Annotated in this window: 41 protein-coding genes and 1 pseudogene (1 of these 42 cut by a window edge); 20 read left to right on the plus strand and 22 right to left on the minus strand. The window is 70.8% G+C overall.

Translation table 11 applies throughout. The features are described from left to right. The 8 genes from fahA to FDO69_RS33395 all read left to right on the plus strand — a co-directional run. Positions 1 to 650: the 3' portion of a fumarylacetoacetase gene (gene fahA / locus FDO69_RS33360; protein ID WP_104785689.1), read on the plus strand. 562 nt of this gene lie to the left of the window's left edge; 650 of the gene's 1212 nt are visible here — the last part of the coding sequence; the start codon falls outside the window, past its left edge; its stop codon occupies positions 648 to 650. A gap of 281 nt (positions 651 to 931) precedes the next feature. After that, complete coding sequence (locus FDO69_RS33365; RefSeq protein WP_104785802.1) at positions 932 to 1870, plus strand: M56 family metallopeptidase; 939 nt, start codon at positions 932 to 934, stop codon at positions 1868 to 1870. A gap of 338 nt (positions 1871 to 2208) precedes the next feature. Continuing rightward, the gene (locus FDO69_RS33370) at positions 2209 to 2997 is read left to right on the plus strand and encodes a GntR family transcriptional regulator (RefSeq protein WP_170320979.1); all 789 of its coding nucleotides are present in this window, start codon (positions 2209 to 2211) and stop codon (positions 2995 to 2997) included. A 33-nt stretch (positions 2998 to 3030) separates the two neighbouring features. Then, a complete protein-coding gene (locus FDO69_RS33375; protein WP_043497678.1) occupies positions 3031 to 3258 on the plus strand; it encodes a 4Fe-4S dicluster domain-containing protein in 228 nt (75 codons plus the stop codon). Positions 3259 to 3273: 15 nt separating this feature from the next. Next, a complete protein-coding gene (locus FDO69_RS33380; protein ID WP_104785692.1) occupies positions 3274 to 4620 on the plus strand; it encodes an ABC transporter substrate-binding protein in 1347 nt (448 codons plus the stop codon). Beyond that, positions 4617 to 5495 carry an ABC transporter permease gene (locus FDO69_RS33385; RefSeq protein WP_104785695.1) on the plus strand — a complete coding sequence of 293 codons (879 nt, stop codon included), beginning with the start codon at positions 4617 to 4619 and terminating at the stop codon, positions 5493 to 5495. The genes FDO69_RS33380 and FDO69_RS33385 overlap by 4 nt, the downstream gene beginning before the upstream one ends. Continuing rightward, positions 5479 to 6300: an ABC transporter ATP-binding protein gene (locus tag FDO69_RS33390; protein WP_234388202.1), complete on the plus strand. Its 822-nt coding sequence runs from the start codon at positions 5479 to 5481 to the stop codon at positions 6298 to 6300. The genes FDO69_RS33385 and FDO69_RS33390 overlap by 17 nt, the downstream gene beginning before the upstream one ends. A gap of 11 nt (positions 6301 to 6311) precedes the next feature. After that, positions 6312 to 9236, plus strand: coding sequence for a fumarate reductase/succinate dehydrogenase flavoprotein subunit (locus FDO69_RS33395; protein WP_234388203.1), 2925 nt, complete (start codon positions 6312 to 6314; stop codon positions 9234 to 9236). Between the two features lie 48 nt (positions 9237 to 9284). Here the strand turns inward: FDO69_RS33395 and recQ are convergent, their stop codons facing one another. From recQ to FDO69_RS33470, 15 genes are all read right to left on the minus strand, one after another. Continuing rightward, entirely contained in the window at positions 9285 to 11396 is a 2112-nt protein-coding gene (gene recQ, locus FDO69_RS33400) for a DNA helicase RecQ (RefSeq protein WP_170320980.1), read from the minus strand. A gap of 209 nt (positions 11397 to 11605) precedes the next feature. Beyond that, complete coding sequence (nuoN, locus tag FDO69_RS33405) at positions 11606 to 13255, minus strand: NADH-quinone oxidoreductase subunit NuoN (protein WP_104785698.1); 1650 nt, start codon at positions 13253 to 13255, stop codon at positions 11606 to 11608. After that, entirely contained in the window at positions 13252 to 14823 is a 1572-nt protein-coding gene (locus FDO69_RS33410; RefSeq protein ID WP_104785701.1) for an NADH-quinone oxidoreductase subunit M, read from the minus strand. The genes nuoN and FDO69_RS33410 overlap by 4 nt, the downstream gene beginning before the upstream one ends. Positions 14824 to 14828: 5 nt before the next feature. Continuing rightward, entirely contained in the window at positions 14829 to 16793 is a 1965-nt protein-coding gene (gene nuoL / locus FDO69_RS33415) for an NADH-quinone oxidoreductase subunit L (RefSeq protein WP_104785704.1), read from the minus strand. A 15-nt stretch (positions 16794 to 16808) separates the two neighbouring features. Next, entirely contained in the window at positions 16809 to 17108 is a 300-nt protein-coding gene (gene nuoK, locus FDO69_RS33420) for an NADH-quinone oxidoreductase subunit NuoK (protein WP_003992252.1), read from the minus strand. After that, the gene (locus FDO69_RS33425; protein ID WP_104785707.1) at positions 17105 to 17947 is read right to left on the minus strand and encodes an NADH-quinone oxidoreductase subunit J; all 843 of its coding nucleotides are present in this window, start codon (positions 17945 to 17947) and stop codon (positions 17105 to 17107) included. The genes nuoK and FDO69_RS33425 overlap by 4 nt, the downstream gene beginning before the upstream one ends. Further along, the gene (gene nuoI, locus FDO69_RS33430) at positions 17944 to 18609 is read right to left on the minus strand and encodes an NADH-quinone oxidoreductase subunit NuoI (protein ID WP_104785710.1); all 666 of its coding nucleotides are present in this window, start codon (positions 18607 to 18609) and stop codon (positions 17944 to 17946) included. Before nuoI ends, FDO69_RS33425 begins: the two co-directional genes overlap by 4 nt. Beyond that, entirely contained in the window at positions 18602 to 19975 is a 1374-nt protein-coding gene (nuoH, locus tag FDO69_RS33435; protein ID WP_104785713.1) for an NADH-quinone oxidoreductase subunit NuoH, read from the minus strand. The genes nuoI and nuoH overlap by 8 nt, the downstream gene beginning before the upstream one ends. Further along, positions 19972 to 22476 (minus strand): NADH-quinone oxidoreductase subunit G, encoded by a 2505-nt coding sequence (locus FDO69_RS33440; RefSeq protein WP_104785715.1) that lies wholly within the window; start codon positions 22474 to 22476, stop codon positions 19972 to 19974. The genes nuoH and FDO69_RS33440 overlap by 4 nt, the downstream gene beginning before the upstream one ends. Next, a complete protein-coding gene (gene nuoF, locus FDO69_RS33445) occupies positions 22473 to 23819 on the minus strand; it encodes an NADH-quinone oxidoreductase subunit NuoF (RefSeq protein WP_104785718.1) in 1347 nt (448 codons plus the stop codon). The genes FDO69_RS33440 and nuoF overlap by 4 nt, the downstream gene beginning before the upstream one ends. Then, a complete protein-coding gene (gene nuoE, locus FDO69_RS33450) occupies positions 23819 to 24679 on the minus strand; it encodes an NADH-quinone oxidoreductase subunit NuoE (protein WP_104785721.1) in 861 nt (286 codons plus the stop codon). Before nuoE ends, nuoF begins: the two co-directional genes overlap by 1 nt. Further along, positions 24676 to 25998, minus strand: a complete 1323-nt coding sequence (locus FDO69_RS33455) for an NADH-quinone oxidoreductase subunit D (protein WP_053669589.1) — start codon at positions 25996 to 25998, stop codon at positions 24676 to 24678. Before FDO69_RS33455 ends, nuoE begins: the two co-directional genes overlap by 4 nt. Continuing rightward, on the minus strand, positions 25995 to 26735 hold the full coding sequence (locus FDO69_RS33460) for an NADH-quinone oxidoreductase subunit C (RefSeq protein WP_104785724.1): 741 nt from the start codon (positions 26733 to 26735) through the stop codon (positions 25995 to 25997). The genes FDO69_RS33455 and FDO69_RS33460 overlap by 4 nt, the downstream gene beginning before the upstream one ends. Next, complete coding sequence (locus tag FDO69_RS33465) at positions 26732 to 27286, minus strand: NuoB/complex I 20 kDa subunit family protein (protein WP_030610600.1); 555 nt, start codon at positions 27284 to 27286, stop codon at positions 26732 to 26734. The genes FDO69_RS33460 and FDO69_RS33465 overlap by 4 nt, the downstream gene beginning before the upstream one ends. A 13-nt stretch (positions 27287 to 27299) precedes the next feature. Continuing rightward, positions 27300 to 27659 (minus strand): NADH-quinone oxidoreductase subunit A, encoded by a 360-nt coding sequence (locus FDO69_RS33470; RefSeq protein ID WP_003992243.1) that lies wholly within the window; start codon positions 27657 to 27659, stop codon positions 27300 to 27302. 724 nt (positions 27660 to 28383) lie between these two features. Here FDO69_RS33470 and FDO69_RS33475 point away from each other — a divergent pair. After that, complete coding sequence (locus tag FDO69_RS33475; protein WP_104785727.1) at positions 28384 to 29223, plus strand: C40 family peptidase; 840 nt, start codon at positions 28384 to 28386, stop codon at positions 29221 to 29223. Positions 29224 to 29676: 453 nt separating this feature from the next. Continuing rightward, positions 29677 to 30303 carry a peptide deformylase gene (gene def, locus FDO69_RS33480; RefSeq protein ID WP_104785730.1) on the plus strand — a complete coding sequence of 209 codons (627 nt, stop codon included), beginning with the start codon at positions 29677 to 29679 and terminating at the stop codon, positions 30301 to 30303. A 53-nt stretch (positions 30304 to 30356) separates the two neighbouring features. On the opposite strand, the gene FDO69_RS33485 is transcribed toward def, so the two are convergent. Further along, the gene (locus FDO69_RS33485) at positions 30357 to 31649 is read right to left on the minus strand and encodes a geranylgeranyl reductase family protein (protein WP_104785733.1); all 1293 of its coding nucleotides are present in this window, start codon (positions 31647 to 31649) and stop codon (positions 30357 to 30359) included. Positions 31650 to 31747: 98 nt separating this feature from the next. Between FDO69_RS33485 and FDO69_RS33490 the strand changes: the two genes are divergently transcribed. Together FDO69_RS33490 and FDO69_RS33495 are read left to right on the plus strand one after the other, a co-directional pair. After that, positions 31748 to 32272, plus strand: coding sequence for a GNAT family N-acetyltransferase (locus FDO69_RS33490; RefSeq protein ID WP_104785736.1), 525 nt, complete (start codon positions 31748 to 31750; stop codon positions 32270 to 32272). A 94-nt stretch (positions 32273 to 32366) separates the two neighbouring features. Beyond that, positions 32367 to 32699: a PASTA domain-containing protein gene (locus FDO69_RS33495; protein ID WP_104785739.1), complete on the plus strand. Its 333-nt coding sequence runs from the start codon at positions 32367 to 32369 to the stop codon at positions 32697 to 32699. Positions 32700 to 32829: 130 nt separating this feature from the next. On the opposite strand, the pseudogene FDO69_RS33500 reads toward FDO69_RS33495, so the two are convergent. Next, positions 32830 to 33589, minus strand: a pseudogene (locus tag FDO69_RS33500) (class I SAM-dependent methyltransferase). Positions 33590 to 34173: 584 nt separating this feature from the next. Here FDO69_RS33500 and FDO69_RS33505 point away from each other — a divergent pair. Next, entirely contained in the window at positions 34174 to 35205 is a 1032-nt protein-coding gene (locus FDO69_RS33505) for a chitinase (protein WP_104785741.1), read from the plus strand. 13 nt (positions 35206 to 35218) lie between these two features. On the opposite strand, the gene FDO69_RS33510 is transcribed toward FDO69_RS33505, so the two are convergent. The 5 genes from FDO69_RS33510 to FDO69_RS33530 form a co-directional block, all read right to left on the minus strand. Continuing rightward, a complete protein-coding gene (locus FDO69_RS33510) occupies positions 35219 to 36001 on the minus strand; it encodes an imidazolonepropionase-like domain-containing protein (RefSeq protein ID WP_324828117.1) in 783 nt (260 codons plus the stop codon). A gap of 7 nt (positions 36002 to 36008) precedes the next feature. Then, complete coding sequence (mqnC, locus tag FDO69_RS33515; RefSeq protein WP_104785744.1) at positions 36009 to 37208, minus strand: cyclic dehypoxanthinyl futalosine synthase; 1200 nt, start codon at positions 37206 to 37208, stop codon at positions 36009 to 36011. Positions 37209 to 37278: 70 nt separating this feature from the next. Beyond that, complete coding sequence (locus FDO69_RS33520; RefSeq protein ID WP_234388205.1) at positions 37279 to 38268, minus strand: CPBP family intramembrane glutamic endopeptidase; 990 nt, start codon at positions 38266 to 38268, stop codon at positions 37279 to 37281. Between the two features lie 106 nt (positions 38269 to 38374). Then, a complete protein-coding gene (locus FDO69_RS33525) occupies positions 38375 to 39103 on the minus strand; it encodes a prepilin peptidase (RefSeq protein WP_104785746.1) in 729 nt (242 codons plus the stop codon). Beyond that, positions 39100 to 41988, minus strand: a complete 2889-nt coding sequence (locus tag FDO69_RS33530) for a BTAD domain-containing putative transcriptional regulator (RefSeq protein WP_420878563.1) — start codon at positions 41986 to 41988, stop codon at positions 39100 to 39102. Before FDO69_RS33530 ends, FDO69_RS33525 begins: the two co-directional genes overlap by 4 nt. A 428-nt stretch (positions 41989 to 42416) precedes the next feature. Here FDO69_RS33530 and FDO69_RS33535 point away from each other — a divergent pair, with 428 nt between their 5' ends. From FDO69_RS33535 to FDO69_RS33565, 7 genes are all read left to right on the plus strand, one after another. Continuing rightward, a complete protein-coding gene (locus tag FDO69_RS33535) occupies positions 42417 to 43076 on the plus strand; it encodes a hypothetical protein (RefSeq protein ID WP_167526728.1) in 660 nt (219 codons plus the stop codon). Beyond that, complete coding sequence (locus tag FDO69_RS33540) at positions 43076 to 44149, plus strand: hypothetical protein (protein ID WP_420878565.1); 1074 nt, start codon at positions 43076 to 43078, stop codon at positions 44147 to 44149. Before FDO69_RS33535 ends, FDO69_RS33540 begins: the two co-directional genes overlap by 1 nt. Positions 44150 to 44169: 20 nt before the next feature. Further along, positions 44170 to 44457: a hypothetical protein gene (locus FDO69_RS33545; RefSeq protein ID WP_138430247.1), complete on the plus strand. Its 288-nt coding sequence runs from the start codon at positions 44170 to 44172 to the stop codon at positions 44455 to 44457. Continuing rightward, positions 44454 to 44681 (plus strand): hypothetical protein, encoded by a 228-nt coding sequence (locus tag FDO69_RS33550; protein ID WP_104785757.1) that lies wholly within the window; start codon positions 44454 to 44456, stop codon positions 44679 to 44681. Before FDO69_RS33545 ends, FDO69_RS33550 begins: the two co-directional genes overlap by 4 nt. 137 nt (positions 44682 to 44818) lie before the next feature. Next, positions 44819 to 45469, plus strand: a complete 651-nt coding sequence (locus tag FDO69_RS33555; RefSeq protein WP_104785760.1) for a hypothetical protein — start codon at positions 44819 to 44821, stop codon at positions 45467 to 45469. 86 nt (positions 45470 to 45555) lie between these two features. Then, the gene (locus FDO69_RS33560; protein ID WP_234388206.1) at positions 45556 to 46524 is read left to right on the plus strand and encodes a hypothetical protein; all 969 of its coding nucleotides are present in this window, start codon (positions 45556 to 45558) and stop codon (positions 46522 to 46524) included. A 156-nt stretch (positions 46525 to 46680) separates the two neighbouring features. Beyond that, the gene (locus FDO69_RS33565) at positions 46681 to 47034 is read left to right on the plus strand and encodes a hypothetical protein (protein WP_104785763.1); all 354 of its coding nucleotides are present in this window, start codon (positions 46681 to 46683) and stop codon (positions 47032 to 47034) included. Positions 47035 to 47083: the final 49 nt, after the last annotated feature.

Here is a 47083-nt window from a genome sequence, read left to right on the forward strand (position 1 = left end):
TGGACATCGAGGCCGAGGTCGGCTTCGTCGTCGGCGTGCCCTCCCGGATGGGCGCGCCGGTGGCTCTCGGCGACTTCCGCGAGCACGTGTTCGGGCTGTGCCTCCTCAACGACTGGTCCGCGCGCGACATCCAGGCCTGGGAGTACGTGCCCCTCGGCCCGTTCCTCGGCAAGTCCTTCGCCACGTCGGTGTCGGCGTGGATCACCCCGCTGGACGCCCTGGAGGAGGCCCTCGTGGCGCCTCCGGCCCGGACGCACGAGCTGCTGCCCTACCTGGACGACAGCGACGAGGAACCCGGCGGCTACGACCTGCGGATCAGCGTCGCCGTCAACGGCCACGTCGTCTCCGAGCCGCCCTTCTCCACGATGTACTGGACGGCCGCCCAGCAGCTGGCCCACATGACCGTCAACGGCGCCTCCCTGCGCACCGGCGACCTCTACGGCTCCGGCACGGTCAGCGGCCCGGCGGAACGGGAACGCGGCTCCCTGCTGGAGCTGACCTGGAACGGCCGCGATCCGCTCGAACTCCCCGACGGCAAGCGCACGTTCCTGGAAGACGGCGACGAGGTGACCCTCACGGCCTGGGCCCCGGGGCCCGACGGTGTGCGGGTCGGGCTCGGCGAGGTGACGGGGCGGGTGGTCCAGGGCTGAGTCCGGGTGAGGCCGCGTCCCGGCCGGTGACGGTCCGAGTCCTCGGAATTGGCCGGAGGGCAGCAGGCCGGCGCCCCCTCCGGCTCTGCTCCGTCGGCGCTCGTCCTGTTCGGATGTCGTTCGACCCCTGACGTAGACCGCCCGGCCCGTCATACTGGGCGCGGGGCGGTGTGCCCGCACGTCCGCCACGCTCGTCGTGGCCACCGGTGCGCTCGGCTGCCGCCCTCCCCCGCACGACCCGTAGCAGCCCCTCTTGTGACGAGGAACCGGAGCCCGTGGCCATGACCGTCTGCCTGCTCCTGCTGAGCGTCGTCGCCGTGACGGCCGCCGTCCCCGTTCCCCGTGCGCTGACCCGGGCGTCCTGGCCCGAGCGGGAACCGGTGGTCGCGCTGTGGGTCTGGCAGTGCCTGGTCGCCACCGTGCTGCTGGCGTGCGTGACGGCGCTCTCCCTGGGCGCCGCGGCCGTGTTCGGCACGGTCCGCGCGCAGCTCTTCGCCCCGGCACCACCGGCGGTGACCGCGGCGTACGACCTGTCCGCCGCCCCTCCGTGGGCCGCCGCGCTCACCCTGCTGCTGGCCTGCGGCGCCGCCTGGACCACCGCGATGCTCGCGCGGGAACTCGTCGAGGCGCGCCGACGCCGGGCCCAGGCCCGGGCCCATCTGCGGGAGCGCGCCCCCGATCTGCCGGCCGGACTGCCCGCGGCCCGGGGTCCGCTGCTGGTCCTCGAGGACGAGTACCCGGACGCCTGGTGGATGCCCGGCCACCCACCCCAGCTGGTCGTCACCACGGGTGCCCTGCACCGTCTGACCGGCCACCAGCTCGACGCCGTCCTCACCCACGAGCGGGGCCACGCCCGCGCCCGCCACGACTGGCTGCTGCACCTGTCCACCGCCCTGGCCACCGGCTTCCCCCGCATCCCGCTGTTCGCCCACTTCTGCGACCAGACCCACCGCCTGGTCGAACTCGCCGCCGACGACACGGCCTCCCGCCGCTGCGGCCACCTGACCACGGCCCTGGCCCTGATCGAGCTCAACCAGCACCGTGGTGTGCTGTCCTGCGCCTCCAGCCACCGCCTGCTGGGCGAGCGGGTCGACCGGCTCCTGGAACCGCCGCCCCGGCTGGGCCGCCGGCACCGGGCCCTGACCACCACGACGGCGGCGCTCGTGCCGCTGCTGCCCCTGCTGATCGCGTTCGCGCCGGGCCTGACGGCACTGTCGTAACCGCACCGGCCGAGAAACGGCGCTGTCGGTGCGGCGCCGGCCGAGAGGCGGCCGGCTTCCGTAGCGGCACCGGCCCAGAGGCGACCGGCTTCCGTAGCGGCACCGGCCCAGAGGCGACCGGCTTCCGCAGCGGGCACCGGCCCAGAGGCGACCGGCTTCCGCAGCGGGCACCGGCCCAGAGGAGGTCGGCTGTCGGCGCCGCACCGGCCGGGCGGTCGGTGGCGGATCCGGTCAGGGGCCGGCCAAACGGCCAGCTCACTCGTCGGGCGCGTCACATTCCCGGTGGCGCAACATTCCCGCAACACCACTTTTCCTATCGGATAGGTATGGTCCGAACCATGCCCAGTGACCGCATCCGAGACCACGCCGGACAGGGAGCCGCGACCACCGTCGCCGCCCACCGCGCGCGGCGACGGCTGCGCGCCGACCGGGCACGGCAACTGGCGGACCTGCTCCGGCGGCTGCTGCTCACCGGGGCCTTCCCCGACGGGGTCCTCCCTCACGAGTCGACCCTCGCCACCGAGTACGGCGCGAGCCGCAACACGGTCCGCGAGGCCCTCGACCTGCTGCGGGCCGAGGGCCTCGTGGAGCGTCAGCCCGGCGTCGGCACCGTGGTCGTGGCCCACAAGTACCCCCACGGCCTCGACCGCCTGATGGGCCTCGCGGAAACCCTCCGCGAACACGGCCGCGTCACCAACGAGGTCCGCACGATGGGCCCCGCCCCGGCGCCCGCGCCGGTCGCCGACCGCCTCGGGCTCGCGCCCGGCACCGACGTCCTCTACATCGAACGCCTGCGCAGGCTCGGCGGACTGCCCCTGTCCCTCGACCTCACCTACATCCCCCTCGACATCGGCACCGAGCTGCTCGGCGCCGATCTGGAGAACACCGACGTCTTCCGCCTCCTGGAAGCCGTCACCGGCCAGCGCCTCGGCCACGCCGAGATCACCCTGGAAGCGGTCAGCGCGGACACCCACTCGGCCGCCGTGCTCGAGGCCCCGCGCGGCGCCGCCGTCCTCATGCTGGAACGCCTCACCCACCTCGCGGACGGCCGCCCGGTCGACCTGGAGTTCATCCGTTTCCGCGGCGACCGCATCACCATGAGCGGCCTGCTGCACCGGAACCGGTAGCCAACCCGCTCGCGCACATCCCTGGAGACAGCCATGCCCTTGGTGCCCCAGCGGGCCGACGTGCCCGTGACCATCGACGAGTCGAAGTGCATCGACGGCTGCACGCTCTGTGTGGACATGTGCCCGCTGGACTCCCTCGCCATCGACGAGCGCAACGGCAAGGCCTACATGCATGTCGACGAGTGCTGGTACTGCGGCCCGTGCGCGGCCCGCTGCCCCACCGGAGCCGTCACGGTCAACATGCCCTATCTGCTCCGGTGAGAGGCCCGAACCATTATGAAACGCACAGTCGTCGCGATATCCGCCGTCGTCCTCCTGCTCCCGCTCAGCGCCTGCGGCGGTGACGCGGAGGCGGGCAGCGGCTCGACGGTCACCGTCACCGTCGGCTACCAGTCCAGAACGATCAACACCGTCACGGCGGGCACCCTGCTCCGCTCCCTCGGCTCCTTCGAGAAGCAGCTCAACGCCCTGCACGACGGTGTCCACTACAAGGTCGACTGGCAGGATTACGCCACCGGCGCGCCCATCACCGCCCAGATGACCGCCGGGAAGATCGACATCGGCTCGATGGGCGACTTCCCGCTCCTCATCAACGCGGCCCGCGGCAAGCAGCTGAACAGCCCCACCCGCCTGGTCTCGGTCACCGGCTACAACCTCCGCGGCGGCCTCAACACCATCGTCACCGCGCCGGACTCCAAGCTGACCTCCCTGAAGGACCTGAAGGGCAAGAAGGTCTCCACGAGTGTCGGCTCGGCCGCCGACGGCACCCTCGTACGGGCCCTGCAGCGCGCCGGCATCGATCCGAACAGCGGCATCGAGAAGCTCAACCAGCAGCCCTCCGTCGGCGCCTCCGCCCTCGCGGCGGGCAGCACGGACGCCCTGTCCCAGTTCGTCGCCTGGCCGGGCCTGCTCGCCTTCCAGGGCAAGGCGAAGGCGATCTACGACGGCGCCCGGCTGAACCTGCCCACCTTCCACGGCGTCACCGCCCGCGAGGATTTCGCGAAGAAGCGCCCGGCCGTGCTGGAGGCGTTCCTGAAGGCCCAGGCGGAGGCGACCGACTACCTGAACGAGCACCCGGTGGACGCCGCCGAGAAGGTCGCTAAGGCGACGGGCCTGCCCGCCGAGGTCGTCTACCTCTACAACGGCGATCACGGCATCGCCACCTTCGACCCGGCCATCAAGCCCCAGCTCGTCTCCGCGCTGAAGCAGGACGTCTCGATCCTCAAGTCGGCGAAGCTCACCGGAGACGTGGACGTCGACTCCTTCGTCGACGACCAGTACGTGAAGAAGGCCCTCGGAACGACGGCGTACACCAAGCATCTCGCCACGAAGCCCGCACCGGCCGCGAGCGAGGCCTGGCCCAAGAGCGCCTCCAAGACCGTCACCTTCGACTCTCCCTCCAAGCTGCTGCGTTACGTCGCCGGGCACCGCGACGACCTGCGCGCCGCCTACGTCCCCGACACCACCACCGGCACCCTCTGGTTCGCCGACAAGGCCGTGTGGGTGGCCGACGGCGACAGGCTGCTGCCCTTCGTCGCGCCCGACACCGCGCAGACGTACATCGCCGGGCACGGCGGAGCGCGGGTCGTCTCCTACGCCGACGCTCTGGAGCGGGCGTCGTGAGGCGGTACGCGCTCCGCGTCCTCTCGCTGGTCGCCGCCCTCGGCCTGTGGCAGGCGCTGACCAGCCTGAACGTCGACCTGTGGCTGCGCTTCTCGCAGTTCCCGACGGTCACCGACGTGGCCCGGGCCTTCGCCGCCCGGGTCTCCGGGCCGGACTACTGGACGGACCTCACCGACAGCCTCACCCGGATCCTCACCGGCTTCCTGCTGGCCGCCGTCCTCGGTGTGGCCACGGGCGTGCTCGTGGCGCGCTCGCGTCTCGCCGAGGACCTGCTCGGCCCGGTGCTGGAGGTGATCCGCCCGATCCCGGCCATCGCCCTGGTGCCCGTCGCGATCCTGCTGTTCCCCTCCAACGAGCAGGGCATCGTCTTCATCACCTGCACCGCCGCCTTCTTCCCGGTCCTGGTCTCCACCCGGCACTCGGTGCGCGCCCTGACGCCCGTGTGGGAGGAGGCCGTGCGCACCATGGGCGGCGGCCGGTGGCGCATCCTCGGCTCGGTCGTCCTGCCGGGCGCTCTGCCCGGCGTGTTCGGCGGCCTGTCCGTCGGCATCGGCGTCTCGTGGATCTGTGTGATCTCCGCCGAGATGATCTCCGGCCAGTACGGCGTCGGTTACCGCACCTGGCAGGACTACACCGTCGTCGACTATCCCGGCGTGTTCGTCGGCATGGTCACCATCGGCGTGCTCGGCTGGCTCACCTCCACCGCCGTGGAACTCCTGGGCCGCCGCCTCACCCGCTGGCTCCCCCGCACCGCGTACGTGCCCGGTGCCCGGCCGCCCCGGACCAACCGGTCCGTGAAGCCGGCACCGGCCGCCCCCGCCGCCGTCCCCGGCGGGGCTCGATCCGAGGAGGCCCGCGATGAGCACCTCGTCTGAGACCGTCCCGAACACCCCGCCCGGGGCTGCCCCGGACACCTCGCCCGAGACCGCCTCCGGCGCCGCCCCGGTGCGCGGCACCCGCCTCAGCCTCAGCGGCGCCTCCCTCGGCCGCCCCGGCGCGACCGCCTTGGACAAGGTCGATCTGGACATCGCCCCCGGCGAGATCCTCACCGTCGTCGGCCCCTCAGGCTGCGGCAAGTCGACCCTGCTGCGCACCCTGGCCGGCCTGCTGCCGCCGCTCGCGGGCGAGATCGCCCAGGACGGGCACCCGCTGACCGGCCCCTCGGCCGACCGGGCTCTGGTCTTCCAGGAGGACGCCCTGCTCCCCTGGCGCACCCTGCGCGCCAACGTCGAACTCCCCCTCGCCATCCGCGGCGTGCCCCGCGCCGAGCGCCGGGAACAGGCCCAGGCCTGGCTGGAGCGGGTCGGACTCGGCTCGCAGGCACGGCAGTTGCCGCACCGGGTCTCCGGCGGCCAGCGCCAGCGCGTCCAGCTCGCCCGCGCCCTGGCCGGACGCCCGCGCGCCGTCCTGATGGACGAGCCGTTCGGCGCGCTCGACGCGCAGACCCGCGCCGGGATGCAGGACCTGCTGGTGGAGGTGCTCCAGGGCACGGGCGCCACCGTCGTCTTCGTCACCCACGACGTGGACGAGGCCCTGTTCCTCGGCGACCGCGTGGCCCTGCTCGGCGCGGGCGGCCTCGTCGCCGTCCGGGACATCCCCCGCCCGCGCGAGCGCGGCGCACACGACGACCCGGCGCGCGTGGCCCTGCGGCGCGACGTCCTCACCTCGCTCGGTACGTGAAAGGCACCCCGGTGACCACCTCCGTGAACCCCCCTGCGGACACCCCCCTGGCCGTCCCGTCCCTCGCCGACGCCGAGGAACTGACCTGCGACGTCCTCGTCATCGGCGGCGGCACCGCGGGCACCATGGCCGCCCTGACCGCCGCCGAGCACGGCGCGAACGTGCTGCTGCTGGAGAAGGCGCACGTCCGCCACTCCGGCGCGCTCGCCATGGGCATGGACGGCGTCAACAACGCGGTCATCCCCGGCCGGGCCGAACCCGACGACTACGTCGCCGAGATCACCCGCGCCAACGACGGCATCGTCGACCAGTCCACCGTCCGCCAGACCGCCACCCGCGGCTTCGACATGGTGCAGCGGCTGGAGTCCTACGGGGTGAAGTTCGAAAAGGACGAGCACGGCGACTACTCCGTCCGCCAGGTACACCGCTCCGGCTCCTACGTACTGCCGATGCCGGAGGGCAAGGACGTCAAGAAGGTCCTGTACCGGCAACTGCGGAGGCGCGAGATGCGGGAGAGGATCCGCATCGAGAACCGGGTCATGCCGGTGCGCGTCCTCACCGCCGGGGGGCAGGCCGTGGGCGCGGCCGGCTTCAACACCCGCACCGGGCAGTTCGTCCAGGTGCGCGCGGGCGCGGTGATCCTCGCGACCGGCGCCTGCGGCCGCCTCGGCCTGCCGGCCTCCGGCTACCTCTACGGCACCTACGAGAACCCCACCAACGCGGGCGACGGCTACGCCATGGCCTACCACGCGGGCGCCGAGCTCACCGGCATCGAGTGCTTCCAGATCAACCCGCTGATCAAGGACTACAACGGCCCGGCCTGCGCCTACGTCGCCAATCCCTTCGGCGGCTACCAGGTCAACCGGCACGGCGAACGCTTCGTCGCCTCCGACTACTGGTCGGGTCAGATGATGTCCGAGTTCGCCGCCGAGGTGGCGTCCGACCGGGGCCCCGTCTACCTGAAGCTGAGCCACCTCCCCGAGGAGTCGGTCTCGGCCCTGGAGACGATCCTGCACTCCACCGAGCGCCCCACCCGCGGCACCTTCCACTCCGGGCGCGGCCACGACTACCGCACCCACGACATCGAGATGCACATCTCCGAGATCGGCCTGTGCGGCGGCCACTCCGCCTCCGGCGTCCGCGTGGACGACCACGCCCGCACGACCGTCCCACGGCTGTACGCGGCCGGCGACCTGGCCTGCGTCCCGCACAACTACATGATCGGCGCGTTCGTCTTCGGTGACCTGGCGGGCGCGGACGCCTCGCAGTACCAGGCCTACACGGGCGAGCTGCCCGCGGAGCAGCTCCGGGAGGCGCACGAGCTGATCTACCGCCCGCTGCGCAACCCCGACGGCCCGCCGCAGCCCCAGGTCGAGTACAAGCTGCGCCGCTTCGTGAACGACTACGTGGCCCCGCCCAAGTCCGGTGCCCGGCTGTCGCTGGCCCTGGAGGCGTTCCAGCGGATGCACACCGACATCGCCGAGATGGGCGCCCGCACCGCGCACGAGCTGATGCGCTGCGCCGAGGTCACCTTCATCCGCGACTGCGCGGAGATGGCCGCGCGCTCCTCCCTGGCCCGCACGGAGTCCCGCTGGGGCCTCTACCACGAGCGCCTGGACCACCCCCAGCGTGACGACGCGTCCTGGTTCCATCACCTCGATCTGCACAAGTCCCCCTCCGGTGCGATGGAGTTCACGGCACGTCCCGTGGCTCCCTATCTCGTTCCCGTCGACGGTTTCGACCCCGTCGGCGGTCCGTCCCGTGTCCTCGGCGAGGTGCACGCCGAGGATGTGGCCATGGCGGGCTCGCGGGACGTGGCGCCGGTCGCGGCCCCGGTGGGAACGGTGGATCCGGAGCCCACCCCGACGCCGGAGACTTCGGTCACCGCCCCTTCCGGCGAGGAGTCCTCCGCCCGCCTGCTCGAACTCGTCGCCCTCGCCGAGGAGGAGCCAGAACTCGACGCCCTCCAGCCGTACTTGACGGACCCCACGCCCGCTGTCCGCCGCGAGGCCGTCGCCGTACTCACCGAGACACTGCCGCCCGGGACGGGCACCGCGCTCGCCGCCGCCCTGCGCGACACCGCCGCCGAGGTCCGTGCCACCGCGGCCGCGTCACTGCGGGAGCTCGTCGAGACGCTCCCGGCCGAGCCCGATCTGCGTGACGGCCTCGCCGCCGCCCTGCGCGACACCGCCGCCGAGGTCCGGGCCACCGCGGCCGCGTCACTGCGGGAGCTCGTCGAGACGCTCCCGGCCGAGCCCGATCTGCGTGACGGCCTCGCCGCCGCCCTGGCCGAGCCGGACCCGGTGGTCCGCGCGGCGGCCCTGGACGTCCTGCGCGCCCTGCGCCTCGGCGACGCCGCCTTGTTCGCGACCTCCCTCGCCGACTCCGACATCGCCGTCCGCATCGAGGCCGTACGGGCCCTGGTGTCGGTCGACGCGGCCGGCGAACTGGCCGGTGCGGCGGGCACCGACCCCTCCCGCGAGGTACGGGTCGCGATCGCCAAGGGCCTGGCCACGGTGAGTGCCGAGCGGCCGGCGGGTGACGTCCCGGACGGCACGGACCCCACCGCGGGCGCGATCGAAGCGGCCCTCACCGGCCTTCTCGACGACCCCGACGCCCTGGTGCGGGCAGCGGCCTACGGAGCACTGGGCACCACCGGCTGCCCGGCGCCCCTCACCGCACGCGCCGTGGCCGCCCTGGCCGAGCCGGCCTGGCAGGTGCGGGCCGGAGCGGCGACGGCCCTGTCCGTCGCCGACGCCGACGTGGCGGTCCCGGCCCTCGCCAAGGCCCTGGCCGACGCCAACGCCGACGTCCGCAAGGCCGCCGTGCTCGCGCTGACCCGGCACCGCACCACCGAGGAGGCCCGGGCGGCCCTCGCCACGGCGACGACGGATTCCGACGCGGATGTCAGGGCCTACGCGGGACGGGCGCTGTGACCGGCCCGGCGGCTCGCCGATCCCTGTGATCCGGCCGGAGCCAGGCCTCTATATCCAGTCGTCGGGCTCCGGCTCCTCGTCCATCTCCGGCCAGTGGTCCGGCTCGCTCGCGTCCTGACCGGCGGCGTGAGCCGGACCCTGGCCGGACGCTGTCGGGGCCGAGGACGAGTCGCCCGCGGGGGCGGAGCCCGCCGGCCCGCCCAGCGAGGCGAGCACCTCCAGGACCCCGTCCCCGTACGTGGTGAGCTTCTTCTCCCCGATTCCGCTGATCCCGCCGAGCTCCCCCACCGACGTCGGCCACACCGTGGCGATCTCCCGCAATGTGGCGTCGTGGAAGATCACATAGGCGGGGACACCCTGTTCACGGGCCTGTTCGGCACGCCAGGCGCGCAGCGCCTCGAAGGCCGGCAGCAGTTCCTCGGGCAGCTCGGCGGCGACCGCCTTGCCCTTGCGCTCGCCGCGCCCGGTGCCGGCGGACGAGGACCCCGACCGGGAGGTCACCGGCTTCTTCGGCTCCTTGCGCAGCGGCACGTCCCGCTCCCGCCGCAGCACCGCCCCGCTGGCCTCGGTCAGCACCAGCGTGCCGTACTCGCCCTCCACCGCGAGCAGCCCCTGGGCGAGCAACTGCCGTATGACGCCCCGCCATTCCGCCTCGGTCAGCTCCTCGCCGATGCCGAACACGGACAGCTGGTCGTGGTCGAACTGGATGACCTTGCCGGTCCGCTTCCCCAGCAGAATGTCGACGATCTGCACCGCGCCGAACTTTTGTCCGCGCTCCCGCTGCAGCCGGACGACCGTCGACAGCGCCTTCTGCGCCGCGATGGTGCCGTCCCAGGTCTCCGGCGGGGTCAGGCAGGTGTCGCAGTTGCCGCAGCCGGAGGGGTCGGGGTCCTGACCGAAGTAGGCGAGGAGCTGACCCCGGCGGCATTGGGCCGTCTCGCACAGGGCGAGCATCGAGTCCAGGTGGGCCTGGGCCCGGCGCCGGAAGGCCTCGTCGCCCTCGCCGGACTGGATCAGCTTGCGCTGCTGGATCACATCGTTCAGTCCGTAGGCCATCCAGGCCGTGGACGGCAGGCCGTCGCGGCCGGCCCGGCCCGTCTCCTGGTAGTAGCCCTCGACCGACTTGGGCAGGTCGAGGTGGGCGACGAAGCGTACGTCCGGCTTGTCGATGCCCATGCCGAAGGCGATGGTCGCCACCACGACCAGGCCGTCCTCCCGCAGGAAGCGGGACTGATGTGCCGCGCGCGTGCCCCCGTCCAGGCCCGCGTGGTACGGCACCGCCTCGATGCCGTTGCGGCTGAGGAACTCGGCGGTCTTCTCGACCGAGTTGCGCGACAGGCAGTAGACGATGCCCGCGTCGCCCGCGTGCTCCTCGCGCAGGAAGCTCAGCAGCTGCTTCTTCGGGTCGGCCTTGGGCACGATCCGGTACTGGATGTTGGGCCGGTCGAAGCTCGCCACGAAATGGCGGGCCGTCGGCATGTTCAGCCGCTGGGTGATCTCCTGGTGCGTCGCGTGCGTGGCCGTCGCCGTCAGCGCGATCCGCGGCACGTCCGGCCAGCGCTCGCCGAGCAGGGACAGCGCCAGGTAGTCGGGCCGGAAGTCGTGGCCCCACTGGGAGACGCAGTGCGCCTCGTCGATCGCGAAGAGGGAGATCTTGCCGCGGGAGAGCAGGTCGAGCGTGCTCCCCACCCGCAGCCGCTCCGGCGCCAGGTACAGCAGGTCCAGCTCGCCGGCGAGGAACTCGGCCTCGACCATCCGCCGCTCGTCGAAGTCCTGCGTGGAGTTCATGAACCCGGCCCGCACGCCGAGCGCCCGCAGTGCGTCCACCTGGTCCTGCATCAGGGCGATGAGCGGGGAGACGACCACACCCGTGCCCGGCCTGACCAGGGACGGGATCTGGTAGCACAGCGACTTGCCGCCGCCGGTCGGCATGAGCACGACGGCGTCGCCGCCCGCCACCACATGCTCGATGACCGCTTCCTGCTCGCCGCGGAAGGCCTCGTACCCGAAGACCCGGTGCAGCGTGGCCAGAGCCTCGCTCGCATCGGGGCCGAGGGGCCCGGCGGGACCACTGCCCGCGCCGATCCCGGCCCCGGTCGCCCCGGCTCCGGTCACCGCGTCCAGTTCCGTCATCACACCCGTCCCGCCCGTAGCGCCCATCGTTGCGTCCCCCGTGCGTCGCGCCTCGACCACTGCGTCCACCATAGGCGCCCGCACCGACAGCCCCGGAGTTATCCACAGGTCCCGCCCGGTGCAGGCGGTGCACATACATACGTTCGGCATGGCTCGGCACGGCAGCCGCCTGCCCGGAAACGCCATGGGGCCCGGCTTCCGAGGGAGGCCGGACCCCAGGTGGACGTACGCGGACGTCAGCGGACGAAAACCCCCGCCTGCCCTGCCAGATCCAGGAAGTACTGCGGCGCCACGCCGAGCACCACCGTGACCGCCACGCCCACCCCGATCGCCGTCATCGTCAGCGGCGACGGCACGGCCACCGTCGGGCCCTCCGGCCGCGGCTCACTGAAGAACATCAGCACGATGACGCGGATGTAGAAGAACGCCGCGATCGCCGACGAGATCACACCGATCACGACGAGCGGGGCGGCCCCGCCCTCCGCCGCCGCCTTGAACACGGCGAACTTCCCGGCGAAGCCGGACGTCAGCGGAATGCCCGCGAAGGCCAGCAGGAACACCGCGAACACGGCCGCCACCAGCGGGGACCTCCGCCCGAGCCCCGCCCACTTGGACAGGTGCGTCGCCTCGCCCCCGGCGTCGCGGACGAGCGTGACCACCGCGAAGGCGCCGATCGTCACGAACGAGTACGCCGCCAGGTAGAACAGCACCGACGAGACACCGTCGGGCGTGGTCGCGATGACACCCGCCAGGATGAACCCGGCGTGCGCGATCGACGAGTACGCCAGCAGCCGCTTGATGTCGGTCTGCGTGATGGCGACGATCGCGCCGCCCAGCATGGTGACGATGGCCACGGCCCACATCACCGGCCGCCAGTCCCAGCGCAGGCCCGGCAGGACCACGTACAGCAGCCGCAGCAGCGCGCCGAACGCCGCCACCTTCGTCGCCGCCGCCATGAAACCGGTCACCGGCGTCGGAGCGCCCTGGTACACGTCCGGCGTCCACATGTGGAACGGCACCGCGCCCACCTTGAACAGCAGGCCCATGACCAGCAGCGCGGCGCCGATCAGCAGCAGCGCGTCGTTGCCCATGGTGTCGGCGAGCGCCGGGTTGACGTCCTGCACGGTGCCGTCGACGACCTGCGCGATCGTCGCGTACGACATCGAGCCCGCGTAGCCGTACAGCATGGCGATGCCGAACAGGGTGAACGCGGAGGCGAAGGCGCCGAGCAGGAAGTACTTGACCGCCGCCTCCTGCGACATGAGCCGCTTGCGGCGGGCCAGCGCGCACAGCAGGTACAGCGGCAGGGAGAGGACCTCCAGCGCCACGAACAGCGTCAGCAGGTCGTTGGCCGCCGGGAAGATCAGCATGCCGGCGACCGCGAACAGCAGCAGCGGGAACACCTCGGTGGTGGTGAACCCGGCCTTGATCGCGGCCTTCTCGCTCTCGCTGCCCGGCACGGACGCGGCCTGCGCGGCGAAGGAGTCGACCCGGTTGCCGTGCGCCTCCGGGTCGAGGCGCCGCTCGGCGAAGGTGAACAGGCCCACCAGCGCCGCCAGCAGGATGGTGCCCTGCAGGAACAGGGCGGGCCCGTCGACGGCGATCGCGCCCATCGCGGCGATACGCGCCTTGGTCGTGCCGTACCCATCGGCCGCGAGCGCCACGACCGCGGCGAAGGCGGCGGCGAGCGCGACGACGGACACGAACATCTGGACGTAGTAGCGCGACTTTCGCGGGACGAACGCCTCGATCAGGATCCCGATGATCGCCGCGCCGACGACGATCAGGGTCGGCGACAGCTGGCCGTACTCGAATTTCGGCGCGTCGATCTTGGTGATCGGATCGGCCGCGGTTGTCCACAGGCTGTGGACGGCTGTTGCGCTCACTTGGCCGCCTCCACCTCGGGCTGGGGGTCCTTCTTCTGTACGTCGGACATGGTCTGCTTGACCGCCGGATCGATGATCTGCGTGAGGGGCTTCGGGTAGACGCCCAGGAAGATCAGCAGGACGACCAGCGGGGCGACGACCACGAGCTCACGGACCCGGAGGTCCGGCATCGCGGAGACCGCCGGTTTCACCGGGCCCGTCATCGTCCGCTGGTAGAGGACGAGGGTGTAGAGCGCCGCGAGGACGATGCCGAAGGTGGCGATGATGCCGATCACCGGGTACCGCGTGAACGTGCCGACCAGCACCAGGAACTCGCTGACGAACGGCGCCAACCCCGGCAGGGACAGGGTCGCGAGGCTGCCGATCAGGAACGTGCCGGCGAGCACCGGGGCGACCTTCTGCACTCCGCCGTAGTCGGCGATGAGCCGCGAGCCGCGCCGGGAGATCAGGAAGCCGGCCACCAGCATCAGCGCGGCCGTCGAGATGCCGTGGTTGATCATGTAGAGCGTCGCGCCGGACTGGCCCTGGCTGGTCATCGCGAAGATGCCCATGATGATGAAGCCGAAGTGGGAGATCGACGCGTACGCCACCAGCCGCTTGATGTCCCGCTGGCCGACCGCGAGCAGCGCCCCGTAGATGATGCTGATCAGGGCGAGGACGAGGATGGCGGGCGTGGCCCACTTGCTGGCCTCCGGGAACAGCTGGAGGCAGAAGCGGAGCATCGCGAAGGTGCCGACCTTGTCGACGACCGCCGTGATGAGCACGGCGACCGGGGCGGTGGACTCCTGCATGGCGTTGGGCAGCCAGGTGTGCAGCGGCCACAGCGGTGCCTTCACCGCGAAGGCGAAGAAGAACCCGAGGAACAGCCAGCGTTCGGTGTTGGTCGCCATGTCGAGCGTGCCGTTGGCACGGGCCTCGGCGATCTCCTGGAGCGAGAAGTTCCCGGCGACCACGTACAGGCCGATCACCGCGGCCAGCATGATCAGACCGCCGACCAGGTTGTAGAGGAGGAACTTGACGGCCGCGTACGACCGTTGGGTTGCCGCCGCCTTCTCGCCGTGCTCGTGGGCACGGTCCCCGAAGCCGCCGATGAGGAAGTACATCGGGATCAGCATGGCTTCGAAGAAGATGTAGAAGAGGAAGACGTCGGTGGCCTCGAAGGAGAGGATCACCATCGCCTCGACGCCGAGGATCAGGGCGAAGAAGCCCTGCGTCGGCCGCCACCGGCTGCTGCCGGTCTCCAGGGGGTCGGCGTCGTGCCAGCCCGCCAGGATGATGAACGGGATCAGCAGGGCGGTCAGGGCGACCAGCGCCACCCCGATGCCGTCCACACCCAGTTCGTACCGGACGCCGAAGTCCGCGATCCAGGCGTGGGACTCGGTGAGCTGGTAGCGGTCGCCGTCCGGGTCGAAACGGACCAGGACGACGATCGCCAGGACGAGCGTGGCGAGCGAGAAGAGCAGCGCCAGCCACTTGGCGGCAGTGCGCTTCGCGGCCGGTACGGCGGCCGTGGCGATCGCCCCGACGGCCGGGAGCGCCGCTGTCGCTGTCAGCAGAGGAAAGGACATCGGTATCAGACCGCCCTCATCAGCAGGGTCGCGGCGACGATGACCGCCGCACCCCCGAACATCGAGACCGCGTAGGAGCGGGCGAAGCCGTTCTGCAGCTTGCGCATCCGCCCGGAGAGGCCGCCGACCGAGGCCGCCGTGCCGTTGACGACGCCGTCGACCAGGGTGTGGTCGACGTAGACCAGGGACCGCGTGAGGTGCTCCCCGCCGCGGACCAGGACGACGTGGTTGAAGTCGTCCTGGAGCAGGTCGCGCCGGGCGGCTCGGGTGAGCAGCGAGCCGCGCGGGGCGACGGCCGGGACCGGGCGGCGGCCGTACTGGGCCCAGGCGATGGCGACGCCGATGATCATGCAGGCGACGGTCGCGCCGGTGACCACACCCGCGCTGATCGGCGGGTTGCCGTGGCTGTGCCCGGTGACGGGCTCCAGCCAGTGCATGAAGCGGTCGCCGATGCTGAAGAACGCGCCTCCGGCCACCGATCCGACGGCCAGCACGATCATCGGGATCGTCATGATCCTGGGCGACTCGTGCGGGTGCGGCGGGGTGTACTCGCCGCGCGTCTCGGCGGCGGGCTCCACGTCCGGCTTGGCCGGCGACGGGGTCGGGGCGTTGCGCCAGCGCTCCTCGCCGAAGAACGTCATCAGCATCACGCGCGTCATGTAGAACGCGGTGATGGCCGCGCCGAGCAGGGCGCAGGCGCCGAGGATCCAGCCCTCGGTGCCGCCCTTGGCGAACGCCGCCTCGATGATCTTGTCCTTGGAGAAGAAGCCGGACAGGCCCGGGAAGCCGATGATGGCCAGGTAGCCGAGGCCGAAGGTGACGAACGTGACCGGCATGTACGTGCGCAGGCCGCCGTACCTCCTCATGTCGACCTCGTCGTTCATGCCGTGCATGACCGAGCCGGCACCGAGGAACAGCCCGGCCTTGAAGAAGCCGTGCGTCACCAGGTGCATGATCGCGAAGACGTAGCCGATGGGGCCGAGACCGGCGGCGAGGATCATGTAGCCGATCTGCGACATGGTCGAGCCGGCCAGGGCCTTCTTGATGTCGTCCTTGGCACAACCGACGATGGCACCGAACAGCAGCGTGACCGCGCCCACGATGGTGACGACCAGTTGCGCGTCCGGGGCGCCGTTGAAGACGGCCGCGGAGCGGACGATCAGGTAGACGCCCGCCGTCACCATGGTCGCCGCGTGGATGAGGGCCGAGACCGGGGTCGGGCCCTCCATGGCGTCCCCGAGCCAGGACTGCAGCGGCACCTGGGCGGACTTGCCGCAGGCGGCGAGGAGCAGCATCAGCGCGATGGCGGTGAGCTTGTCCTCACCGGCGGCACCGGCGAGCCCGGCCTCCCCGTGGCTGCCGAGCACCGGCCCGAAGGCGAAGGTGCCGAACCACAGGAACATCAGCATGATTGCGATGGACAGGCCCATGTCGCCGACGCGGTTGACCAGGAAGGCCTTCTTCGCGGCCGTGGCGGCGCTGGGCTTGTGCTGCCAGAAGCCGATCAGCAGGTAGGAGGCGAGACCGACGCCCTCCCATCCGACGTACAGCAGCAGGTAGTTGTCGGCGAGGACGAGGATCAGCATCGCCGCGAGGAACAGGTTCAGATAGCCGAAGAAGCGGCGGCGCCGCTCGTCGTGCTCCATGTACCCGACGGAGTACAGGTGGATCAGCGATCCGACGCCCGTGATCAGCAGCACGAACGTCATGGACAGCTGGTCGAGCTGGAAGGCGACGTCCGCCTGGAAGCCCTCGACCGGGACCCAGCTGAACAAGTGCTGTGACATCTCGCGGTGTTCGGCGCTCTGCCCCAGCATGTCGGTGAACAGCACCAGGCCGAGCACGAAGGAGACGGCCGCGAGCAGCGTGCCGAGCCAGTGGCCGACGGCGTCCAGCCGCCGGCCGCCGCACAGCAGGACCGCCGCTCCGAGCAGGGGCGCCGCCACCAGCAGCGCAATGAGGTTCTCCACGATTCTTCCGACCCCTTACAGCTTCATCAGGCTGGCGTCGTCGACCGAGGCCGAGTGGCGGGCACGGAACAGGGACACGATGATCGCGAGCCCGACCACGACCTCCGCGGCGGCGACGACCATCGTGAAGAAGGCGATGATCTGCCCGTCGAGGTTGCCGTGCATCCGGGAGAAGGCGACGAACGCGAGGTTGCAGGCGTTGAGCATGAGCTCGATGCACATGAACACGACGATCGCGTTGCGCCTGATGAGCACGCCGGTGGCGCCGATCGTGAACAACAGGGCCGCGAGGTAGAGGTAGTTGACGGGGTTCACTTCGACGCCTCCTCGGACCGCTGGAACTTCGCCGGCCCGACCGCCCTGCGCTCCAGCCGCTCCTCGGACCGCTGCTCCAGGGCCTTGAGGTCGTTGAGCGCCTCCTGCGATACGTCGCGGATCTGGCCGCGCTCGCGCAGGGTCTTGCTGACGGTGAGGTCGGACGGGGTGCCGTCGGGCAGCAGGCCCGCGATGTCGACGGCGTTGTGCCGGGCGTACACACCCGGTGCAGGCAGGGGCGGCAGCTGGTTGCCCGACCGGACGCGCTCCACGGCGAGCTCGCGCTGCGTCTTGGCCCGCTCGGTGCGCTCGCGGTGGGTGAGCACCATGGCGCCGACCGCGGCCGTGATGAGCAGGGCGCCGGTGATCTCGAACGCGAAGACGTACTTGGTGAAGAGGAGGGCGGCGAGGCCCTCCACGTTGCCCCCGGCGTTCGCCTGGCCGATGCCGTTGAACTCCGTCAGGGACGCGTTGCCGATCCCGCCGACCAGCAGGACGCCGAAGCCGAGTCCGCACAGCAGGGCCAGCCAGCGCTGGCCTTTGATGGTCTCCTTCAGGGAGTCCGCCGCGGTGACGCCGACGAGCATCACCACGAACAGGAACAGCATCATGATCGCGCCGGTGTAGACGACGATCTGGACGACGCCGAGGAAGTAGGCGCCGTTGGCGAGGTAGAACACCGCCAGGATGATCATGGTCCCGGCGAGGCAGAGCGCGCTGTGCACGGCCCTCTTCATGAGGATGGTGCACAGGGCGCCGATCACCGCGACGGTGCCGAGGATCCAGAACTGGACGGCCTCTCCGGTGGAGGTGGAGTAGGCGGCGAGTTGGGTGGTCATCGGCCGATCACCTTCTCCGAGGCGGGTTCCGTCCCGCCGGAGGTCGAGTCGGCCTCCTGCACGACCTCGCCCTTGGAGTGGGCGACCTGCTGCTCGGTGCCGGGCGCGGCCTCTGTCACCAGGCCCCGGTAGTAGTCCTGTTCGTCGGTGCCGGGATAGATGGCGTGGGGCGAGTCGACCATGCCGTCTTCCAGACCGGCGAGCAGCTGCTCCTTGGTGTAGATGAGGTTGGCCCGGCTGGAGTCGGCCAGCTCGAACTCGTTGGTCATCGTCAGCGCGCGGGTGGGGCAGGCCTCGATGCACAGGCCGCACAGGATGCAGCGGGCGTAGTTGATCTGGTAGACGCGGCCGTACCGCTCGCCCGGCGAGTAGCGCTCCTCGTCGGTGTTGTCCGCGCCCTCCACGTAGATGGCGTCGGCGGGGCAGGCCCAGGCGCACAGTTCACACCCGACGCACTTCTCCAGGCCGTCCGGATGGCGGTTGAGCTGGTGCCGTCCGTGGAAGCGCGGAGCCGTGGTCTTCTGCTGCTCCGGGTACTGCTCGGTCAGCCGCTTCTTGAACATGGCCTTGAAGGTCACGCCGAAGCCGGCCACGGGGTTCTGGAAACCGGGCTTGGTGTCCTTCGGTTCCTCAGCCTTCGAACGCTCGAGTTCCTCAGCCATCGGACGCCTCCTTTCCATCCGTAGTTCCGCCCAGAGATTCGTCACTCTGAGTATCGGGCCCACCACTGACAATCAGTTCCCGCTCACGGCGCGAGCGGCGCGGGACCGGCGGAAGTTCCTGTCCGGGCAGGGGCGGTACGGGGAACCCGCCCGCCATCGGGTCGAAGGCGGCCGGGGTGTCGGCCGGCTGTTCGGCCTTCTTGGCCTTCTCGCGGAACATGTCGGCGACGAAGGAGAGCAGCAGCAGGGCGAGGACGCCGCCGCCCACGTACAGGGCGATGTCGGCGAAGTCGTAACCCTCGTTCCGGAAGGCCCGCACGCTCGCGACGAGCATCAGCCACACCAGGGAGACCGGGATGAGGACCTTCCAGCCGAGCTTCATCAGCTGGTCGTAGCGCACGCGCGGGAGGGTGCCGCGGATCCAGATGAACATGAACAGCAGCAGCTGGACCTTGACCGTGAACCACAGCAGTGGCCACCAGCCGTGGTTGGCGCCCTCCCAGAAGGTGCTGATGGGCCAGGGGGCCCGCCAGCCGCCGAGGAACAGCGTGGTGGCGACGGCCGAGACGGTCACCATGTTGACGTACTCGGCGAGCATGAACATCGCGAACTTGATCGACGAGTACTCGGTGTTGAAGCCGCCGACCAGGTCGCCCTCGGACTCCGGCATGTCGAAGGGGGCGCGGTTGGTCTCGCCGACCATCGTGACGATGTAGATGATGAAGGAGACCGGCAGCAGCACGATGTACCAGCGGTCGGCCTGCTGCTCGACGATCGTCGAGGTCGACATCGAACCCGAGTAGAGGAAGACGGAGGCGAAGGCGGCGCCCATCGCGATCTCGTAGGAGATCATCTGCGCGCACGAGCGCAGACCGCCCAGCAGCGGGTACGTCGAGCCGGAGCTCCAGCCCGCCAGGACGATGCCGTAGATGCCGACCGAGGCGACCGCGAGGATGTAGAGCATCGCGATCGGCAGATCGGTGAGCTGCATCGTGGTGCGCTGGCCGAAGATCGAGATCTCGTTTCCGGCCGGGCCGAAGGGGATCACCGCGATCGCCATGAAGGCCGGGATGGCCGCGATGACCGGCGCGAGGACGTAGACCGCCTTGTCCGCGCGCTTGACGATCACGTCCTCCTTCAGCATCAGCTTGATGCCGTCGGCGAGCGACTGGAGCATGCCCCAGGGGCCGTGCCGGTTGGGGCCGATGCGCAGCTGCATCCAGGCGACGACCTTGCGCTCCATCACGATGGACACCAGCACGGTGACCATCAGGAAGGCGAAGCAGAACACCGCCTTGATGACGACCAGCCACCAGGGGTCGGTGCCGAACATCGAGAGGTCTTCAGCGGCGAGGTACGGGCTCATGCCTCCACCTCCTTGAGGGCCTCGGCGGCGAGTGTCGCCGGGCCGATGCGGACGAGGGAGCCGGGCCGCGCCCCGGTGTCGGAGGCGACGCCGCCGCCGGTGGAGTTCAGCGGCAGCCACACCACCCGGTCGGGCATGTCGCTGATCTGGAGCGGGAGCTCCACGACCCCCTGGGGGCCGGTCACCGCGAGCAGGTCGCCATCCTTGACGCCCGCCTCGGCGGCCGTCGGGGCCGACACCCGCGCGCGTGCCGCGTGCCGGGTCCCGGCGAGCGCCTCGTCGCCCTGCTGGAGGAGGCCCTGGTCGAGCAGCAGCCGGTGCCCCGCGAGCACCGCTTCCCCGATGGCCGGCCGCGGCAGCGCGGCCGCGGTCTCCAGGGGTTCGCCCGCCCGCGGCCCGTCCCAGGCACCGAGCCGGTCGATCTCGCCGCGCACGGTGCGCAGATCCGGCAGACCGAGGTGGACGTCCATGGCGTCGGCCAGCATCTGGAGCACGCGCGCGTCGGTGGGCGCGGAGCGGCGGGTCATCTGGTCGGGCTTGAGCGCCGCCTCGAAGAAGCGGACCCTACCTTCCCAGTTGAGGAAGGTGCCGGCCTTCTCGGCGACCGCCGCGACGGGCAGCACGACGTCGGCCTTGCGGCTGACCTCGCTCGGCCGCAGCTCCAGCGAGACCAGGAAGCCCACCTCGTCGAGGGCCGCACGCGCGCGTGCCGGGTCGGGCAGGTCGGCGATCTCCACACCCGCGACCAGCAGGGCCTGGAGCTCCCCGGTGGCGGCGGCCTCCACGATCTGGCCGGTGTCACGGCCGTAGCGGTGCGGAAGCCCCGCGACGCCCCAGACGGCGGCGACCTCGTCGCGGGCGCGTGGGTCGGTGGCCGGGCGTCCGCCCGGCAGCAGCGACGGCAGCGCGCCCGCCTCGATCGCACCGCGTTCCCCGGCCCGGCGCGGGATCCACACCAGCCGGGCGCCGGTCGCGGCGGCGGTGCGCGCGGCGGCGGTGAGCCCGCCGGCCACGGCCGCCAGCCGCTCGCCTACGACGATCACCGCGCCCTCGGCGCGCAGCGCCTCGGCGGCGAGCGCACCGTCGTCCTCCAGGCCGGCACCGCTCGCGAGCGCGTCCAGCCACTCGGTCTCGGTGCCGGGTGCCGCCGGCAGCAGCGTGCCGCCGGCCTTCTCCAGACCGCGCGTGGCGTGCGTGGCCAGGGAGTAGACCTTCTGCCCGTGCTTACGCCAGGCCTTGCGCAGCCGCAGGAAGACGCCGGGCGCCTCCTCCTCCGCCTCGAACCCGACCAGCAGGACGGCCGGGGCCTTCTCCAGCGCGGTGTACGTGACGCCCGTGCCGTCGAGGTCCCGGCCCCGCCCGGCGATCTGCGCGGCGAGGAAGTCGGCCTCCTCGCCGCTGTGCACGCGCGCGCGGAAGTCGATGTCGTTGGTGTCGAGCGCCACGCGCGTGAACTTGCTGTACGCGTAGGCGTCCTCGACGGTGAGGCGGCCGCCGGTCAGGACACCGGTGCGGCCCCGGGAGGCCAGCAGCCCCTGGGCCGCGATCTGCAGCGCCTCCGGCCAGGAGGCCGGTTCCAGTTCGCCCTCGGCGTTGCGCACCAACGGCGTCTCGAGCCGGTCGCGCTGCTGCGCGTACCGGAACCCGAACCGCCCCTTGTCGCAGATCCACTCCTCGTTGACCTCGGGGTCGTCGGCCGCCAGGCGCCGCATGACCTTGCCGCGCCGGTGGTCGGTGCGCGTGGCGCAGCCGCCGGAGCAGTGCTCGCACACCGACGGGGAGGACACCAGGTCGAACGGGCGGGAGCGGAATCGGTACGCCGCCGAGGTCAGCGCGCCGACCGGGCAGATCTGGATGGTGTTGCCGGAGAAGTACGACTCGAACGGGTCGCCCTCGCCGGTGCCGACCTGCTGGAGCGCGCCCCGCTCGACCAGTTCGATCATCGGGTCGCCCGCGACCTGGTTGGAGAACCGGGTGCAGCGGGCGCACAGCACGCACCGCTCGCGGTCGAGCAGCACCTGCGTGGAGATCGGTACGGGCTTCTCGTAGGTCCGCTTGCGGCCCTCGAAGCGGGAGTCGGCGTCGCCGTGCGACATGGCCTGGTTCTGCAGCGGGCACTCACCGCCCTTGTCGCAGACCGGGCAGTCCAGCGGGTGGTTGATGAGCAGGAGCTCCATCACACCCTTCTGGGCCTTCTCCGCGACCGGCGAGGTGAGGTGGGTCTTCACCACCATCCCGTCGGTGCAGGTGATGGTGCAGGACGCCATGGGCTTGCGCTGGCCCTCGACCTCGACGATGCACTGCCGGCAGGCACCGGCCGGGTCGAGCAGGGGGTGGTCGCAGAACCGGGGGATCTCGATGCCGAGCTGCTCGGCGGCCCGGATGACCAGGGTGCCCTTGGGCACGCTGATCTCCGCGCCGTCGATCGTCAGCGACACGAGGTCCTCCGGCGGGACCGCCGCTTCTCCCCCGCCGGAGGGAGAGCTGGTGGTCACGGTCATGCGTTCACCTCCGTGCGGTCGGCCCAGGCCGTCGACTTGGCCGGGTCGAAGGGGCAGCCCCGTCCCGTGATGTGCTGCTCGTACTCCTCGCGGAAGTACTTCAGCGAGGAGAAGATCGGCGAGGCGGCGCCGTCGCCGAGGGCGCAGAAGGACTTGCCGTTGATGTTGTCGGCGATGTCGTTCAGCTTGTCGAGGTCGGACATCTGTCCCTTGCCGGCCTCGATGTCGCGCAGCAACTGCACGAGCCAGTAAGTGCCTTCGCGGCAGGGCGTGCACTTGCCGCAGGACTCGTGGGCGTAGAACTCCGTCCAGCGGGTGACGGCACGGACCACGCAGGTCGTCTCGTCGAAGCACTGGAGGGCTTTTGTGCCGAGCATGGAACCCGCGGCGCCCACTCCTTCGTAATCAAGGGGGACGTCGAGATGCTCGTCGGTGAACATCGGGGTCGAGGAGCCGCCCGGCGTCCAGAACTTGAGGCGGTGCCCGGGGCGCATCCCGCCGCTCATCTCGAGCAGCTGGCGGAGCGTGATCCCGAGCGGCGCCTCGTACTGGCCGGGGCTGGCGACATGGCCGGAGAGGGAGTAGAGGGTGAAGCCGGGCGACTTCTCACTCCCCATCGACCGGAACCATTCCTTGCCCCGCTGCAGGATCGCGGGAACCGACGCGATCGATTCGACGTTGTTCACCACAGTCGGGCACGCGTAGAGGCCCGCGACGGCAGGGAAGGGGGGACGAAGCCGCGGCTGGCCCCGGCGGCCTTCGAGCGAGTCGAGCAGTGCGGTCTCCTCACCGCAGATGTACGCGCCCGCGCCCGCGTGCACGGTGATGTCGAGGTCGAGTCCGCTGTCCAGGATGTTCTCGCCGAGGAAGCCGGCCTCGTAGGCCTCGCGCACGGCGGAGTGCAACCGCCGCAGCACGGGGACGACTTCACCACGCAGATAGATGAAGGCGTGCGACGACCTGATGGCGTAACACGCGATGATCATGCCCTCGATGAGGCTGTGCGGGTTCGCGAAGAGGAGCGGGATGTCCTTGCAGGTCCCGGGCTCCGACTCGTCGGCGTTGACAACAAGATAGTGCGGCTTGCCGTCCCCCTGGGGAATGAACTGCCACTTCATCCCGGTGGGGAATCCCGCGCCGCCGCGTCCGCGCAGACCGGAGTCCTTGACGTACGCGATCAGGTCGTCCGGCGACATGGCGAGCGCCTTGCGCAGCCCCTCGTAGCCGTCGTGCCTGCGGTACACGTCCAGCGTCCAGGACTTGTCCTCGTCCCAGAAGGCCGACAGCACAGGTGCGAGCAGCTTCTCGGGGCTCGTGTCTTTCAGCTCGGGTGCCAAGGTCATCACTCCCCCTCCTCGGCGGTGGGCCCGGCCGGGTGGGCCGGGTCGGAGGCCGATGTGTCCTGCGGCGCGTCGTGCGAGCTCAGGTGCTCGGTCGGTGACGGCTCGTGCGGTGCCCCGGTCCGGGCCGCCTCGCCGCGCGGGTGCACCACGCGCGCGGAAGACGCCTCGCCCTTGGCGAGCTTCAGGCCGACCAGGGAGGCGGGTCCCGCGCTTCCCCCGGACTCCACGGCCCCCTCCCGCTCGTCGGGGAAGCCGGCCAGGACCCGGGCGGTCTCCTTGAAGGTGCACATGCGCGCCCCGCGCGTCGGGGTGACCGGCCGTCCCGCCCGCAGGTCGTCGACGAGGCTCTTGGCGCTGGCCGGAGTCTGGTTGTCGAAGAACTCCCAGTTGACCATCACGACCGGCGCGAAGTCGCAGGCCGCGTTGCACTCGATGTGCTCCAGCGTGACCTTGCCGTCGCCGGTGGTCTCGCCGTTGCCGACGCCGAGGTGCTCCTGGAGCTCCTCGAAGATCGCGTCGCCGCCCATCACGGCACACAGGGTGTTGGTGCACACACCGACCTGGTAGTCCCCGCTCGGCCGCCGGCGGTACATGGTGTAGAAGGTGGCGACCGCGGTGACCTCGGCCGTGGTCAGGCCGAGCACGTCCGCGCAGAACTGCATGCCGGTGCGGGTGACATGGCCTTCCTCGGCCTGCACGAGGTGCAGCAGCGGCAGCAGGGCGGACCGGGAGTCGGGGTAGCGGACGATGACCTCGCGCGCGTCCGTCTCCAGACGGGCCCGGACGTCGTCCGGGTAGGCGGGTGCGGGCAGTTCGGGCATGCCCAGGCTGACGCCCCGCTCGGAAGACGATGTGGTCACCGGTCGACGCCTCCCATCACGGGGTCGATGGACGCCACCGCGACGATGACGTCGGCGACCTGGCCGCCTTCGCACATCGCCGCCATGGCCTGCAGGTTGGTGAAGGACGGGTCGCGGAAGTGAACCCGGTAGGGGCGGGTGCCGCCGTCGGACACGACGTGCACACCGAGTTCGCCCTTGGGCGACTCGACCGCCGCGTAGGCCTGCCCCGGCGGGACGCGGAAGCCCTCGGTGACCAGCTTGAAGTGGTGGATCAGGGCCTCCATGGAGGTGCCCATGATCTTCTTGATGTGGTCGAGGGAGTTGCCGAGGCCGTCGGGCCCGAGGGCGAGCTGGGCGGGCCAGGCGATCTTCTTGTCGGCGACCATGACCGGGCCGGGCTGGAGCCGGTCCAGGCACTGCTCGACGATCCGGAGGGACTGGCGCATCTCCTCCAGCCGGATGAGGAAGCGGCCGTAGGAGTCGCAGGTGTCGGCGGTCGGGATCTCGAAGTCGTACGTCTCGTAACCGCAGTACGGCTGCGCCTTGCGCAGGTCGTGCGGCAGGCCGGTGGAGCGCAGGATCGGGCCCGTCGCGCCGAGGGCCATGCAGCCGGCCAGGTCCAGGTAGCCGACGTCCTGCATCCGGGCCTTGAAGATGGGGTTCCCGGTGGCGAGCTTGTCGTACTCCGGGAGGTTCTTCTTCATCTTCTTCACGAACTCGCGGATCTGGTCCACCGCGCCGGGCGGCAGGTCCTGGGCGAGTCCGCCCGGGCGGATGTACGCGTGGTTCATCCGCAGGCCGGTGATCAGCTCGTAGATATCGAGAATGAGTTCACGATCACGAAAGCCGTAGATCATGATCGTGGTCGCGCCGAGTTCCATGCCGCCGGTGGCGATGCACACCAGGTGCGAGGAGAGCCGGTTCAGCTCCATCAGGAGCACGCGGATGATCGAGGCCCGGTCCGGGATCTGGTCCTCGATGCCGAGGAGCTTCTCGACGCCGAGGCAGTACGCCGTCTCGTTGAAGAACGGCGTCAGGTAGTCCATGCGCGTCACGAACGTGGTGCCCTGCGTCCACGTCCGGTACTCGAGGTTCTTCTCGATGCCGGTGTGCAGGTAACCGATTCCGCAGCGGGCCTCGGTGACGGTCTCGCCGTCGATCTCCAGGATCAGGCGGAGCACACCGTGGGTGGAGGGGTGCTGGGGACCCATGTTGACGACGATGCGCTCGTCGTCGGCGCGGGCCGCGGTCTCGACGACCTCGTCCCAGTCACCGCCGGTGACCGTGTAGACGGTGCCCTCGGTGGTCTCGCGAGGAGAAGCGTGCGAGGTGCTCATGAGTACGACCTCCGCTGGTCCGGAGCCGGGATCTGGGCGCCCTTGTACTCGACGGGGATGCCGCCGAGGGCGTAGTCCTTGCGCTGCGGGAAGCCCTGCCAGTCGTCCGGCATCATGATCCGCGTCAGGGCGGGGTGGCCGTCGAAGACGATTCCGAAGAAGTCGTACGTCTCCCGCTCGTGCCAGTCGTTCGTGGGATAGACCGAGAACAGCGACGGGATGTGCGGGTCGCTGTCGGGGGCGCTGACCTCCAGGCGGATCACCCGGTTGTGGGTGATCGAGCGCAGGTGGTACACGGCGTGCAGCTCGCGGCCCTTGTCGTTCGGGTAGTGCACGCCGCTGACGCCGGTGCACAGCTCGAAGCGCAGCGCCGGGTCGTCGCGCAGGGTGCGGGCGACGAGGACGAGATGCTCGCGCTCGATGTGGAAGGTCAGCTCGTCCCGGTCGACGACCGTCTTCTCGATGGCGTTGTCCGGGAGCAGGCCCTGCTCCTCCAGGGCGCCCTCCAGCTCGTCGGCGACCTCGTCGAACCAGCCGCCGTAGGGGCGGCTCGCCGGTCCCGGGAGCCGGACCGAGCGGACCAGGCCGCCGTAGCCGGAGGTGTCTCCACCGTTGTCGGCGCCGAACATGCCGCGCTGGACACGGATCTCCTCACCGCCCTGGCCGCGCTGGCCCGGGAGGTTCTCCGCGGAGAGGTCCTTCTCGGGGTTGGCACCGTTGCCGTTCGCGTCGCTCACCGCAGCAGCCCCTTCATCTCGATGGTGGGCAGTGCCTTGAGCGCCGCTTCCTCCGCCTCGCGGGCCGCCTCCTCGGCGTTCACGCCGAGCTTGGAGCTCTGGATCTTCTGGTGGAGCTTGAGGATCGCGTCCAAGAGCATCTCCGGCCGGGGCGGGCAGCCGGGGAGGTAGATGTCGACCGGCACGATGTGGTCGACGCCCTGGACGATGGCGTAGTTGTTGAACATGCCGCCGGACGAGGCGCAGACCCCCATGGAGATCACCCACTTGGGGTTCGGCATCTGGTCGTAGACCTGCCGGAGCACCGGCGCCATCTTCTGGCTGACCCGGCCGGCGACGATCATCAGGTCCGCCTGGCGGGGCGAACCGCGGAAGACCTCCATGCCGAAGCGCGCCAGGTCGTAACGGCCGGCGCCGGTGGTCATCATCTCGATGGCACAGCAGGCGAGGCCGAAGGTGGCGGGGAAGACCGAGGCCTTGCGCACCCAGCCCGCGGCCTGCTCGACGGTGGTCAGCAGGAAGCCGCTCGGCAGCTTTTCTTCGAGTCCCATGACGTGTGGCCCCTCAGTCCCATTCCAGGCCGCCGCGCCGCCATACGTACGCGTACGCGACGAAGACGGTGAGCACGAAGAGCAGCATCTCCACGAGCCCGAAGATCCCCAGGGCGTCGAAGGTGACGGCCCAGGGGTAGAGGAAGACGATCTCGATGTCGAAGACGATGAAGAGCATCGCCGTCAGGTAGTACTTGATGGGGAAGCGCCCGCCACCGGCCGGCGTGGGGGTCGGCTCGATGCCGCACTCGTAGGCCTCGAGCTTGGCCCGGTTGTACCGCTTGGGCCCGATCAACGTGGCCATGACCACGGAGAAGATCGCAAAGCCTGCCCCGAGGGCTCCCAGTACGAGGATGGGCGCATACGCGTTCACCGCTCCTCGCTCCTCTCAGTCGGCACTGACTGCTGGCGGTTGGCGTCGGGCTCACGTCTGCCTCACCAGTCCCGCGAACCCCGCCCACCCCGGCGAAGATCGGGAACATGTGAAGCAGGTCACAAGCCCAACCGCGTGCATCTTATGCCCGACGCTCTGTGATCTGCGACACGGGGTATTACCCAACCTTTGTGATCTCCACCACCTGACGATCGATCATGAAGTCGGATGAGCGGTGATCTTCACACGCGAAGCGTCCGAGTGATCACGAGAGGTGACATTTTGGCTCGTCAGTGCAGGCCGGAGGGGTCGTCTCAATATCAAGAGGGTTCTCTTGCATGCAAATTCGCGATGGACTTGATCTCTTGATAGAGGCGCGTTCACACGTCAGGGGGCTCGCGCGGTGAGGTGTGGACGCGTGCACGCGTTCACGATCTTCGCGAGGTCGTGACTCGGCCGTGATCTACGCGCCGGGACGCGACCGGCAGGGCGGCCGTTCCGTGACCTCCGTCACATTGATGAGAGGTGCGTGAGAACGGGGCTTGGCCAATCAACCCAACCGATGGTAGGCGCGGGGCAATTCGGGCGTATTGATCAAACACCGTGATCACAGGCTGGTCACAGGGCGCCCGCAATGTCCGTTACGGCGTCAATAAAGGGTCTCGTTCGGGGGTTTTGGGGGCCCCATTGAGTAACTGTGGCGCAGCACACGTTTCTTGAAGATATGAAGGAGCCCCTGGTACCGGTTATTCCCATGTCCCACACCGCTCACATACGCAGCCACCGGAAACCCCGCCGCAGCGCGACCTCATCGATCGCCCTGCGCGCCGGCGTTGCCGGTGGCGTTCTCAGCATGGCAGCGGCGGGTGCGTCGGCCTCGGCGAACGCCGCCGAGCCGGTGACGCAGACCATCGAACTGCCCACCCTGACGGCCGATATGTCCGCTCAGGTCGCCCAGTCCGCCGCCGCCACCCAGCAGGCCGCGGCGAACTACGAGCTGCGCGCCGAGCGTGACGCCGCCGCCGCCAAGGCCGCCACGGAGGCCAAGAAGGACCTCGCCGAGGCGAAGAAGAAGGCGGAGGCCAAGAAGAAGGCCGCCGAGGCCGCCCGCAAGGCCGCCGCCGAGCGCGCCAACCGCAGCACCGAGCGCGCCACCCTCTCGGCGTCCGCGTCCGCGTCCGCCTCCACGTCCGTGTCGGCGCCCGCCAGCGGCAGCGTCGCGACGGTCATCGCGTTCCTCAAGGCCCAGGTGGGCGACGCCTACGTCATGGGCGCCACCGGTCCCAACGCCTGGGACTGCTCCTCCCTCGTGCAGGCCGCGTACAAGCAGGTTGGTGTGGACCTGCCGCGCGTCTCGCAGGACCAGTCGATGTCCGGCACGGACGTCCCGCTCTCCAGCATCCAGGTCGGCGACATCCTGTACTGGGGCGGCAAGGGCTCCGCGTACCACGTGGGTGTCTACATCGGGAACGGCCAGTACCTGGACGCGGCCAACCCGTCCAAGGGCGTCGTCATCCAGGACCTGTCGGGCTACCCGGCGTCGGGCGCGGTCCGCGTCCTCTGACGTCGCACGCCGCCCGGAACCTCCGCACATACGGGCTCGAGGGCCGTTGCCACTCCAAGGCGACGGCCCTCCCGGCCTGTCCGGGGCGCTCGGGCTCCGGCATGCCCCTCCCCCGCCCCCGAGGCGCTCCAGGGGCCCTCAGGGCCCTTCTGAAGGCCCCTCGGCGCCACGGTCCGCCCATGCGCTTCCGTCCCCCCGGCATCACGCGTCCGAATTGTCCCAGCCTGGCAGGGTGTTGACGACGAGCCGTACGACTGCGTCGGCACCTCACTCCTCTGACGGGCCGAAAGTCCCGTACGCCCCGAATTGAACCGGCCCGAAGCCGCGTGTGGCCGGACTGCTCCTGGGACCGGCCCGGGTGTTCTGCTGTCATGAGTCCCGCAGGGCGGGGCGGTTCCCGATGCCGGAGTCCGCTCTCCCGCCACCACGGCACTCAACAGAGGGAGACAACAGATGCCGAGCGTCTTCGTGCAGGGACGGCCCGTCGACTCGTACCCGCGGCTCGCGCCCGGGGCCCGGCAGGGGAAGGTCCGGCGCATCACCGAGGCCGGCGAGGAGGTCCTGCACAAGCCGTGCCGGGACGTCACCGAGTTCGGTCCGGACCTCGCCGCGCTCGTCGACGACATGTTCCTGACCATGTATGTCGCGGACGGAGCCGGGCTCGCGGCGAACCAGGTCGGGGTCGATCTGCGGGTGTTCGTGTACGACTGTCCGGACGACGACGGGGTGCGGCACGTCGGGCACCTCGTCAATCCGGTCCTGGAGCCGCTCGGCGCCTCGCGCAGGAGGCTCCTCGACGAAGCGGAGGGCTGCCTCTCGGTGCCGGGCGCCACCATGGAGGTGCCGCGGCCGGACCGGGCCGTGGTGCGCGGGTTCGACCGGGACGGCGAACCGCTCGTGATCGAGGGCACCGGCTACTTCGCCCGCTGCCTCGCGCACGAGGCCGACCACTGCGACGGGCGGCTCTACCTGGACCGGCTCTCCGCACGGGAACGGAAGGCCGCGCTGCGGCAGACGGCGGACCGGCGGGACGAGGTACTCGCACGCCGGGCCGCCAACATCGCGGCGCTGAACGCCTGACGGCAGGCCGGCCACCCACACCCGCGGGCCGGGCTCGCCCGCCGTGCGTCCGTTCAGGCCTTCGGGGCCACCCTGCTCAGCCCGTTGATGATGCGGTCCATCGCGTCGCCGCCCGTGGGGTCGGTGAGGTTCGCGAGGAGCTTCAGCGTGAACTTCATCAGCATCGGGTGCGTCAGACCGCGCTGGGCCGCGATCTGCATGACCTTCGGGTTGCCGATGAGCTTCACGAAGGCGCGGCCGAGCGTGTAGTAGCCGCCGTAGGTGTCCTTCAGGACGCGCGGGTAGCGCTGGAGGGCCAGTTCGCGGCTCGCGGGCGTCGGCCGGGCGTGGGCCTGGACGATGACGTCGGCGGCGATCTGGCCGGACTCCATGGCGTAGGCGATGCCCTCGCCGTTGAAGGGGTTGACCAGGCCGCCGGCGTCACCGACGAGCAGCAGGCCCTTGGTGTAGTGCGGTTGGCGGTTGAAGGCCATCGGCAGGGCGGCGCCCCGGATCGGGCCGGTCATGTTGTCCGGCGTGTAGCCCCAGTCCTCCGGCATCGACGCGCACCAGGCCTTCAGGACCTCGCGCCAGTCCAGCTCCTTGAAGGAGTCGGAGGTGTTGAGTACGCCCAGGCCGACGTTCGAGGTGCCGTCGCCCATGCCGAAGATCCAGCCGTAGCCGGGCAGGAGGCGGTCCTCGGCGCCGCGGCGGTCCCACAGCTCCAGCCAGGACTCCAGGTAGTCGTCCTCGTGGCGCGGGCTGGTGAAGTACGTACGCACCGCCACGCCCATCGGCCGGTCCTCGCGGCGGTGCAGCCCCATCGCGAGGGACAGGCGGGTGGAGTTGCCGTCGGCGGCGACGACGAGCGGCGCGTGGAAGGTGACCTCGCGCTTCTCCTCACCGAGCTTGGCGTGCACCCCCGTGATGCGGCCCGTGCGGTCGTCGACGATCGGCGCGCCCACGTTGCACCGCTCGAAGAGCCGGGCTCCGGCCTTCTGGGCCTGCCGGGCGAGCTGCTCGTCGAAGTCGTCGCGCTTGCGGACGAGGCCGTAGTCCGGGAAGGAGGCGAGATCCGGCCAGTCGAGCTGGAGCCGGACCCCGCCGCCGATGATGCGCAGGCCCTTGTTGCGCAGCCAGCCGGCTTCCTCGGAGATGTCGATGCCCATGGCCACCAGCTGCTTGACGGCACGCGGGGTGAGGCCGTCGCCGCAGACCTTCTCGCGCGGGAAGGCGGTCTTCTCCAGCAGGAGGACGTCGAGCCCCGCCTTTGCCAGGTGGTAGGCGGTGGTGGAGCCCGCCGGCCCCGCGCCTACGACGATCACATCGGCGGTGTTCTCCGATAGGGGCTCGGTCTCGACACTCACGGCGGGATCTCCCCAAGGTTCGGAATTGATGTGCCGACCGGCACGGGACATGGGCAGTCTATGCAGCGGCATTCATCACCCGGCTGAAGGGCTGCCCCGTGAACCGAGTTCTCCCCGCCGTGCGGCTGCGAGTCCCCACCCACGAGGACGCGTTCGTCTGGCACCGGATCTTCGACGACCCGGACGTCATGGAGTTCCAGGGCGGCAGGGCCTCGGAACTCTCGGTCTACGAGGAGCTCACCGCCCGCCAGCGCCGGCACGACGCCGAGCTCGGTTTCTGCCTGTGGACCGTGCTCGACGAGTCGGGGAGGGTCATCGGCTTCACCGGCGCCCAGCCGTGGGAACGGGAGTGGGGCCCGGCCGGCGAGATCGAGATCGGCTGGCGGCTGGGCCGGGAGCACTGGGGCCGGGGCTATGTGACGGCGGCAGCGCGGCAGACGGTGGACCGGGTGCGGGCGGCCGGCGTGCCGAGCGTGGTCGCGATGATCGACGCCCGCAACAGCCGGTCCATCGCCGTGACGCAGCGACTCGGGATGCGCCTCGCCGAGACGTTCACGGCTGCGGCCTCGCGGCGGACGGGGCACTGCTACCGGCTCGACCTCCCGGCCGCTGACGGAGCGTAGTCGACTGTCAGGGCAAGGCATGGCACCTGTCGCTTCCGGTCGGTATGGGGCGGGAGTTACCCTTCCTGTACCGCTGGGGGTGACATCTGTGCACATGTCCCGCAAGACACCTGATGTGCGCGTACCGCGTCTGGTCGGCCTGATGGCCGTGGACGCGCGGGAGACGGCCCGGGCGCAGGGTCTCCTCCTCACCACGCCGGACCGGCCCGAGCTCCCGCTCGCCGTCGTCGACTACGTCGTACGCCAGTACCCGCAGCCCGGTGCCGAGGTGCCGCGGGACTCGATGGTCTACGTGTGGTTCGACTTCGGGCCCGGTGAGGGCGGTGGAGGTGTGCACGAACCGCGGATCCCGCGCCCGCCCCGGGGCGGTCTCCAGCGCGAGCTGGACGAGCCGGGCGACCCCTACATGGTCCTCAGCTCGCCCTAGCCGGACCAGCGGGCGACCTCGACAGGGTTGGTCCTCAGCCCGCCCTGGCCGGACGAGCGGGCGGCCTCGAGAGGGTCCTCAGCCCGCCCCAGCAGCCGGACGCCCCCACGGGCCCCGGGCACATCCCGGTTCAGCCCGCCTTGAAGCCCCGGTGCAGGGCGACGATGCCGCCGCTCAGGTTGCGCCAGGCCACCCGCGACCAGCCGGCCCTGCCCAGCCGCTCGGCCAGCGCGGGCTGGTCGGGCCAGGCGCGGATGGACTCGGCGAGGTAGACGTAGGCGTCGGGGCTGGAGGACACGGCCCGGGCGACCGGCGGCAGGGCGCGCATCAGGTACTCGGTGTAGACCGTGCGGAACGGCGCCCAGGTCGGGTGCGAGAACTCGCAGATCACGATCCGCCCGCCGGGCCGGGTCACCCAACGGCGCCCAGGTCGGGTGCGAGAACTCGCAGATCACGATCCGCCCGCCGGGCCGGGTCACCCGGAGCATCTCGCGCAGGCCGGCGTCCGTGTCCTGCACGTTGCGCAGCCCGAAGGAGATGGTGACGGCGTCGAAGGTGTCGTCCTTGAACGGGAGCCTCGTCGCGTCGCCGGCGGTGTACGGCAGCCAGGGCTGCCGCTGCTTGCCGACCTGGAGCATCCCCTGGGAGAAGTCGCACGGGACGACGTAGGCGCCGGTGCGGGCGAAGGGCAGCGAGGAGGTGCCGGTGCCCGCCGCGAGGTCGAGGATCTTCTGCGCGGGGCGCGCGTCGACCGCCTTGGCGACCTCCTTGCGCCATCGCCGGTCCTGGCCGAGGGACAGCACGTCGTTGGTCAGGTCGTACCGTTCCGCCACGTCGTCGAACATCGAGGCGACTTCGTGCGGCTGCTTGTCCAGGGATGCGCGGGTCACGGGCCCATTCTTGCAGCACGCCCGCCGGGCGACAGCAGGGCCAGGACGACACGCGGCCGTCGCAGCGCGGCGGCCCTGCCGGATGGCCCGCTCCATCCGGGAGGGAGCGCGGCGCCGGCCGCGGAAGGGGGTGGTCGTGGTCATGGTGCGCGCCCCTCAGTGGGCGCCGGCGGAGGCGGACGGGGAGGGCGACGAAGACGACGGCGTGCCGCTCACGGCTCCCTGGGCAGGAGCCGACGGGACACCGCTGGGGCGGGCCCCCGGCCCACCGGGGCCGCCGGGGCCGCCGGGGCGCCCCTGTGGTCCGCCGCCGGACCGCGTTTGCGGTGGTGACCGCGAGAGGCGCGCTTTTTCGAAGGCAGGCCCGGAATGCATGTACCGGACAGTAGAGTGCCTTTATGTGCCCTAAACTCGGGTTTTCATGTGAGAGGCCCATGAGAAACGACCCAGGCGGTCCTTTCTCTGAGAGTTTCGGGAACGCCTGCGGAACGCGCCATGAGCGCCGACCATCATGAGACGTTTGCGGCCGGGAAACGTATGGGTTCTCGACCCCTGGCATCTCACGAGATCGGGAGCGCACTGTCATGAGGAGTTTTCGGAGGCCGGCCGCCGGGCTCGGATGCCTGATCACCCTGGCCGCCGCCACGGGCTGTTCGGACCAGGACGGCCCGGCTCGCGACCCGGCTCGCGCGGCCCCCTCCGTGACGGCGGCTCCCGGCACCCCGGCCCCTGCCCGGAGCGGCACCTCGTACGCCCCGTACGTCAGTGCCGGGGAAGCCGCCGCCACCGATTCGGCCGGTTCCCCCACGACGTACAACCTGGCGTTCGTCATATCCGACGGCGACGACTGCGTCCCCCGGTGGGACGGCTCCCACGCCATCGGAGACGCGAAAGTCGCCGCCCGTATCGCGAAACTCAAGGAGGGCGGCGCCCGGGTCAGGGTCTCCTTCGGCGGCGCGTCCGGCAGGGAACTCGCGGCGAACTGCGACAGCGCGCCGGAACTGGCCGCGGCCTACGGCAAGGCGCTCGACGCGGCCGGTACGACCCTGGCCGACTTCGACATCGAGGGCGACGAGCTGGGCGACTCCGCGTCCACCGCCCTGCGTTCGGAGGCGATCGCGCAGTTGCAGAAGGAACGGCCCGGCCTGAAGGTCTCGTTCACCCTGCCGGTCATGCCCTCGGGTCTCAGCAAGGCCAGTCTGGCGCTCCTCGCCTCCGCCAACAGCCACGCCGTGCAGGTCTCCACCGTCAACCTCATGACGATGAACTACGGCTCGAAGTACGACGGTGACATGGGCGGTTACGCCCTCACGGCCGCCGAGGCCGCGCACGCCCAGCTGCGGAAGATCTTCAAGACCTCGGACGCGACCGCCTGGCGGGGCATGGCACTCACCTCGATGATCGGCGTCAACGACGTCAAGGGCGAGACGTTCACGCTCGCGGACGCCGCCGAGGTCCGCGCGTTCGCCGAGGAGAAGGGCATCGCCTGGGTGTCGATGTGGTCGACGGCCCGGGACCGGAGTTGCGCGGACGGCACCGGGTCGACGAAGGCGGCGACCCACTGCAGCGGGGTGGCACAGAAGCCGGGGGCGTTCGCGCAGGTGTTCGCGGGCTGACCCGGCCTCGGGGTCAGCGGGCCCGGTACACCAGGCGGCCGGCCAGCACGGTCGCCACGCAGGTCACCGCACCGCGCTCGCGCAGGGCCGTCTCGTCGGGGACGTCGAACACGGCCAGGTCGGCCCGGCCGCCGACGGACAGCGGGGCGTGGACCGTGCCGCGCAGGTCGTACCCCTCCGCGAACGGGTCGAGGTCGGGCCGCTCACCGAGGAGCGTGCCGGGAGCGCCCGTGGTCCCCACGACGGCCAGCCCGGAGCGGGCGACGGCTGTGGCCACCAGCGGATCGCGGAAACGGGCGCCGGGCGAGGCGACGGCCGTGGTGCCGTACCGCAGCATCCGCTGCACCCCGCGCCGCACGCTGCCCGACCAGCGGGTATCCGTGAGGTCGCCCAGGGCGGCCAGCTTCTCGCCCCACAGGGGTTCTTCGCCCAGCTCGTCGGCTTCGCGCGGGTCGGGGTGGTAGCAGTGGCGCAGCAGCCACAGCGGGTGCCACTGGCGCAGACCGGGGGTGAGGACGCCCGGCCAGCGCCGCACCCGCGCGCCCGGTGCCTGTTCGGCGAGCTCCTCGTACGGCCCGACAGTCGTGATCCGGTCGCCGTCGACCAGGACGGCTCCGTCCGCGACGGCTGTGTCCGTGCCGGGTGCGTCCGTGCCAGGTGCATCCGTGCCGGGTGCATCCCTGCCGGGTGCGTCCGTGCCCGGCGAGTCCATGCCGAATGCGTCCGTGCCGGGCGAGTCCGTGCCGGGTGCCGCGCCCGCCGGGAGGACCAGCGGGGCGGCGTGGATCGTCAGCACGGTGGGGTCAGTTGGGGGCCAGCAGCTTCAGCTCGGGGTGAGCCGTGCCGCCCGCGATGGCCGTGGAGGAGATGTGCGAGGCGACGCGGTCGTCGACCGGGTCGTTCGCCGGGTCGTCGTGGACGACGAGGTGCTCGTAGGTGGTGGCGCGCTGGGCGGGCACCCGGCCCGCCTTCCGGATCAGATCGATGATCTCCATCCGGTTGGACCGGTGCTTGGCACCGGCCGACGACACCACGTTCTCCTCCAGCATGATCGAGCCGAGGTCGTCGGCGCCGTAGTGCAGGGAGAGCTGGCCGACCTCCTTGCCCGTGGTGAGCCAGGAGCCCTGGATGTGGGCGATGTTGTCCATGAACAGCCGCGCGATGGCGATCATGCGCAGGTACTCGAAGAGCGTCGCCTGCGTGCGGCCCTTCAGGTGGTTGTTCTCCGGCTGGTAGGTGTACGGGATGAAGGCGCGGAAGCCGCCCGTGCGGTCCTGGACGTCCCGGATCATCCGCAGGTGCTCGATGCGCTCGGCGTTGGTCTCGCCGGTGCCCATGAGCATGGTCGACGTCGACTCCACACCCAGGTTGTGGGCGATCTCCATGATCTCCAGCCAGCGCTCGCCGGACTCCTTCAGCGGGGCGATGGCCTTGCGGGGCCGCTCGGGCAGCAGCTCGGCGCCGGCACCGGCGAAGGAGTCGAGGCCGGCGGCGTGGATGCGCCGGATCGCCTCCTCCACGCTCACCTTGGAGATCCGGGCCATGTGCTCGACCTCGGACGCGCCCAGCGAGTGGATCACCAGCTGCGGGAACGCGTCCTTGATCGCCTTGAAGTGCTTCTCGTAGTACTCGACGCCGTAGTCCGGGTGGTGTCCGCCCTGGAACATGATCTGCGTGCCGCCCAGCTCGACGGTCTCCGCGCAGCGGCGCAGGATGTCGTCCAGGTCACGCGTCCAGCCCTTGGCCGTGTCCTTGGGGGCGGCGTAGAACGCGCAGAAGCGGCACGCCGTGACGCAGACGTTCGTGTAGTTGATGTTGCGCTCGATGATGTACGTCGCGATGTGCTCGGTCCCGGCGTACCGGCGGCGGCGTACGGCGTCGGCGGCGGCGCCCAGTGCGTGCAGCGGGGCGTCCCGGTACAGCACGAGCGCCTCGTCCGGGGTGATCCGCCCACCGGCGGCTGCACGGTCGAGGATGGGCTGAAGGTCGGCCTTCTCGGTCACCGGGCGTCCCTTTCGTAAGGGTTGTGGACGGACCAGCCCAGCGTACGCCAGGGCTTCGGCCGGCCGGACGTCAGGCCGTAGGGGCGGCGTGGGCGTAGGGGGCGGGTGGGGTGCTCGGTGCGGAGAGGCGCTGCGGCTCGCGACGCCGGGCGAGCCACAGCACGAGCGCGGCGTAGAGCAGGTCGGTGGCCATGGCGGTGAGGGCCAGCGGCCAGGGCGCGTCGGCAGCGGTCTCGTCCGACGACAGTCCTCCGACGACCGCGGCGGAGACGCCGAAGGCCAGCAGGTTGTTCAGGACGTGCAGGACGATGGCCGCTTCGAGTCCGCCGGTGCGGATCGTGAGCAGACCCATCACGAGACCGTTCACCAGCAGCCCGAGGAAGCCCCACCGGGTACCCCAGCCGTGGGCCGCGGCGAACAGCACGGCCTGCGGGATCACGGCGAGCCACGGGGAACGCAGAAACGCCCCGACCGCCTGCAGCAGCCAGCCGCGGAAGACGTACTCCTCGGCCGCGGCCTGCAGCGGGACGAGGACGGCCAGCACGGCCAGCGCCACGAGGAAGGAGCGCAGGCCCACCCAGGTGTCGGACTCGTCCGAGCCGCCCGGCAGGAAGAAGGAGATCACCGTGAGCAGGAGGATGGGCGGCAGCCCGGCCAGCAGGCACCACCCGAGCCAGCCGATCCGCAGCCGTCCGGTGACCGATGTGACGGTCCCGGCACCCCGTCTCGCCGGCCACAGCGTGGCCAGCAGCACCAGGGGCAGGCCTATCGCGATCGACACGAGATCCATCGCGGTGTTCCCGAGCGGCCCTAAGTCGGCACCGCCGTCGGGCAGTTCCGGGGCACCGAGCGCCGTGCCGAGCCCGTAGGAGACGGCCAGCAGCATGAGCAGCGTCACGAAGTAGGCGAAGGCCAGCAGCACCGTGCCGACCAGCGGCCGCCACCAGCGGTGACGGCCTGTGGTGCGGTCCAGGCGGTGGTACGGGTGAGGGGTGGGGTCCGGGGACGGGCCGACGGGGTGCGCGGTCGGGTAGGCGGGGTGAGGCGATGCGTTTGTCATGATCAGCATCATGGCAGCGCCGGTTGCGCGGGTCACAGGCGTTCATCGGGCTCTCGGGCGCGTGCCGGCGTGCCGGACGACCGGGTTCGCATGCCGGACTCTGGTGTCAGGCCGTGTACGCGCCCACGAGCAGGCCCAGGAACGCGCCCGCGATCAGGAACGGGCCGAAGGGGATGGCTGTTTTGCGGGTGGCTCGGCGGGTGATCACCAGGGCGGCGCCGTACAGCGCGCCCAGGAGGAAACCGGCGAACGTGCCGAGCATGACCGTCGGCCAGCCGTACCAGCCGAGGGCGGCGCCGGTGCCGAGGGCGAGCTTGACGTCGCCGAAGCCCATGCCTGCGGGGTTGATGAGGAACAGGACGAAGTAGCCGCCGCCCAGGGCGAGGGAGCCGAGCAGGGCGGTCGTCCAGTGGCCCGCGTGTTCGGGGACGAGGGCGGTGAGGCCGAGCAGGGCCAGGGCGGCCGCGGCGAAGGGGAGGGTGAGCGGGTCGGGCAGGCGCCGTACCCGGAAGTCGACGACCGTGAGCAGCACGCCGACCGGGGCGAGCAGCAGCCAGACCCCGAGCTCGGGGCGGGTGTCGGTCGCGGCGGCGAGGACCGCGCAGACCAGGGCGGTGGCGATCACGAGGGGCGTCGCACGCGGTCCGTATCCGGGCTCCGCACACTCCGGGCATGCCGCCCGCCCCAGCCAGCCCTTGACGGGGTGGCCGCCGGGGCACTCCTTGCGCCACGCCTCCCCCGACGGCGCGGAGAACCGGTAGGCCGCGCGCGGCAGCAGCGCTCCCGCCGCCGCACCCCACACAGCGGCGACGAGGACCAGCAGCCCGGTGCTCATCCCACCGCGGCGATCGCGTCACGCCACGTCGGCAGCAGCTCGTCGAGCAGTGCCTCGGTGCGCGGCGGCAGCCCGCGGGCCCCGCTGCGGCCGATGAGGTCGGTGGCGAGTCCGGTCAGCCGTTCCGTGTCACCGGTGGCGTGGGTGGCGCGCAGCAGCTCGTGCCACAGGCGCTCGTCGGCCGGAGCGGTGCGCAGGGCCGCGTTGAGCGCCTCGATGGCCTTCTCCGCGCGGTCCTTCTCCATGTGGAACTCGCACAGCGCGAGCCCCGTGTCCGCGACGAGCAGCGGCAACTGGGCGTCCACGATCTCGTGGGACAGCCACTGGTAACGGCCCTCCGGCCGGTCGGCGAGCAGCGGCCCGCGCACCAGCACCAGCGCGTCGGTGAGCAGCCGCCCGCGCACGGCCCGGCTGCCGACGCCCCGGCCCTGCGTGGCCTCGTGGTACAGGGACCGCAGCACGTCCAGGTCGGAGACCACCGTCTTGGCGAGCGTGAGCCGGCCGGAGCCGTCGGTGGCGAGGCGGGGCGTGCCGTCGGGGTCGGTGCCGAGCCAGTCGCGCAGCCGGTCGAGCAGCGCGCCGCGCACGTCGTCGGTGACACCGCGCGGCCACAGCGCCGAGGACAGCACGCGCGGGTGCACGCCCTCGCGGTGCAGGAGCAGCAGGGCGAGCGCCTCGTGCAGCAGCGCGCTGCGCTCCCCGTCCGGGTTGTCCAGCCCGATGATCTCGTACGGCCCGACGAGCCGGGCGTACACGGCCGGACGGCCCTGCTCGCTGATGTCGACGAGGAACGGCGGGGTGGTCGCCGGCCTGTCGCTCTCGCGCTCCGGGTCGGCCTCGACGAACAGCTCGACCACGGCCCGCTGCTGGGCGACGGGCAGCAACTGGGCGTCGAGTTCGAGCCCGAGGAGCGGAGCGAGCAGCTTGCCCTGGCCGGTGATCTCCATCTCCCAGGCGGCGCCCGGCAGATCGCCGGTCTCGGTGCCGACGAGGTAGCCGATGCCGAGACGGCTGGCGTCGGCGGCGAGTTCGGCGAGCTTGACGGCGTCCTCGGCGGACGGCTGGGCGGCGAGCAGGACCAGGTGCGGGGCCCAACGGGTGTGCTGGGCGGGCCCGGTGCGCCCGGTGAGGACGGAGTCGTGCCCGGCGGCGCCCAGCGCTCCGCGCCGCTGCCGCGTCTCGGCCTCCATGGTCTCGACGAGGGCCTCGACGTCCTCCAGGTGCCGGATCCGGTTCGGGGCGAGGGGCGTGAGGTCCTCCCCGAAGCCGACGAGCGTGATGGTCATGCGGTCCGACCATCCGTTGGTCGCCAACTCGGCGGCCACGGACGCGAAGACGGCGGCCCGGTCGGCCTCCCGGCCGCTCAGCGAGACGATGCCGGGCACGGCCTCCAGGTTGAGCAGCAGCCGCGAGTCGTCCATGGTGCCGAGGCTGACGAGGCCGGGGTAGGGCGCGGCCGTGTCGACGTCCTCGTAGCGCTCGGCGTCGGTGCGGGAGAGCATCCAGAACGTCTGGTCCTGCCCCTGCTGCCAGGGGGCCGGGGGCTTCCCGGCGGGCTGGGCGAGCTGCAGGTGCAGGTCGCCGTTGGTGAGCCAGGCCGCGTAGACGACCGGCAGCGCGCGCGACTCCTCGGCGAGGGAGGCGGCGAGACCGCGCAGGCTTCGGTCCAGCAGCCGCACGCCCTCGGGGTCGGCGCCGACGAGCAGCGCGTCCTGGACGTCCTGCGCGTCACCGCTCGGCGTGGGCGGCTCCATGCCGCGCCGTCCGCCGATGGAGCCGAACGCCGACTGCCACAGGGCCTGCCGGCGGCGCCGCCCCAGGGCGCCGAGGAGACCGGCGGCGAGGAGGGGCGCGGCGAGGAGGGCTTCGGGCAGGCCGAAGGAGCTGTCGGACTCGGCGCCGACGGCGGTGGCCTGCTGGTGCCCGGTGCCGTCGTGGGCGGGCCGCTGCTGGTCGGGGACGGACACCTGGGTGGCGCCGCCGTGCGCCTGGTCGCTTCCGCCCTGGGCGCCGCCTCCGCCCTGGGCGTGGTCGCCGGTCTGGGCGTAGTCGCTGATCTGCTGCTGCACGTCCGGCGACACGTTCGGTGCCTCGTCGGGCATCTCGACGAGGTCGCCGCCGCGGGCGTCGCCCGGCATCTCCATGATCCAGCCGGGCCGGATGAGGCTGGCCTCGGAGAGCTTGGACCCGTCCGGCTGCACGCGGTCCTTGTTGAGCTCGAAGATCTCCTTGTAGCGGCGCCCGTCGCCGAGGTGGCGCTGGGCTATCTCCCAGAGGGAGTCGTGGTGACGGCCCTCGGGCGGCTGGATCCGGTAGAACTTGGTGTCGCCCTGCTTGGCGGTGCTGCCACCGGCGTCGGCGTGGGCGGCGGCGTGCGAGGCCTGCTCGGCGAGGGCGGCCGCGGCGCCGGAGGCCTGCTCCTGCTGCTGGGCGAAGATGCCCGGGGTGGCCTGAGCGGCGGCGACGGTCGGCTTCTGGTTGGCGTCGTAGCTGTTCCCGAGCTGCGACAGCCCCGGCGTGAAGCTGGCGGCGGTGGCGCCGACGAGCAGCAGCGCGGCGACGAGCTGACGTGCGAGCAACTGACTCGGCCCGGCGCCGGGCACCCGCCCCGGCACGCCGACGCCCGACAGCGCGGCCTTCATCTCCACGAGCACGCACGCCGTGAACTGCGCCCACGCCAGCCACACGATGACGGTGAGGATGTTCAGGAACGTGTGGACCGTGATCTCTTGCTGCAGCCAGTCGAAACTGGGCACCCCGTTCGGCAGCGGCCACCCGATCTGCGTGGCCAGCGCGCCCGGCACACCGACGAGCAGCACCGCCAGGGCGACGAAGGCGAGGAACGCCTTGACGAAGTCCCCGAACGACCGCCGCCGGATCCGCACCGGCTGCGGGGTCCGGTTCCTGGGGGAGGCCGTGGTCCCCGACGTTCCCGTCGTACTTCCCGACGTACTTCCCGTCGAGCTTGACGAGCTTGAGGTGCGGCGTCGCGGCATGGCGGGTGTCCTGGGGTCGTGTGTGGAGTGGGGTGGGGCTGGGCTGTGGGGTGAGGGTGTGCTGAGCCTACAGAGATCTTATGGACTCTTATCGGGGTCGTCGAAGGGCAGCGGTAAGGAACCTCACTGCCGTCCGATTTGCCCTTGTAGCCACGGGCGTGGGCCCTGCGGCCGAGCTTGACGATCACCCTTCTTCGCGAGCGCTACGCGCAGCCCTCACACTCTCCACACAATCGCCCATGGTGGGCCGAAGGCCCAACGCGCCCCACTGATAGCTTCGTTCTCAGTTGCACACGTCGAACTTCGGGGGAGAAGCCGTGGCCCGCCGCGCTCTGACCACCACAGCCACCGCGTTCGCCGCGACGGCGGCACTGCTGCTGACCGCTTGCGGCGGGAGTGGCGACGACACGTCGTCGGACGACATCAAGGGGGCGGGTGACGGGTCGAGCCGCCCGTCGGCGTCCGCGTCCGGCCCCGCCGACTCCGACCGCCCGGACGTCAGCGTGCCGAAGGACCTGAAGCTGGTCTTCGACTTCGACAAGCCGTCCGACGCGAAGCAGGCGGCGGCACTGTCCGACGCCGAGAACTACGTCCGTGCGCTGAAGCACGGCATCGCGGCGCAGGATCCTGACGACCCGGCGTACCGGTTCTATTCGGGCGCGCAGGCCACGCAGTACGCCAAGTCGCAGATCGAGGCGTGGGTGAAGGGCGGATGGACCGTCTACGGGACGGACAAGTACTACGACGAGGATGTCGCCGCCGTGAGCGACGGCAAGGGCGTCGTCGTCTCGTTCTGCAGGAACCAGGCCGAGTTCTACGGCAAGGAGATCAAGACGGACAAGGTCATCCGCACCGAGGAGAGCCTGGACAGCTATCAGCGGTGGAGGATGCTCATGGTCCCCCCGGCCGGCTCTTCAGGGGTCTGGAAGGCCGGGACCGTCGAGGTCATGGGCAAGGCGAAGGACTGCCGCGAATGATGCCCGCACGACGGACGGTGGGTTGGAGCGCCGCCGTCGGTGCGGCGGCTGTGCTGTGGACCGGCGGCATCGCGCATGCCGACGGTCCGGCGGAGGACACCACCTCGCCCGCGCCGCCCCCCGCTTCGGGCGCCGCGAGCAACCAGGAACTCTCCGCTGCCGTATCCCGCATCAAAGTCACGCAGACGAGTGGCCCCACGGGTGGCAAACAGGGCACCCTCACGTCGACCGACGTGAACTGGGAACCCCCGCCCTGCTGGTACGAGCCCGCCATGACGCCGGAGCAGCTGAAGAAGTTCTCGGAGACGGGCCTCGCCCTTGGGCAGGTCAGCCCGCACGCCTCCTGGGGCGGTCAGAAGCTGTGGACGGATCACTACCGTGACGGCAAGGACGCCTACAACTACGAGGGCGGCTCCCTCATCACCCGCAAGGGCTACGACGACTACAACCTCGGCAAGGACGGCCACTTCTGGCGCGGGGTGGCCCGCGACCCCGATGCCCCGGACTCCTACGGCTGCGAACGGGTCATGTTCTGGCAGGACGCCGGCGAGGTCCCCGACGTGCCGAACGCGCCCACCGCCGAAACGCTCGCCGCGTACGCGTACGACAAGGTCAAGGTCCCGGACACGGAGATCGAGCTGAAGCCGGCGGCCAAGTCCACGGTGAACCTGCCGACCTGGGTGTGGCTGGACAAGGGCACCTTCCAGGACGTCAAGGTCCGCGCGGAACTCCCCGACACGGGCCTGTGGGCGGAGACCACCGCCAAGCCGGTCGCCCTCCACCTGGAGCCCGGCACCGAGGACGCCGAAGTCTTCCCGGCCTCCGGCGACTGCGCGATCAACGACGACGGCAGCATCGGCACCCCGTACACCAAGGGCAGCGGCGACAGGACCCCGCCGTGCGGCGTCCGCTACCTGCGCGCGACGAACGGCACTCCGTACCACCTGTCCGCCAGCGTCACCTGGCAGATCACCTGGCAGGGCTCGGGCGGCACCGACGGCGACCTCCCCGACGGCACCTTCGAAACCACGCAGGACATGAACGTCCAGGAGATCCAGTCGATCAACCGCTGAGTGACTCAAGGGGAACGAGGGTGAAGGAAGGCATGGTCGAAGAACCCGTGCGCTACCGGGTCGAGTTCGCGACCGGTACCGCCGCCTCTGTGGCGAAGCGGCGCTCGTATCGTGACCTCGAACGCAACGACATCGAACAGGACTTGCCCGACTGGCCGACCCGGCCGGCCTTCGAAGTCCGAGGGTTCTTCGGCAAGCTCGGCGTGCATGTGCTGACCGCCACCACGGCCCGGACGGGCTGGTACGCATCCTGTCGTACGAGGACACCGCGCGGGGCAGCCGGTGCCTCTCATGGGGCGGTGGTATGAAAACGCCGGGGTCCGAAACCGTCCTCTGGTCGCTGCCCCAGGACGAGATCACCGGCGCGGAGATCAGGCGGTTCAGCATGGCCGAGTCCGACTTCACGGTCTTCTTCCGGGATGGTTCGTGGGCCCGGCTGACGAGTTCGCCGTCCGGTGCGCGGGACATCGTCGCCCTGCTCGACCGGAGCCCTCTCGGCGCAGGCAGCGACCTCATGGCTCCCCAGGCGTGAAACGTACTGTTCGCAACCGCCACGCCACACTCCTCACCTTCCCCACACGATCCCCCACGGCCTCCCATGGGGCCATGACCCACCCCTGATAGCTTCGTTCTCTGTCGCGTACACCGAAATCACGGGGGAGATCAACTGTGGCCCGCCGCGCACTGACCACCACTGCCGCAGCGTTCGCCACGGCGGCGGCGCTGCTTCTGACCGCCTGTGGCGGGGGCGACGACTCGGCATCGGACGACATCAAGGGCGCGGGCAACAGCTCCAACAGCCCGTCGGCATCGGCCTCGCCCTCCGCGGAGTCCGACGTCAAGCGCCCGGTGATCAAGCTCCCGAGCAGCTTTCAGCTGACCTTCGAGAACTGGACGAGCAGCGATCCGGTGGAGCAGGCGGTGCTGAACGACGCGAAGGAAGAGGTCCGGGCCGGCTACGCGGCGATCATCGCCAACGACCCGGACAGTGAAGCCGTCAGCTTCTACGACACCAAGGGTGTCCGCGGGATGACCAAGCAGTGGATCAAGTCCTACACGGACAAGGACCTCACCGTCATCGGGAAGCTGCCCGCCTTCGACCCCAAGCTCGTCATGGCCGAAAACGGCAGGGGAGCGTCGCTCACCTACTGCACGGACGAGACCGACGCGAAGACCAGGAACCGCAAGACCAGCAAGGTCGAGGGGAATCCGGCGGGCACCAACCCCTACGTCCGCTACTCGGTATCCCTGGCGAAGAGCGAGCAGGGCGTGTGGCAGAACTCGTCGGTGCGCGGTGAGCGAGGGAAGTGCTCCAGGTGAGGGCGCCGTACCGGGCGATACCCCTGATCGCCACGTCACTGGTCGTGGCACTTCTGAGCTCGTCGCCGGCCGGCGCGTTCGGAGGCATGGGAAGCGGTGTGCGAGGGGGCTCCAACGACAGCGGTGAACTGTCCGCCTCCGCCTCGCACTCCCGCATCAAGGTCACCCAGACCAGCGGCCCCACCGGCGGCAAGCAGGGCACCGTCTCCTCGACGGACGTGAACTGGAAGCCCCCGCCGTGCTGGTACGAGCCGGTCTTCACCCCTGAACAGCTGAAGGACTTCTCCGAGAACGACGGCAGCGGTGACGTCGGTCTGCGTGACGGCTGGTACGGATCGAAGCTCTGGACCGACCACTTCCGGGACGAGAAGGACGCCACCACCATCTTCACGAAGCCGGCGACCGTGAAGGGGTACAAGAACTACAACCTCGGCAAGAAGGGCTACTTCTGGCGAGGAGTCGCGCCGAACGTGACCGGACTCGACGACACGTCCCTGTGCAGTCGGCTGATGTTCTGGCAGGACGCGGGCGAGATCCCCGACGTGCCGAAGGCCCCCACCCCGGAAATCCTCGCGGAGTACGCCTACGACAAGGTCAAGGTCCCCGGGACCGAGGTGGAGCTGAAGCCGGCGGCCAGGTCGACGGTGAACCTCCCGACCTGGGTCTGGCTCGACAAGGGCACCTTCAGGGACGTCAAGGTCCGCGCGGAACTCCCCGGTACGGGCCTGTGGGCGGAGACCACCGCCAAGCCGGTCGCCCTCCACCTGGACCCGGGCACCGAGGACGCCGAGCTCTTCCCCGCCTCCGGCGACTGCCGGATCAACGACGACGGCTCCATCGGCACCCCGTACACCAAGGGCGCCGCCGACAAGACTCCACCGTGCGGCATCCGCTACCTCCACGCGACCGGCGGCGCCCCGTACCAGCTCTCCGCCAGCATCACCTGGAAGATCACCTGGCAAGGCTCCGACGGCACCGACGGCGACCTCCCCGACGGCACCTTCGAGACCACGCAGGACATGAACGTCCAGGAGATCCAGTCGATCAACCGCTGACGCGCCGCCCGCTCGTGCCCGGGGTCGTCAGGGCTTCGAGCGCCCGATCGGAGGAACGGAAGGCCGCTTTGCCCTTGCTCGGGCGTCCTGGGCCGGCACGTCGGACCGCGGTACGGTTCCTCCGAGATCAGAGAGTCGGACGTTGGAGGCTGCCGCATGAGCAAGGGCAAGAGCGACCTCGCGCTTCCGCTGACCGAGCTGGAGAGCTACGGGCGTCGGCTGCGGTCCATCAAGACCCGGCTGAATCACACCAAGAAGCTCTTCGAGTCGTACAAGGACGATATCGGCGACGGCAGCGTCAATGACGCGCTCGACGATTTCGAGTCCAACTGGGAAGACGGGCGTGAGGACATCACGCAGCAGCTCGACGCGCTGGCGAGTATGTCCGATGCCGTGGTGCGCGAGTTCAAGAAGCTGGACGACGAACTCGCCAAGAAGGTGAACGACGCCGTGAAGACCGAAGACAAGCGGGGCGGTAAGGGCGGTAAGGGAGACGGCGGGGGGAAGTAGGCCCCCTGTGCGAGACATGCGAAAGGCCCCGGCTCCAAAGAGCCGGCGG

It is taken from the genome of Streptomyces tibetensis (assembly GCF_007655005.1).
Taxonomy (GTDB): Bacteria; Actinomycetota; Actinomycetes; order Streptomycetales; family Streptomycetaceae; genus Streptomyces; species Streptomyces tibetensis.

Bases quoted from the DNA above. Each gene is read 5' to 3' on its own strand.
- FDO69_RS33365 (WP_104785802.1), top strand. From the start codon at position 932: ATGACCGTCTGCCTGCTCCTGCTGAGCGTCGTCGCCGTGACGGCCGCC.
- FDO69_RS33370 (WP_170320979.1), top strand. From the start codon at position 2,209: ATGCCCAGTGACCGCATCCGAGACCACGCCGGACAGGGAGCCGCGACC.
- FDO69_RS33375 (WP_043497678.1), top strand. From the start codon at position 3,031: ATGCCCTTGGTGCCCCAGCGGGCCGACGTGCCCGTGACCATCGACGAG.
- FDO69_RS33380 (WP_104785692.1), top strand. From the start codon at position 3,274: ATGAAACGCACAGTCGTCGCGATATCCGCCGTCGTCCTCCTGCTCCCG.
- FDO69_RS33390 (WP_234388202.1), top strand. From the start codon at position 5,479: ATGAGCACCTCGTCTGAGACCGTCCCGAACACCCCGCCCGGGGCTGCC.
- recQ (WP_170320980.1), bottom strand. From the start codon at position 11,396: ATGGGCGCTACGGGCGGGACGGGTGTGATGACGGAACTGGACGCGGTG.
- FDO69_RS33410 (WP_104785701.1), bottom strand. From the start codon at position 14,823: ATGTCCTTTCCTCTGCTGACAGCGACAGCGGCGCTCCCGGCCGTCGGG.
- FDO69_RS33425 (WP_104785707.1), bottom strand. From the start codon at position 17,947: ATGACCACCCAACTCGCCGCCTACTCCACCTCCACCGGAGAGGCCGTC.
- nuoI (WP_104785710.1), bottom strand. From the start codon at position 18,609: ATGGCTGAGGAACTCGAGCGTTCGAAGGCTGAGGAACCGAAGGACACC.
- nuoH (WP_104785713.1), bottom strand. From the start codon at position 19,975: ATGAGCCCGTACCTCGCCGCTGAAGACCTCTCGATGTTCGGCACCGAC.
- FDO69_RS33440 (WP_104785715.1), bottom strand. From the start codon at position 22,476: ATGACCGTGACCACCAGCTCTCCCTCCGGCGGGGGAGAAGCGGCGGTC.
- nuoF (WP_104785718.1), bottom strand. From the start codon at position 23,819: ATGACCTTGGCACCCGAGCTGAAAGACACGAGCCCCGAGAAGCTGCTC.
- FDO69_RS33455 (WP_053669589.1), bottom strand. From the start codon at position 25,998: ATGAGCACCTCGCACGCTTCTCCTCGCGAGACCACCGAGGGCACCGTC.
- FDO69_RS33465 (WP_030610600.1), bottom strand. From the start codon at position 27,286: ATGGGACTCGAAGAAAAGCTGCCGAGCGGCTTCCTGCTGACCACCGTC.
- FDO69_RS33475 (WP_104785727.1), top strand. From the start codon at position 28,384: ATGAAGGAGCCCCTGGTACCGGTTATTCCCATGTCCCACACCGCTCAC.
- def (WP_104785730.1), top strand. From the start codon at position 29,677: ATGCCGAGCGTCTTCGTGCAGGGACGGCCCGTCGACTCGTACCCGCGG.
- FDO69_RS33495 (WP_104785739.1), top strand. From the start codon at position 32,367: ATGTCCCGCAAGACACCTGATGTGCGCGTACCGCGTCTGGTCGGCCTG.
- FDO69_RS33505 (WP_104785741.1), top strand. From the start codon at position 34,174: ATGAGGAGTTTTCGGAGGCCGGCCGCCGGGCTCGGATGCCTGATCACC.
- FDO69_RS33520 (WP_234388205.1), bottom strand. From the start codon at position 38,268: ATGACAAACGCATCGCCTCACCCCGCCTACCCGACCGCGCACCCCGTC.
- FDO69_RS33525 (WP_104785746.1), bottom strand. From the start codon at position 39,103: ATGAGCACCGGGCTGCTGGTCCTCGTCGCCGCTGTGTGGGGTGCGGCG.
- FDO69_RS33540 (WP_420878565.1), top strand. From the start codon at position 43,076: ATGCCCGCACGACGGACGGTGGGTTGGAGCGCCGCCGTCGGTGCGGCG.
- FDO69_RS33550 (WP_104785757.1), top strand. From the start codon at position 44,454: ATGAAAACGCCGGGGTCCGAAACCGTCCTCTGGTCGCTGCCCCAGGAC.
- FDO69_RS33560 (WP_234388206.1), top strand. From the start codon at position 45,556: ATGGGAAGCGGTGTGCGAGGGGGCTCCAACGACAGCGGTGAACTGTCC.
- FDO69_RS33565 (WP_104785763.1), top strand. From the start codon at position 46,681: ATGAGCAAGGGCAAGAGCGACCTCGCGCTTCCGCTGACCGAGCTGGAG.